Below are 57,512 nucleotides of genomic sequence, written 5' to 3' on the forward strand. Positions count from 1 at the left end.
ATGGCGGTGTTCGGCTCGAAGGATCAAGGCGAGGATGGCGGGTTTCGGTCAGGCATCACTCGGGTTCGGGCGCGCCGAGGCGGACCTCGAGGGTGATCGGGACGACGATGCGCAGGCTGTCGGTGGTGGTCGTTGCGGTGGTGGGGGCGAGCTGCACGCGACGTCGCGGTCGCGCGGGGGCGGCGGTCGTGTCGGCGATCCGCCGGCGCAGGGCCATGGAGGCGTGGCGCGGGACGGCCGGCAGCGGTGATTCGCCGAGGACCGCGTCGACCAAAGCGCGACGATAAACAGGGTCGACGACGAGCTGCTGCAAGACCTCGACGCCGAGGCCCGGGGCGGCGGTCGTGAGGTCCTCGCGGGCGCCGGCGCCGAGCAGGTGGGCGACGCCGAGGCGGACGCGCTGCTCGACGCTGCGGGTCTGCGCGTGCGCCGAGACGATGGCCTCGTGCGGGCCCGTGCGACCGCGTGCGCGCTCCAGGGCGAGGGGCAACAAGGCGTCGACGAGCATCGCTTCGGGGGCGGCCGGCGGCGTGGCGCCTGGGGCCTCCTCGCCGAGCGGCAGCGGGGCCTGCAGCAGGGCCGCGCAGTCGAGCAGGCCGGCGCCGAACCACGCCCGCGGGAACGGGCCGGGATCGAGGGCGTCGCGGGTCGAGCCGGCGAGCGCGCGGCGAAACGCCTGCGGCAGCGCGGCGCCGGGGTAGCGCTGGCGCAGCGCGACGGGGTCGTGCCGGGCCAGCCACAGCGCGGCGGCCGAGGCGACCAGGGCGGTCGCGTAGGAGGTGCCGCTGCTGATCCGCGTCACGGCGTCGCCGTCGCGCCAGTCGGCGACGAGCATGCGGTGGCCAGGGGCCGTCAGGGCGACGCTCGGGCCCTTCGACGAGTCACTCCATACCTGTCCTTTAGGACCGGTGGCCGCGACGGCGAGCACCTCGGGATAGGCGGCCGGCCAGACCACGAACTGCACGTGGTTGCCGGCGGCGGCGACGACGATGACGCCGCGCGCGTGGGCCCGCTCGACCGCGCGGCGCAGGCGAGCGCCAGGCAGGCCGCCGAGGCTGAGCGAGACGACGTGACAGCCGCGCGCGACCGCGTGGTCGATGGCCTGGGCCAGGCGCGCGTGCCAGGTGAGGATGACGACCGAGTCGGTGACGCGGATCGGCACGAGCTCGGCGGCGGGCGCGAGGCCGACGACGCGGTGCGGCAGCCGTTCGCGGCCGACCATGAGGCTGCTGGTCGCGGTGCCGTGGCCGGGTTGGCCCACTGGCGCGAGCGGATCGATCGGCGGGCTGCCGGGCTCCATCAGGTTCAGGCCCTGGTCGTGCAAGACGGCCGCGCCGGCGAGGCTGGGGTGCTCGGTGGTGCCGCTGTCGGGGTGACCGATCCGCACACCGTGGCCGTGGCCGTGCTGCCAGGCGCGCTCGGCCCCGATCTCGGCCAGATGCCAGCGCGGCGGGGGGTTGATGGAGAGCTCGGTGCCGGGGGCCTCGCGCACTTCGGCGGCGATCCGGGCGTCGATCTCGGTCAACGCGTGATCGAGCTCGGCCTCGGCGATAGCGGCGAGCTCGGGGCGAGCGGCCAGCGCTTCGGTCAGCGCGTGGGCGGCGTTCCAGCCGCGGCGCAGGTCGGTGCCGGCGGGCGCGAGCACCTCGATCAGCCGCCGCGGCTCGCCGGGGTCGGCGGGGCCGCGGACGCGCCAGCCGCGAGCGGCGAGGCCCGCGGTCTGCACGGCGTGCTCGACGGCGGCGGCGGCGTGGGCGGCGGTGTCGGCGGTGAGCTCGACGACGACGCTGCGGGTGTTCGGCGGGTTCATGCGTCCTCCGGCGCGGGCGTGAACTCGACGAGGTCGACCCATTGTGGGTGATCGATGAACGGGTTGCGGTTGCCCTGCACGGCGAAGATGGCCTGATTGCGGTGACGCTCGTGGAGGCCGGGCGGATCGTCCGTGGACCAGCGCTTCAGCAGCTCGATCTGGGCCGGCGTGGGCGTGCGGGAGGGGTCGAGCTCGCTGGCGTAGCGGACCAGGAAATAGAGGGTCGCGCGGGCGACCGGGCCGTGGCCGTCGCCAGGCTCGAAGTACGGGCCCTCGCCCTCGCCGCAGGGCGGCATCGGGGTGTCGCGGTCGAACTCGTGGTAGGCGCGGTCGGCCCGCAGGGTGTTGCAGGGCGGGTCGCAGGCGAAAAGATGGTGGAGGTCGCCGCGCATCGGCTCGCGCTTGCCGAACCAGCTCTGCGGGACCACGTGCTCGCAGTTGTAGGGCAGCTCGGCCTCGACGGCGGCGTCGATGTCGGCGAGCGAGAGGGAGGTGCGGCGCGCCCGCAACTCCGATCGGCGGGCCCGGCGGGCGGCGTCGATGCGGGCGTCGTCGGCGATCAGGGCCTCGGGCGAGAAGGTCGCGCCGGAGTAGATCGAGGCCAGGCGGAGGTCGGGGCGGAGGTCGACCCAGGGGTAGAGCTGGTGGCTCGGATTGTATTTCGGCGCCTCGGCGTGGGTGGTCGTGAGCAGGGCCGAGAGCGATTCGTGGCAGATGTCGTGGAGGATGTCGGCGTAATAGCTCGCGCGATCGCTGGCGTCCTGGGCGGCGTCGTAATACGGGCGAGCGCGGGCGGCGGCGACGAGGCGGTGCAGGTCGGCGGCAATGGGGGCAGGCTGCTCGACCGCAGCAATGGTGGCACCCGCCGCGGTGCCGAGCCGCACGGTGATCTCGATCGGCACGGTGATGCGCAGGGTCTGGCCCGGAACGGCGACTGTGGTGATTGACGGCGCCGGGGCGATCGGCGGCGCCTGCTCGAGGTCGTTCCAGGCGGCGCTCCATTCGCCCGGCAATTCGCGGGGCGCGGCGGCGCCGGCGAACCGGACCCCGGCGTCGACGATCCGCGGATCCCAGGCGAGCTCGGCGGCGGGGACGGCGAAGTTGCGGTCGAGGTAGACGCCGCCGAAATGCAGCCCGAGCACGCGGCCGGTGGCGACGTCGAGGATCGCGGCGCCGGAGCAGCCGCCGAGGGTCGAGGAGTCGTGCAGCGCGGCCGAGACGGTGCGGCCGAAGCTGGCGACGCGGCGGCGGCCGCCGAAGTAACCGGGGGCGAGGCGTTTGAGGTTGTAGCGGCCGCGGAACACGCGTTGCTGGATCGTCAGGTCGTTGCGCAGATCGAGGCCGGGATAACCGATCACTGCGACGCGCCGACGGGCGGCAGGATCGTCGACGGCGAGCGCGAGCGGGGTGACCTGCAGGCCGTCGACGCGCAGCAAGGCCAGGTCCCAGTAGGGGTGGATCAGGACGACCTCGGACACTGCGTAGGTGGGGCCGTCGGGCTCGTCCTGCTGCTCGCGGCGCGGATCGAAGCCGGCGGTCTGGCCGGGGAGGAAGCGCAGGTGGGTGCGCCCGAGGCCGCCGGCGAACAGCTGGGCGACGTGGCGATTGGTCATGATGAGGCCGTCGCCGACGACGAAGCCGGTGCCGCCGTAGGGCAGCGAGAGGTTGTCCGGCAGCTCGATGCGGCCGATCGCCGGCAGGCAGGCTTCGATGCGCGCGCGGAGGTCGGCGTCGGCGTGGAGGTCGAAGAACTCGCCGGGCGGCAGACCGAGCAGCTTGCCGTCAGCGATGTCGGCGACGGGCCGCTCCCTGGGCAGGATGATCGCCTCGAGGCACTCGAGGTCGCCCGGCGCGAGCGGGGCGCGATCGATCCACTTGCGGGCGGTGCTGCGGACCTGATCGGTCTGGCGCGCGTCGAGGCCGAACCACTGGGCGGCGCCGGCGACGATGGGCTCGACGGAGGCGCTGGATTCGAGGTGGGACGGTGGCAGGATGGAGTCCGCGTAGGCGCGGACGCGGGCGGGCGAGGCCATGGAGACGAACAGCAAAGCACGCGCGGACGGGCGAGAAAAGCCGGACGGCGCGGGGAAAGACGGGGTGCGCCGATCTGGCGAAATCGCGGACGATGAGCATTGCCCGGCGGTTGAACCGTGTTCGTCGGCGGCGCGGATGGAGGCCCGCGCGCGCGCCGGAGCGGCGGGCAGGCGTTCGCGGGGTGTGCGTTTTCCGGGGCACGCGACCAGGGACGGAAAGGCCGCCGACGAACACGTCGATGTCCATGCGCCATCCTGGGCGAGTGTCGCGCGCCGGCATCGCGCATGACTTCGAATCGAAGCACGCGCGAACGCGCCGCGCCGATCCTGCGTTCCCAGCCGGGCCTGTGGGCATTGCGCCGAGCCGGCGCCTGGGCTCAATCGACCTGCGGAATGCAGGGACAGTCGTCCCAGTCGCCGACGCACAGCTGCTCCGGCGGGGCGTTCAATTGTTGTTGCACCCATCCGTCGACCTGCGCGGGCGTCACCTGGGTGTCGATGAATTGCAGCGACTTGACGAGCTCCTGCACGCTGCCGAGGCCGTCGAGCGAGGTGAGGCCGGGGCTGTTGGTGACGACGAGGAACCGCGCGCTGGTCAGCGCGTCGAGGCCGGCCAGGCTGGTGAGGCCGTCCATGCGAAAGCCGGTCTGCGAGCAGTCGCCGATGGCGAGGTTCACGTCGACGAGCTTCAGCTGCTCGAGGCCGTGGAGGTCGGTGACCTGCGGCAGGCCCGAGACCTGCAACGTGTGGACTTGCTCGAGGGCGGCCAGCTGCGCCAGATCGGGGACCTGGGGCAGGTCGCGCAGCGACAGCAGGCCGGCGGCGGCGATCGTCTCGAGGCCGGCGAGCGACGCGAGCTCGGGCAACGAGCGCAGCCGCAGCGTCATGTCGGGGCCAGCCTGGGCGAACAGGGCGGCGCTGGGCGACAGATCGGCGAGCGTCGCGTTGTCGGCGAGCAGCACTTCGAGCGCGGTGATGCCGGAGTACTTCAGCGTGGCGAGCGCGTCGACGTCGACGAGGGCAGGGTTGCCGACCACGTGGAGCTCCTCGATGCCCTCGTAGTCGGGCGCGAACGTCGGCAGGCTGGTGATCCCGGTGGCGAAGATGTCGAGCGTGACCAGCCGCTTCAGGTTGGCCAGCGCGGACATGTCGGTGAGCGCCGGCGTGTCCTCGATGCGCAGGCTGAACAGGTCCTCCACGCAGGCGAGCGGCGAGAGGTCGGTCAACACGGCGTTGCTGTCGAGCTGCAGCGCGCTGGCGGTGACGAGGTTGGCGAAGCCCGCGAGCTGCGCAACGGTGAGGTCGCCGGTGATGTGGATCGATCCGGTCACGCGCGTGACGCAGGCCATGAACTCGGTCGAGTCGCCGGGCCCGATCTCCACGTTGCCCTCGAACTCGAGCGCCTCGGGGCACGGCGGTCCGCAGTCGACGGCGGACTCGCCGGTGGTGGTGGTGTCGCCGGTGGTCGAATCGCTGGTGGTGGTGTCGCCGGTGGTCGAGCTCGTGAGGGTCGTCGTGCCGTCGCTCGTGTCCGTGGTGGTCGAGGCGGCGCTCGTGGTCGGTCCCGGCGGGTCGCCGGTGGTGCTGTCCGTGCTCGTCGACGACGGCGGCCCGTCATCGGTGGTCGGCGAGGTGTCCGAGGTCGTCCCGGGCCCGCTGACGCTCTCGCCGTCGGTCTCCGTGTCGGCGGGCTTGGGAGCGCAGGCGAGAGTCACGATGCACGCGAGCCACGAATGAGCACGAGCCATCCGCGCAGCGTACATGCGCGTGGCGATCCGGCTCAAGGCGCGGACGAGCCCTCGCGTGGCGAGGAGATCGCCGTGGCTGCAGCGCGCGGCGACGCGGCCGGAGCTGCGCGATGTTCGGGCCTCGCAGGCCGAGGGACTCGGCGGCGCGAAGAGGCAGCGCGCACGCTCGCGGACGCGACGGACGGGTCAGCGCATGAACCCGGTGTCGGGAGACACGGGCCGACGGTCGGGGGCGCAGGTGGCCACCGGGCTTCGACGCAGGGCGAGCGGCCGGCGCCGAAGGGCGAGCGAGATCCGCCCGCGGCCCGCTCAGCCGATGGCCTTGCAGGCCGGGCCGAGGCTGGCGGTGTTGTTGTCGGTGCGGCACTCGTGCCACGGGTGCTCGGGCATGCCGTCGTCGACCACGAGCACGAGCGGCTTGCTGCCATCGATGAAGCTCGGCGGCAGCTCGGGCAGCTCGAGCAGCAGCTCCTGGGCCTCGGCGGGGTAGAGCACCTTGGTGGTGACGAGGGTGCCGAGCAGGGTGCCGCCCTGGTTCGGGTCGCCCTCGTAGAAGCCGACGGGCACGCCGGCGGGCACGGCGGCCTGGCCGAGGTTGCGCACGCGGGCGAACGCCTTGAAGCCGTCGAAGCACTGGGTGTGGCCGCTGACGACCAGGTCGGGCGCGGCGAACTCGCCCTCGGGCTGGACGTTCTGGCGGAAGTTGTTGAGGCCGGGCGTGGTCCAGTTGGTCGCCTCGACGGCGGGGATGGTGCCGTCCTCGGCGACGTTGGTGACGTGGTAGGCGTGCTGGTTCCAGATCCGGCGCGTGCGCACCCACTGGTTGTTGGCGTCGCCGAAGATCCGCACGCCGCGGGTCTTCATCTGCTCTTTGGGACAGGTGAGGCTCGAGTAGTCGTTCGAGGTGACGACGATGTCGGCCTGGCCGTCGTTGTCGACGTCGGCGACCAGCGGGTACTCGTGGAGCGTGCCGGAGGTGTTGCAGATCTCGGTCAGGACCTCGCCGGTGGCGCCGTCGTAGATCCGCATGTACTGCTCGTCGGCGTAGACGACCTCGGCCGAGCCGGAGCCGTCGAAGTCGAACACCGAGCTGCCGGTGAACGCCGACGAGCAGTCCTGCGTCTGCTTGATCCACAGGAAGGTGTCGGCCGCCGCGACGGCGGGGTCGAGCAGCTTCTTGCCGTCGAACACGGCGTAGCCGATGCCGCCGGCGACGCCGATGTCGGGGGTGCCGTCGCCGTTGAAGTCGGCGATGGTCGGCGGGCCGCCGCCGCCGATGTTGCCGGCGCTGTCGGGCGGGCACAGGTCGGGCGACAGCGGGCCGTTGATGTCGAGGTCCTGGCGGACGACGACGAACAGGCCGGGGGCGTTGGGGTCGTAGCGCCAGATGTTGAGGTCGTGGGTGCCGGTGCCGTGGGCGTTGTCGATGCCGACGATCTCGGGCACGCCGTCGAGGTCGAAGTCGGCGACGGCGGGGAAGGTGCCGCCGAGGCCGGTGTCGACGAGCACGGTGCCGTCGATCTCGAGGACCCGGGTGGGGGTGACGATCTCGAGCTGGCCGTCGCCGTCGACGTCGGCGGCGATCGCCTTCTTGTTCCACCAGCTGCTGGTGATGGCGTCGATGGTGAGCTCGAGCGCGCCGGTCTTGCCGTCGAGCACGCTCGACTCGGTGAGGATCTCGACGTTGCCGTCGCCGTCGAAGTCGGCCAGCGAGATGTGGTCGCAGCCGACGACCTCGGCGGTGATCCACAGCTCGGCGCCGGCGGCGGTGTAGGCCCGCACCTTGCCCTCGGCGGTGCAGGCGACGACCTCGTTGCCGGCGACGCCGTCGATGTTGCCGGCGGCGAGCGAGCGCCCGCCGAACAGGGTGTCGACGGCCGGCTTCTGCGTCCACTTGGTGACCAGCGCGCCGTTGACGATCGAGATCGCGTGCAGGGTGCCGTCGGAGCTGTAGTTGCCGTCGTCGAACGACATGAACACGATCTCGGGGATGTCGCGCTCGTCGACCTCGCCGTTGCAGTCGTCGTCGTCGAGCTGGATGACGATCGGCGGCATCATCACGCTGGCGTCGGTCCACGCGTACTTGAGCACCGGCTCGAAGCTGGTCTGCGGCTTGAACTCGCAGCGGGGCAGGCAGTCGATGTCGTCGCCCTCGGGCACGACGCCGGGGTCGCACTCCGGCGGCTCGGGCAGGCACTTGCCGGTGGCCGGCACGAACCCGCCGCCGCACTGGTCGCCGCCCATGCTGCCGGGCTCGCCGAGGGTGTATTCACAATAGTTGCCCTCGGGGCATTCGGCGGCGTCGACGCATTCGGCGCCGGGGACCACGCATTGCTGGAACGAGCACACCTGGTCCGATTGACAGCAGACCTCGCCGCACGCGAGGTCGGCGGCGCAGCAGACGTCGCCGACGCAGGCGCCGTCGGGGCAGCTCTCGAGGTCGCAGGCGGCGCCGGTGGTGCCGTCGCTGTCGGTGAGGCCGCCGCTGCCCTCGGTCGGGACGACGTCGGTGGTGGCGTCGGTGGTGGCGCCGGTCAGGCCGTCGGTGACGGTGATCGAGGTGCCGGGGGTCGTCGGCGTCGCGGTGTCTTCGGCCGGGCGACCGTTGTCGCCGCAGGCGGCGACGATGGCGACGAGGAGGTTGGGGGCCAAGATCGCGCGACGCATTGCGAGGATGGGACCACGTGGACCCCGACGATGACAAGTCGGCGCATGCGGATCGGCGGCGGCGATGCGTCCGCGTGGTCTGCGATGCCGCTCGCCGGACCGCCGGCGCCCGGCGTCGCGGTGAATTCGCGGATTCACACGAGGGCCGCCCGGCCGGCGCGCGGCCGCCCGCGGGTGCGCGTTCGCCCGCGGCGCGCAATCGGCTTCATCGCGCGGGCCCCGAAACCCGCGCGGAATGGGGGCACTCGGCGGACGAGGCGGCGGCGAATCAGGTCACGACGTTCGGCGGTTCGCTCGCCAGCGTCAGCGGCGGGGCGGCCATCGCCGCGCGCGCGACCGGCCGCGCCGGGGTCGGGGCGGCCCGCCAGCGCTCCACGGCGGCGTCGAGGATGCCGCCGATGAGCGCGTCGTAGCTCCAGCCGTGACCGGCGGCGAGGTTGGCGAGGTCGCTGAAGCCGGGGCGCAGGCCCGGCAGCGGGTTGATCTCGATGAACTGGACCTCGCCGTGGCGATCGCAGCGCAGGTCGACGCGCGAGATGTCGCGGCACTCGAAGGCGCGGTGGGCTCCGAGCGCGAGCTCGTGGATCTGGCCGAGGCGCGCGGGGCTGAGGGCGCCGTGACGCAGCAATTCGTCGGTCATGGGATAGCGGACCTCGGCCGAATAGTCGCGCTTGTACTCGAGCGAATAGACGAACTCGTCGAGCGGACCGGCGGGCACGATCTGCATGACGCCGAGGACGCGCGCGCCGTCGCCGTTGCCGATCACGCCGACGGTGTACTCCTCGCCGGGCAGGAACTCCTCGACGAGCACGGGCTGGCGGTAGGCGGCGTGGAGCGAGCGGACGAGGGCGTGCAATTGCTCGGGGTCGGTGCAGCGGGAGCGGCTGCGGATGCCCATCGAGGAGCCCTCGCCGACCGGCTTGAGGAACAGCGGATACTGCAGACCGTGATCGTCGCAGGTCTCGCCGGGCGGGACCAGGCGGAACGGCGGGGTGGGCAGGCCGTGGTCGCGGGCGACGAGCTTGGCGACCCGCTTGTCGAGGGTGAGGGTGAGCGCGGGGGCGTCGCTGGCGGTGAACGGGACGCCGAGCATTTCGAGCAGCGCGGGAACCTGCGATTCGCGGCCGCGGCCGCCGAAGCCCTCGGCGAGGTTGAACACGCCGTCGAGGCGCTCGGCCAGGCCGCCGCGCACGAGGCCGTCGAGCAGCGCCCGCCCGCCGCCGAGCCGCACGACATCGTGGCCGCGACGGCGCAGGACCTGCTCGATGGCGACAATGGTGTCGATCGCCTCGAGCTCCTCATATAGGTCGATCGGCTCCGACGCGCTCGGGACTTCCATCGGTTTGAGGTCGTAGGTGATTCCGATCCGCATCGCCGGGCGCGACCAGTAGCACGGGCCGCGAACGGGCACGAGGCGTTTCACAGCGGGACGCCACCCCGGAAAATTCCCTGAGCGGGGTGAGCGCCCGCGAGACGCCGCGGCGGGCCGGGTCGGTCGATGTCGGCGCCGGCCTCGATGCCGCGTCGCCTCGTCGAGGTTGCGATGGAGCGGCGCTGCATGGGAGAGGCTGCGGCGGGTCGCGGACGGCTCCGCCGACCTCGATCTCGTCATCCGGGGCGGCGATCGGGGCGGGCCATTGCAGGGTGACCGCAAGCACCGCGGCGTGGGAGCAGGTGCGCGAGGTGATGCTCGCGACCGGCGCAAGAAATTGGCGCATTCGCATGGGCTCGCGACTCGGGCCTGGCGCGGGCGGCGAGATCGCGGTCGCGGGTGAGGGCGTCCTCGACGGGCCGCGGCGGAGGCGGCATCGGTGCGCGGCCGAGAGCCGCGGGACTCGATCGCCCGAGCTTGACGGCGTTCGGTTTTGCGATTGGGGGCGCGGGGGCCCCGGAGGGCGCGCAGGCGCATAAAGCATGATTCGCGCCAAACGCCCGCGGCGCCCGGTTTCGAGCGGATCTGCGGGCCTGGGGGCGGAGACGAGATTTGACGCGATTGATGGGAGATGGTAAATGAGGTGATGTCGGCGGGGCGCTGCGACAGGTTCGCAGCAATGCCTCCGCCGTTCGTCTTTGGGTCGACGCGAGGGCCGCCGGGCGGGTCGGGGCCTGCTGGCCGCAAGTCGCTTGTGGACGGTCCCGTGTGCGGCGTATCGTAACTGCAGTTCGCGCAATCGCTGGTGCGGATGGCCAACGGGATGGAGATGGTCGGGGCGATCGGCGCTTCGATGCTGATCCCCGGCATCGTGCTCGCGGCGTTCGGCGGCCACGCGCTGCGCAAGGCCCGGGCCTCGCGCTTCAGCGCCTCGTTCGGGCCGCGCTCGGTGGGCCTGGCGCTGCGCTTCTGAGGCGCGGTCCGTGGCGTGACAGGTGGTCGCAGCGCCCGGCGGGGACGGTTCGGCTAGGCTCCGGGCATGGCCGACGCCCCGTTCCTCACCGCCGAGTGGCGCGACCTCGTGATGCTGAACTTCGTCGTCGACCCGGCCGTGCTCGCGCCGCACGTCCCGCCGGGGACCGAGCTCGATCTGTTCGGCGGCGAGGCCTTCGTCAGCGTGGTCGGCTTCATGTTCCTGCGCACGCGCCTGATGGGCTGCCCCGTGCCGTGGCACCGCGATTTCGAGGAGCTCAACCTGCGCTTCTACGTCCGCCGGCGCGGGCAGGACGGCGAGCCGCACGTGGGCGCCGATGGCTACAAGCGCGGGGTCGCGTTCGTCAAGGAGATCGTGCCGCGCGCGGCGGTGGCGATGGTGGCGCGGCGGCTGTACGGCGAGCGCTACGAGGCCTGGCCCATGCGACATACGAAAGTGCCAGCCACGGCGGCGGCCAGCGGGGCGGTCGGCTACGCGGTGCGGATCGGCGGGCGCTGGCACGAGCTGGGGCTGGGGTTCCGCGGAGAGCCGGCCGCGCTCGTCCCCGGATCGGAGGCGGAGTTCATCGCCGAGCACTACTGGGGTTACGTCGCCGGGCCGGGCCGGCCGACGATCGAGTACCGCGTCGAGCACCCGCCGTGGCGGGTCTGGCACGGCGAAGCGCCGCAGCTCCGGGCCGACGTGGCAGCGCTGTACGGTCGGGAGTGGGCTGCCGCCCTGGCGACGCCGCCGCGCTCGGCGTTCCTCGCCGACGGCTCGCCGGTCACGGTCTATCACGGCCGCAGGCTGACGTGAGCGCTTGCGCCGGGGCGGCGAGTGGGCGACGCTCGGCGCCGAAGTGCCTCGCAGGAGCCGCATCGATCGGGGGACGGAGCGCCACGAGGCCGCTCGGTGTCTTCATGGACATGTCGTCATGGACATGTCGGATAGAACATGTTGGATGGGACATGTCCATGAATTATAGCTCGTGAAGGGTTGGAGGTGAGCGCGTGGGTCTCTTTGATTTTCGCTGTCCGGTGTCCGGGCTGTCGCTGCGCGCCGCCGATGCGGTCCACGTGGCGCTGATCGAGCTCGATCCGGGCGAGTGGGCGCCGCTGTCGCTGCCGGTCGTCGGCTGCTACGACCGCGGCGGCTCGATCGACGGCTTCACCCCGGACTTCCGCACCGACCTGTTCGCGGCGGGGTTCGCCAGGTTCTACAAGTGCGGCCGCGCCGACGGCCCCGACGTCAGCCATGAGCTGCGCGAGTTCTCGCGTCAGCCCGACTTCGGGCGGCTGCTCCACGTGTTCGAGCGCGTCAACACGATGAGCCAGTGGCACGCGATGGAGTTCACGCTCGACGGCCTGCCGCTGCGGCAGGTCCTGATCCACGCGGAGGTGTTCTCGACCGTGGCGCCGTCGGAGCCGCCGACCCGCGCCCCCGCGTTCGAGGCGATCGAGCAGCAGCTCGCGGCCGCGCCGGTGGCCCCGCAGGCGCGCGAGATGTTCGAGGCGCTGATCATCGCCGACGACCCGATCCGCTGCCAGACCGCCGCGGCGCTGTCGCAGCTGGCCGCGTTCTCGCGCTGGCTGGCGGAGCGCGGTAAGTCATGGTCACCGGCGCCGGAGAGCGGCCAGTACTTCGTTGAGACGGACCTCGAGTTCGCCCGCGAGGCGCGGACGACCTGGGCCGCCGACCCTCAGGTGCTGTCGGTCGTCGAGCTCGTGATCCAGGACCTCGAGGAGGAGCTCGCGGGCGGTCGGCGGCGTCGTCGACGTGCGCGCGCGCTGTGAAGCACGTGCGTCGCGGTCGGCCGATCGGATCGCCACGATCGGCGTGCCGAGCGTGCGGGGACGCTGTACTCGTCGGCGGGGATCCGGATCTCCGAGACGCTGGCCGAGTACATGATGAACCTGCGCGCGACGTACCCGTGAGCGGGGACTTTGTATGAGTCCGGGTGTGAATGATCAACATGTCTCGATGGACATGTAGCGGCCGGTCTTGGAAGACCGGGACACGCCGGCGCAGCGGGTCAGCCTCCGTTCGCCGGGCACAGGGCGCCGGCCTTGCGCGCCGCGGCGGAGCCCGGCCGTTCGTCGGCGATCCGGGCCGCCTCGGCGCGGGCCGCTTCGACCTGGCCCAGCGAGCAGAGCGCGCTGACCAGCGACAGCCGGCGCTCTTCGACCAGGGCGCCGGCCGGGAACTCGAGCGCGTGTCGCTGCAGCAGCGCGTGGGCCTGCGTCCAGGTGCCGGCGCGCAGGGCAGCGCGGGCCTCGGCCATCAGCGTGGACTCGCGGAGGAGCGCGTCGGGTTCGATCGGCGCGGAATCATCGGATGTCGCATCGGACATGTCCTTCGGGACATTGATGAGAGTCGTGGCTCGGGTGGGCGAGCTCGCCTGAGCGGCGCGGGCCGCGGCCGCGGTGAGGCGCGCGAACTCGGGCGAGGGCTGGTCGTCCAGGGCGGCCGGGGTCGCATCGGCGGGCGGTGAGGCGGCGGGCCGCGCCGCTTCGGCCGCGGACGCGACCCGAGCGGCGGGCGCGGGCGCGGCGGTTGGCTCGCTTCGCGGCGCCGTGAACACGACGACGGCGACGAGCCCGACCACCGCGGCCGCGATCGCATTGGTGGTGGCGAGCCCGGACGCGAGCGCGCCCGTCGTCCCCGCGGGCGCAGCGGTCCACGCCGACGCGGTCCACGCCTGGGATGCAGCCTGCGCGGCGGCGGCCTCGCCGGCCCCGGCCAGGCCCACGCCCGCGACCAGCGCGAGCCACACCCGCTGGCGCGTCGCCGGGCTCGGTTCGCCGGCCCGGCGGGCGCGACTCAGCAGCAGCGCGCGCTCGTCGAGCGCGGCCTCGCCGGTGGCCCGGCGCTCGCGCAGGCGGACCCGCGCGAACGTGCGGTCGAACTCCTGGCGAGCCGCCCGCAGCCGCGAATACACCGTGTTCTCCTTGACCTCGAGCGCGCGGGCGATCTCCGGCGCCGTCATCTGCTCGAGCTCCGCCAGCAGGAACACCGCGCGCTTGTCCTCGTCGAGCCGGTCGAGGAAGCGCTCCAGCAGCGCGGCGGCCTCGCGCTCGGCGACCGCGTCGGTGCCCTCGTGCGCGCGCGGGGCCTCGTCGGCGAACGCCTGCGCCAGCCGGTGCTGGCGCCCCGCGGACCGCCGCTGTCGCCACGCGATCTTGCGGGCGATGCCGTACAGCCAGCCGCGGACCGAGGTGATCGGCGCGTCGGGGCGGCGCAGGACCACCAGGAAGACCTCCTGGGCCGCGTCCTCGACGGCGCCCGGGGCCACGCCGAGGCGACGCAGGTTGCGGTGGACGAACCCGATGTGCTCGCGGAACAGCGCCTCGAACGCGGCGCCGCCGGGGGGCACGGGGTCGGACTCGAGGGGCTGGAGCTGCATGGATCGGTCGGTATCTCCGGGTCGCCGCGGATCCGTCTAAAAAAGTTGCACCGCGACGCCGCCGCCCAGGCGCACGCCCGCGGGCGGCACCGCGTAGAACTCGCCGCCGTCGCGGGTGGCGTAGCGGCGGCGCGTGAAGGCGACCACGGCCTCGATCTCGAGGCCGAGCACCAGCCAGCGCAGCGGTCGCCACTGCAGGCCCGGGGCCAGCAGACCGGCCGCCCACAGCCCGCGGGAGGTCTCGCTCGCCGTGAGGCCCACGCCCTCGGCGCGCAGCCGCCCGAGCTCGAGGCCGGCGCACAGCTCGAGCGCGAGGGTGCGGCGGACCAACCGCGGACAGCCACGCACGGCCCCGGCGGCGAGCTGCAGGGTGGCGCCGACCCCCGGGTGGGCAGGGTCGCGCAGCGGGCTGCCGAACCAGCCGCTGCCGCGCAGGTCGAGCCGGGCCGGGCGCCACACCAGCGAGAGGTGACCGGAAAGACCGGCAGCGAACCGCTCACTGGGCCCGACGCCGGCGGCGGCGCCGAAGCCGAGCGCGAGCCCGGGGCGGCGGCGCGGGGGGACGGTCGAGGCCGCGAGCGGCCCGGCGGCGGTCGAGGAAGCGCTGGACGACGCGGACGCGGTCCCGGCGGCGGTGAGCGGCGCGGACGCGGTCGCGGAGGCGGAGAGCGGCGCAGACGCGGTCGCGGGCAGCGGCGCGGGCGTGGATCCGGGCAGCGGCGCGGAGGTGGATCCGGGCAGCGGCGCGGGCGGGATCGACGGGCCGGCGGGCAGCGGCGAGGGCTTCGGGCCGGGCGGCGGGGCGAGGTCGAGCTCGAGCGGATCGGGCGGCGGCGCGGGGCCCTGCATGAAGCGCGTGCTGACCTCGAGCGGCGCCGCGGCGACGGCCACGATCACCGCGGTCGCGTCCGCCAAAGCCTCGCAGCGCGGGCTGTGGAGCGTCCGCCGCTGCTCGCCGCCGACCTCGCGCACGCGCAGCTCGAGGGTGTAGCCGCCGGCGTCGGCGACGAGGCGGGCCTCGGCCGTGACCGGCTGGGGCGCGCCGCCGGCGGTCAGGCGCAGGGCAGTCGCCTCGACCTGCGCGCGGCCCGGACAGCCCGCCAGCTCGGGCCAGCGCAGCTCGAGCCAGGTCGGCGCCGCCGCGACCTCGCGGGCGCCGAGGACCGTCAAGCACAGCGCGGCGAGGCAGGAACCTGGTCGAAGAGACATGTGACCCGGGACGCCGGGCGCGAGGGTAGCGAGGCTGGTCGGCGCCGACAAGCGGGACAGGCCCCTCGCGCCGGCGAAGCGCGCTGCGCCCCGCGTGCGCTCGCAAGCCGCAGCGCCGGAGCGCCCGCGAGCGGTGACCGTGGGCGGCCGGCGCCGTCGCCCGGACCGTCGCCCGTATAGGAGGATCACGAGCGCGGCGCATCGAGCCGCGAGGGCGCGTCGTCGATCGAAGTCGCGCCGTCGAGGTGGCCGAAAGATTTTTCGACGGGTCTCGCCGGTGCCGGAGATGGGTCGGCCATGCACACCACGACGCGCCCCGTCATCGACGCCCAACTTCTCACGACCCCCGCCGCCCGACTGCGCAGCCGCACGCGCCCGATTCACCGGATTACGCGCGGGGTGAGCCTCGGCGGCTGGTTGCTCGCGCTCGCGTGTGACGGCGGCGGCGCGACGAGCACGGCGCACACGACCGCCGACGACACGACCATCGCGACCACGCAGGACAGCGGCACCGAGGGGCCGGACCCGGGCACCACGAAGGGCACCGAGGGGCCCGACCCGGGCACGACGAGCGACGGGAGCACCACCGCAGTGAGTGCCAGCGACGGCAGCACCACCCACGGCACGAGCGAAGGCACGACGAGCGAAGACACGACGAGCGAAGGCACGACGAGCGAGGGCACGACGAGCGAAGGCACGACGAGCGAGGGCACGACGAGCGAGGGCACGACCTTCGGCACCACCGGCGCGTGCGAGAGCGACGATCGGGCGGTCAAGCTCGGGCGGCTGATCGATCCGCTGGACGGCAGCGTGCTCGAGCCCGCGATCGTCATCGTCCACGCCGACCGGATCGTCGCCGTCACCTCCGACGAGGCCGCGATCCCGTGCGGCGCCGAGATCGTCGACTGGTCGCGCTACACCGGCGTGCCCGGGCTCGTCGACGCCCACACCCACTTCGTCTACCAGACCGACGACGAGCCCGGCACCTTCCCGTGGTCGCGCAGCTGGTGGCTGTTCCAGAACAAGCCGGACACGCTGGCCGCGCTGGCGCGCCAGGCGGCGGAGAAGACGATCCAGCTCGGCGTCACCACGGCGATCGACAAGGGCTGCGGCCCGGGCGAGGGCATCATCGCCGGGCTGCGCGACGCGATCGCGGCCGGCGAGGTCGTCGGTCCGCGCATCTACTCGGCCGGCTACGGGATCAGCGGGCCGGTGCCGTCGATCCCGGTGATGAAGGGGTGGATCGAGCAGAACGTGGCGAACGGCGCCGACCTGATCAAGGTGTGGGCCGACAACTGCAGCGACGACACGCTGACCTGCACCTCGAAGTTCAGCTTCGACCAGCTCAAGGCGGCCGTCGACCACGCGCACGCGCTCGGCAAGCCGATCGCCATCCACGCCTACCACGCCGACACCGCGAAGCTGGCGATCATGGCCGGCCCGGACTCGCTGGAGCACCCGGAGGGCCTCGATACCATCGACTTCATGGACATGATCGCGATGGGCATCACCTACGTGCCGACCATCGATCACAACCGCTATTACCGGGACAACCTGGCCTACTTCGGCTACGAGCCGGGCAAGGCGGCGGAGTTCGAGGCGTACATCGCGTTGAACCTGGCGACCGCGAATCAGGCGTACCTGGCCGGGGTCGACATCGCCATGGGCTCCGACGCGGTGTTCAGCGGGTTCGGCGAGAACACGCGCGAGCTGGGGTGGTTCATCGAGGCCGGGATGACGCCGCTCGAGGCGCTGCAGGCCGCGACGCTCGAGGGCGCGGCCAGCATCGGGGTCGAGCACGAGGTCGGCCGGGTCGCGCCCGGTTACTTCGCCGACATCGTCGCGGTCGACGGCGATCCGCTGACCGACGTGAACGTCCTGATCGACGATGTGCACGCGGTGATGAAGAGCGGCGTGGTGGTGCCGTGATCGGCCGTCGCGAGCGGGCTGCGCGTCCGGGCGCGGCCCACGCATGCTGCGGATCCGCGGTCCTCGGCGCCTCGCAGTAACAGAGCGCGGGCTGCTGGGTGTCGCGGCGAAGGAGCGCCACTCTCGGCGACGACCATGGCCACCGTGACCTCGCGCTCGGGGGCTCTGACGGGCTGCCCACGGAGAGAAATAGTTCGAAGTTTTTTGGATCTCAACGGGGTTGTCGGGGCTCTTCACCCTTGAGCGTCGCTCTGGCCGGGCGTCCTCCCGACGAAGGCCAGGACTGGGGCGCCATCCACCGGACAAAATGACATGAAGAAGCTCGCATTTCTCGCTCTTGCTGCTGCTGCTGTCGGCGGCCTGTCCCTGACCTCGCTCCCGAGCACAGCGATCGCCAAGGGTCAGTGCAATGGCACGACGAAGCCCTGTCCGCTCCAGCAGTGGATGCGCGACAACCTGGGTACTCCCATGGCGAGCGGCGACTTCGTCGCGGTTGCCAAAGGGGTCGAGAAGATCCAAACATTCGGCGGCCCTGCCATGAAGGACTGGACCAAGTTCGCCAAGAAGACGGTCGACGACCTCAAGGCCAACAAGTCGGACGACGTGAAGGCCGACTGCAAAACGTGCCACGACGCCTACAAGGTCGCCTACAAGAACAACACGGCGCTGCGGAACCGGCCGATCCCGTGAGCGATTCACCGCGGAGGTGGCGAGCAGGCCGCGCAGAGACCGGCAGGCGCTCGCCGAGGAGACGCTGCGCCGCCTGCCTCTGACCCGGCAGGGCATGGTGCTCGGCACGCCGGCGTACGTGGCCCCGGAGCCGTTTTGCGGCGAGCGGGTTGTCGGCGGTGGGCTTGTCGGCGACGGGATCACCGTCGCTGGGCTCAAGCGGGCCGAGCTGCGAGGAGCGGGAGCCGGACCGTGAACACCGCGCCTCCGCCCTCGCCCGGGCTCTCGGCGTTCACGGTGCCGCCGTGCAGCTCGACGAGTTGGCGGACGATCGCCAGGCCGAGCCCGAGGCCGCCATGAGCGCGGGTCGTCGTCGGGTCGGCCTGACTGAAGCGGTCGAACACGTGCGGCAGGAACTCGCTCCGGATCCCCGCGCCTGTGTCGGCGACGCGAAGCTGCATCGCGTCACCCTCGCGCTTCAGCGACAGGGTGACGATGCCGCCCACGGGCGTGAACTTGATGGCGTTGCTGAGCAGGGTTCCACAGCACCTGCTGCATGCGCTCGGGATCGGCGAGGGCCGGGCGCAGTTCGTGCGAGACGGTGGCGAGGAACTCGTCCTTGAGCCGCGTCACCGTCTCCGCCGCTTCGCGGGCCGCGCGTTCGCGGACTACCAGGTCGCGGACCACGTACTGTCGTCGACGGTCGCGGAGCGCCGACCGCACGGCCGTCACCAGCGTCAGCGGGGTGACCGGCCGCGCCAGCACGGTGACGTGGCATAAGCGGCCGCCTGGCGCTTGACCGTCAATGACCCGAGAGTCATGGATTGCGAAATCAACGCCAGCGCCGGTCTCGGGGCAATATCGGGCCGCAGGCGGTAAACGCGATAATCGAAGTTCCGAGGAGATCAGGCCATGGACGACGTTCTCATCGTGGGTGCCGGACCGACCGGCCTTGTGCTGGCGCTTTGGCTGAAAAAACAAGGCATCCGGTTCCGGATCATCGACAAGAGCGCCGGGCCTGGAGAGACCTCCCGCGCCATGGCCGTGCAGGCCCGCACGCTGGAGCTCTACCGCCAGCTCGATCTCGCGGATGCGGTCGTCGCCGCCGGTCACAGGAATCCGAACATCAACCTGTGGGCCCGCGGCAAGCGACGGGCGCATGTCTCCTTCGCCGACGCGGGTACCGACGTGACGCCGTACCCCTTCGTCCTGGTGTACCCCCAGGACCTCCACGAGCGGCTCCTGGCGGAGCGCTTGCAGGTGCTCGGTGTCGAGGTCGAGCGCCGGACCGAGCTGGTCTCCTTCGAAGACAAGGGTGACCACGTCGTCGCTCGCCTCAGGACGCCCGACGGCGGCGAACAGAATCACGAAGCGCGATACCTCGCCGGCTGCGACGGCGCTCGCTCCCCGATCCGCCATGCGCTCGGCATCGAATTCGAGGGCGGCACCTACAAGCAGATCTTCTATGTGGCCGACGTCGCGTTGAACGGGCTTGAACCGGCCGACGAGGTCCACATCGCGCTCGATACGTCCGACTTCGTGGCGGTGCTGTCCTACGGAGGAGACCGCAACCGCCTGATCGGAACGGTCAAGGACGAACGCGCGGACCGCCCCGAGACCCTGACGTTCGAGGACGTCGGCCACCAAGCGATCGAGGGTCTCGGGATCGAGGTCCGGAAGGTCCACTGGTTCTCCACCTATCGCGTCCACCACCGGGTCACCGGCAGCTTCCGGCGCGGTCACGTCTTCCTGGTCGGGGACGCCGCCCACGTCCACAGCCCGGCCGGAGGCCAGGGGATGAACACCGGCATCCTCGACGCCATCAACCTGGCGTGGAAGCTCGCCATGGTCGTGAAGGGGCAGGCACCCGACAGCCTGCTCGACAGCTATGACCTCGAACGCCGGGCGTTCGCCCGCAAGCTCGTCGATACCACGGACCGCCTGTTCACGTTCGTCACCGCCGACGGAAGCTTCGCGGACTTCGTCAGGACCCGGATCGCCCCGGTCGTCGCAAGCGCGGCGTACCGCATCGAAAGCGTCCGTGAATTCATGTTTCGAATGATCTCGCAGACGACCCTGAGCTACCAGGAGAGTCCCCTGAGCGAGGGCAAGGCGGGTTCGATCGAAGGCGGCGACCGTCTGCCGTGGGCGCGGTCGGCGGCCTCGGACAACTACGCGCCGCTGGCGGACATCGGCTGGCAGATTCACGTCTACGGCGCGGCCCGATCCGACCTGCGGAGCTGGTGCGAGCGGCGCCGTGTCCCGCTGCACACGTTCGCCTGGAGGCCCGAGCACAAGAAGGCTGGCCTGCAGAAGAATGCCCTCTATCTGCTTCGGCCGGACACCTGGGTGGCGCTCGCCGAGCCGCAGCAGTCCACGGCTACCCTCGACCGGTATTTCAGCGCACGGGGGCTCGCCCCGGGGGAGGTCCTTTGACGGACGCGAAGCCGAGATGGAACCGGCGGAAGGAGGCGCGTCCGGCAGAGATCGTCGACGCCGCGATCGACGTCTTCGTGGAGAACGGTTTTGCGGGGACGAAGCTCACCGAGGTCGCGCAGCGCGCGGGGGTCGCGAAGGGGACGCTCTATCTGTACTTCGAAACCAAGGAGGACCTCTTCCGCGCCGCCGCGCGGCAGGCACTCGCCACGAACCTGGACGCCATCGAAAAGGTGGCGGCGGGCTTCGACGGAACGATCACCGACCTGGTGCCGATGTTGTTGAAGCGGGCGGCCGGGCGGATGGGAGACAGCCGCATCCCGGCCATCGTACGCATGGTGCTGGCGGAGAGCCGCGCGTTCCCCGACCTCGCCCGCATCTGGCACGACGAGGTCGTGGCTCGCGTCCTGACGCTGCTGACCAGGCTGGTCGCAGAAGCTCAGGCGCGCGGCGAGGTCCGGCCGGGCGATCCGAAGCTCCTCGCCCTATCCATCGCCGGTCCGATGCTCGTCGGTGTGCTGTTTCACGAGGTGTTCGGGGCCGAGAGCCCCTTCGCTCCGGACCTCGACGCGCTGGCCACCCACCATTCAGAAGCGGTCCTCCAAGGAATTGTGGATCGATGATGCACCGTCGCCGTCGCGGCTATCGCGGGTCTGGTTTCGTGCATGTGAAATGTCGCCGGAGGGGCAGTCCAGCAATGGATCGGACGTGCGGTGGCCGCCCTCAATTCGCTGCGGCGAACGTGTTCCGTCTCAGCGCCGATGACAGGGCGACCGCGCATGCGTGCAGTCCATGCATTCGGGTCTGCGTCCCGGCCACGTCGAACTGGGGCCACGACAGGCGATGCGTCGTCCGCCTGGCCGCTCCTGCGCCGGCATGACTGCCGCTCGCGGCCCCCATCGTCGCCTCGCTGCCCCGATCGCTCCAGCGCATGGGGCGGCCGAGCCGGGGGGCGGGAGACGAGCCTGGAGGGGCTGTCCGGGCCACGGCGGCGGGCGAGATCGCTTTTTAGCCTCGCCGGCGCCGACGTCGCGCGGCGAGGACGGCGCATGAGCGGCCGCGCGGCCGCGCGCCGTCGCGCTCGACCTCGCCCGTGTTCGGCGCTCCGAGGGCCGATTTTCAGTGGTTCCCTGATCTGCACAATCGTCGCCGCGGCGAATCGCTCGCTGCGACCACCTCCGCTCGCAGACGGAGCCGAATGTTCGGTCGCTCCCGGCGCCGCGCGTCGTCGCAGTACGATCGGTGTCATCGAGGAGTCTGCATGAGGATGTACGGACGTGGATTGGGAATGTTTTTTGCGCTGAACCTGATCACTGCCTGTGGCAGTGACGGCACCACCACCGATTCGGCGTCGGGCGACGGGTCGACCAGCACGGGCGACGCGACGACCGACGTCGGGACGACCACCGGCACGCCGACCACGGACACGCCGACCACCACTTCGACGACCGACGCGCCGACGACCGGCACGCCCACGACCGGCACGACGGACGGCGACACCACCGGCACCGTCGTCCCCGAGTGCGGCGACGGTATCGTCGATCCCGGCGAGGAGTGCGACGACGGGGCCGACAACGGCGCCGGGCAGGCGTGCAACGCGACGTGCGCCAGCAACATCTGCGGCGACGGCGATCAGGGGCCCGGCGAGGAGTGTGACGACGGGGGCGACAACGGCGACACGAAGAGCTGCAAGTCGAACTGTACGCAGCAGATCTGCGGCGACGGTTTCCCCGGCCCCGGGGAGGCGTGCGACGACGGCAACCAGGACGACACCGACGCGTGCACCTCGACCTGCGGGGTCCCGGCCTGCGGCGACGGCTTCACGCAGGACGGCGAGGGCTGCGACGACGGCGCCGCCAACGACGACCATGGCGCCTGCACCTCGGCCTGTCAGGCGAACGTGTGCGGCGACGGCTTCGTGTTCGACAGCGAGGGCGGCGCCGAGGAGTGCGACCTCGGGGCCGCCAACGGGCCCGGGCAGACGTGCAACGCCGAGTGCAAGGCCAACGTCTGCGGCGACAACGACAAGAGCGCCGACGAGCCGTGTGACGACGGCAACAAGGTCGGCGGCGACGGCTGCTCCGCGAGCTGCCAGCTCGAGGAGTGCGGCAACGACGTCGTCGACGAGGGCGAGGCGTGCGACGACGGCCAGGACGGCAACCAGGATAACGGCTGCACCGACAACTGCGCCGAGCCGGCCTGCGGGGACAGCTTCACGCAGGCGAGCCTGATGGAGCAGTGCGACGAGGGCGCCGGCAACAACAACACCGGCACCTGCACGCTCACCTGCCAGTTTCCCGAGTGCGGCGACAGCTTCGTCCAGGCGAGCCTGATGGAGGAGTGCGACGACGGCAACACGGTCAACGACGACGCCTGCAGCAACACGTGCAAGACCGCCAAGTGCGGCGACAGCATCAAGCAGGCCGACGAGGAGTGCGACGACGGCAACGCGGTCAACGACGACGCCTGCACCAACCTCTGCAAGTCGGCCAAGTGCGGCGACGGCATCCTGCAAGCCGGCGAGGAGTGCGACGACGGCAACGCGGTCAACGACGACACATGCAACAACATGTGCAAAAAGCCGCTGTGCCCCGGCGGAGCGTTCTACGCCAACCGCTGCTGGTACGCCTCGACGCAGTGCGAGTCGGCCGCCGCCAAGTGCGCCTCGGTCGGCCTGACCGGCGCCGACGGCTTCGTCAACGGCCTGACCTGGGACCTGGCGACGATGACGGCCGTCGCCGGCCAGCTCGGCCTCGCCACGGGCGGCGATGTCGGCTGCTGCGTCGAATTCGGGTGGATCGAGAACAACACGATCTACACCCACAACTTCGGCGCGAGCTTCTACAACTGGAACGGCTGCTTCTCCAACTTCCCGACCCTCAAGGTCTGCAACCCGCAGTGACGCGCGGGCGCTGACCCGGGGCCCAGGAGGCTGGGCCGGCCGCGCGGCGCGAAGCTGTCACCCGTGGGCCGCGCTTCAGGGCGCGGCCCACTCTCGCTTCGGGTCCGCGGGCTTCGGCACCTCGCTGTAGTAGAGCTCGGGCCGAAGCTGCGTGTCGCGGTCGAGCAGCGCGCCGACGAACCTCTCGATGCGACTCTCGGCCACCTCCATCGGGCTCTGCCGCTCGCTGCCGTCGGTCGTGACGTGGGCGACGCGGCCGCCCTCGAAGCTCACGCGCATCGGGGTGTCGTATTTGGGGAGGCACGCGCCGAAGCTGGTCGTCAGGTCGGTGAACGTCTCGCCGCTCTGCAGCGTGAGGTCGTACTCGTGCGGGTTATGGACGTTGCCGCGGCCGCCGTGGCGGCAATGCGTCGCCACCTCGCGCACCTCGGACAGCCAGCGACGGGCGCTGTCGGCGGCCCCGGGGAGGTACGGGGGAAACAGCGAACCCGGGAAGTAGGGGGCGTCGAAGCGAGCGAGCTGCAGGTCGATCTGCTTGTTGAACAGCTCGACCAGCTGCGGGTTCGGCAGGTCCCCCGGCATCGGCGGCTGCATGCAGGCCGCGAGCGCGAGGGTCATGGAGAGGGTGCTGTACGTCGCTGCCTTTCGCATGGAATTGCGAGGATAAGGAACGGGGCCGGTCTGCGCCAGTCGGCGAGCGCCGCGACGCGGCGTGCGGGCGTCGGTGCGCGCGCTGCGAGGCGCAGACCGCGAGGCGCGAGCGTGAGGCGAGATCGTGAGCAGGAGGCGCCTGGCGCCTCGTACGGCGCCGTTTCGCAGCGGCCGGCAGACCGCGCGCCGGGCGAACGAAGAACACTGGTTCGTCCTTCGCAGTGCGTGGCGCGTGGGCGAGCTCAGCCCGGCTCGAGGCAGTAGCCGGAGCCGGCGACCTTGTTGTTCTCGGTCCGGCACTCCTGCCACAGGTGCTCGGGCATGCCGTCGTCGAGGACCACGTAGACCGGCGTCGCGCCGTCGGTGAGGGCCATCGAAGGGTTGGCGACGTCGATCGCCACGTCCTCGGCCTCGGCGGGGTAGAGCGCCTTCTTCGTCATGCCCTCGCCGAGCTTGACGCCGCCCATGTCGGGGTCGCCCTCGTAGAAGCCGACCACCACGCCGGCCGGCACCGCCGCCTGGCCGATGTTGCGGACGCGGGCGACGATGCCGTACGGGCCGTCGCAGCGGGGGAAGATGGTGGCGGTCAGGTCGGGCGCCGAGAATTCGCCCTCGGGCTGGACGTTCTGCCGATAATTGTTGAGACCGTCGGCCTTCCAGTTGGGCGTCTCGGCGACCGGCACGGTGCCGTCCTCGCCGATGTTGGTGATGTGGTGTACAGCCAGCTCTAGACCCCCCTACTGGCTGTTCTACAAGGGGTGTCTCGGAAAACGCCAGAATCGCGACAAAATCGAGACGATTTTTCGAGACAACCAGGGGATCGCGCCGTCGCGCATCAGGGGCTCCAAGGCACCCCAGACCTCCCGCTTGACCAAGCTTTCAGTCCGCCGGCCGCCGGACCGACGAGACAAGCGCTGCCGCGACGGGGCACCCCTCAGGCCGGTGGCGGCTTGATTGCGGGCGCAGCGGCGCCTACGGTCGGGGTGATGACGACAGCAACGTATACGCATGTCACGACGACCCTGATCGAAGCGCCGGTTGAGGTGGTGTGGTCGCAGGTCCGCGACCTGCTCGTGCTGGTCCGGATGGTCTTCGGCACGAAGCTCGACGAGTACTACACGCGCGGGTGGATCGAAGGCGGCTCGGTGGACCGCGTGCCGGCGGCGCTCGCGTTCTGCCTGCGATCGGGCGGGCCGGAGATGGTCGTGGAGGGGGTCGGCCGCTCGGACCGCGAGTACCTGCTGCAGTACTGCACCCGCGGGCGGGTGATGCTCGTGGCCGACTACTTCGGCGAGCTCCGGCTGATCCCGACGACGCACCCGGCGGACTGGACGGTCATGGTCCACAAGCGGGAGTTCTCGGTGCTCGACGGCACGGCCAGCGACTACGCGGCGCAGATGGTGGCGGGGATGGTCGACTTCATGAACGGCGAGGCGGAGGCGATGCGGGACGCGTTCACGCCGAAGTCGTAGGCGTGATGGTCTGAGGAGTCCGACCACTTCAGCTTCGCAAAGTTCGTCGTCGAGAAGTTGAACAAGTACAGCGAGTCCAAGCCTCCTGGCCACGCCTCTCCTCTACCAGATCTCAGGTCCGTTGCAGCTCAGCCGAGGCAGTACACTTGGGGCAGGGTACAATCTGACACCCGGCCGAGACTCTCCAAGTGATTGAGACCGGCCAAGCACAGCAGTCCTGAGGGGCTCCGACCGAGTGACCTACCGAGGAAGTGGCGCTCGATGCTTCAGTAGGCTTCGTCGCGCGCGGACGTCCACGTTTCCCAGGTCAGCCCGACGACGAGGTGGTCGAGCAGCCGCGCGTCGGCGACCTCGAACTCGAGGATCTGCACCATGTGCAAATCGCGGAACGCGGGGGGCTTGGGGCCGCCGCTGTTGTTCTGTGCGTGCCACGCCGCGGCCTTCTCGAAGTTCGCGTTGCTGAGCTCGGTGATCCGGACGATCTCCGCCTCGGCGCTCTCGATGAGCTGCTCGTTGAACGCCTCGTCGTGGTTCGCCTGGAGCCCTTCGGAGTACGCGACGAGGCGCGCGGGGGCGCGGGCCGCGAGCTTCGTCGCGCTCTTCTTCGTCTGGTTCGTGTCCTTGTAGCTGTCGCGCAGCGCGTGGTGCGCGTCGGCGAGGAGCTGGAGCCCGAGGCACTTGTTGGCGGGCACCTCGGGGTACTGAAAGTTCAGGAGGAGCACCCGCGCGCGAACGGTGCGCTCCTCGAGGGCCTCGATGGTGATCTCGTAGGTCGCGCTCATCCGAGGGCCTGTACCAGAGACGGCGCGGACGACGCGAGTTCAAAATTCCGAGACCCCCAGTGAGCGAGCGTACTCGCCAAGCGCGACGTGTGGCTCACGTCGTGGCGCGCGGGATTCGATGCGGCCCGCGCCCCTGTTGCGTCTGCAGCGGGTCGTGGACGCATCGCAGTAACGCAGCTACTGCCCCGCGCGGACGTCGGTCCGCACCGCATGTTGTCGTGGTATCAGCACGCGATCCTTGCCCATCGTCGCCACATCTCACCCTAGCGGCGTTCGGCGCTGGCTGATACTAGCCGATTCCACTTCCACGAGAAGGCGCCAAAAGGTGCACTTGGACGGCGTTCAGGCGGCTGCCTGAAGCCGAGATTTGGTGATGTGGTGTACAAGCCCAGCTAGACCCACATACGGGCTTGTTTGCGAGGTGTTGTCTCGAAAACTGCCCGGATCGCGACAAATTCGAGACGAATTTTCGAGACATCCGGGGGATCGCGCCGTCGCGCATCAGGGCCTCCAAGGCACCCTGGACCTCCCGCTTGACCAAGCTTTCAGGCCGCCGGCCGCCGGACCGACGAGACAAGCGGAACGGGAACGTCGGCGCGCAGCGCCGAGCGACGGGCGACATCACACTGCCGGCGAAATTGCGTGACGTGAACCAGAGGACAGGCGACTCCCTCGTGTCCGTCTCGGTTCACGCCGAGCCCTCGCGTTCCGGCCGACGTGCGCCGAACGTCGCGTAGACCGGCGTCGGCGTCGAGAACATCCGCTACTACGAGCGCATCGGCCTGTTGGCCGAGCCGGCGCGCACCGCCGCCGGCTACCGTCTGTACGAGCCGGAGCACGTCCGCCGCCTCAACTTCATCCGCCAGTCCGCGGGCCGCCGTGACAAGGAACGGGCCCCACGTCGCGGCTGGCCACTCTTTTGCGAATCTCGAGAGGGCGTACCGGCAATGCCGGTACCCTGTGGAGAGCCGGGGTCAGCCGTCAAGCACATGGTCAGCCGACCATCAGCTTGGTCTCCGGGAAGGTCACGTGGGCGCTTCGCGGAGTACCGAGTCGCCAGTGCCAGCGAGATCGGTCCGACGCGGCCGATGAACATCGTGACGATGATCAGCCACTTGCCGAGCGCGTTGAGCTCGGCCGTGCCGCCGATCGACAGGCCCGAGGTAGCGAGCGCGCTCACCGTCTCGAAGGCCGCCTTCTCGAACGCCATGTCATGGCTGGCGAGCAGGGCGAAGCTGACGATGACCGCGACGAGCGTGGCGATCGTCATGATCGTCGCGGCGCGGTAGACGATGTCGTGCGGGATTGTCCGGCGCAGCAGCAGGGCCCGCGCCTGGTTGCGCGCGAGCGCCGGGATCGCGGCGAGCACCACCGCGAGGGTCGTGGTCGACCGTCCAGCCGTCGCCGGGCGGGACGACGTCGACGTGGCCGAAGAACGCCACGTGAGGCGAACCGCTGCCGAGGCGCGCCACGAGGTTGTGCACGGTGTGTCCGCTGGCGCCCGCGAAGTCGACGCGCCTGCACGAGAACCCGCGCGCCGCGAGGGCGCGCGACGCGACCGTGAGCGCGCCGCCCTCCGCGGGTGTGACGCTCGGGCAACGTAGAAGCGAGGCAGCCAGCGGCAACGGATCGTACGGATCGTCGAGCCTGAGTGGCTCCACCGGCTGGGGTTCGATCGATGTCGTGATGAGCATGGCGAACCGAAGGTGCTGCCGGCGAGGTTAAAATGGCGCCAAAAAGCCGCTCGGCCGTTGGGACGCGGGAGGACTTGCGTGGCGCTCGCCCGGCGCACGAGCGCCGGCATCACTACATTCTTAACCCCTTCTTAACTCGGCCCGATGCAGCTTCCCGATCGCGAGGACTGTGCCAGGTGGGGCTCCAGCTCGCCTCCTCACACCGTCCGATTCCGACCCAGGCACCGATGACTGACCTCTTCTTCATCGCCGTCGTACTCGCGTCGTTCGCGGCCTTCTGGGGCTTCATGCGCTTCCTCGGCCGGCTCTGACAAGGATTCCCGTCCCCATGACCATCATGCACTGGCTCGCCGGCCTCGTGTCGATCGGCCTCGGCGTCTACCTCCTCGTCGCCCTCCTCGCCCCGGAGAAATTCTCGTGACCGCGCATGCGCTCCTGCTGTGCGGCGTGTACGTCGCCGTCCTCGTCGCCCTGGCGATCCCCCTCGGGGGCTACTGCGCTCGGGCCCTGGGCGGCGAGGCGACGCTGCTTCAACGTCTGCTCGGCCCGCTCGAGCGCGGCCTCTATCGCGTCGCCGGCGTCCGACCGAACGACGAGATGCACTGGCGCGACTACACCGTCGCCGTGCTGTGGTTCAACCTGTTCGGCCTGCTCGTCGTGTACGGCCTGCAGCGGCTGCAGCACCTGCTCCCGCTCAACCCGCAGGAGCTCGGCCCAGTCGCGCCGGACCTCGCCTTCAACACGGCGGTCAGCTTCGCCTCGAACACCAATTGGCAGGCGTACGGCGGCGAGACGACGCTTAGCTATCTGACGCAGATGGTCGGGTTGACGACGCAGAACTTCGTGTCGGCGGCGACCGGCATCGCCGTCCTCGCCGCCCTGTCGCGTGCCTTCTCGCGTCGGCGCTCGGAGACGATCGGTAATTTCTGGGCCGACCTGGTCCGTTCGACGCTCTACATCCTGCTCCCGCTGTCGCTCGTCCTCGCTGTCGCGCTGGCCGCCGACGGCGTGGTGCAGACGCTGGCGCCCGCAGCGGAGGTGGAGCTGATGCGCGCGGCCACCGGTCCCGAAGGACAGGTGATCACGCAGCAGACCATCCCGCTCGGCCCCGGCGCCTCGCAGATCGCCATCAAGCAGCTCGGCACCAACGGCGGCGGCTTCTACAACGTCAACTCCGCGCACCCGCTCGAGAACCCGACGCCGCTGACCAACTTCCTCGAGTGCCTGGCGCTCCTGCTGATCCCGGCGGCGCTGTGCCTGAGCTTCGGCAAGATCGTGGCGGATCGGCGCCAGGGCTGGGCCGTGTTAGGGGCGATGTTCGCCATCTTCCTGCCGCTGCTCGGGCTCTGCGTCTGGTCCGAAGGACAGCTCGCGCCGCAGCTCGTCGAGCTCGGCGTCGATCCCTCGGCCGGCAACCTCGAGGGCAAGGAGGTGCGGTTCGGTCCGGCCGCCTCGGCGCTGTGGGCGACGGCGACCACCGCGGCCTCGAACGGCTCGGTCAACTCGATGCACGACTCGTTCAACCCGCTCGGCGGATTGGTGCCGATGTGGCTCATGCAGATCGGCGAGGTCGTGTTCGGCGGCGTCGGCTCGGGGCTCTATGGCATGCTCGTGTTCGCCATCCTGGCGGTGTTCCTCGCCGGCCTGATGGTGGGTCGCACACCCGAGTACCTCGGCAAGAAGATCGAGGCCTTCGAGGTCAAGATGGCCGCGCTCGTGGTCCTGCTGCCGTCGGCCGGCGTACTGGTCGGCACCGCGATCGCGGTCGCCAGCGCCGCGGGGCGGGCCGGTATCTCGAACCCGGGCATTCACGGGTTCAGCGAGGTGCTGTACGGCTTCTCGTCGGCGTCGAACAACAACGGCAGCGCGTTCGCCGGTCTCGGCGCCAACTCGTTCTTCTACAACCTGGCCCTCGGGCTATGCATGCTGATCGGGCGCTACGGCATCATCGTGCCGGTGCTGGCGCTCGCCGGCGCGCTCGCCCGCAAGCAGACCGTCCCGCCCGGGCCCGGCACGATGCCGACCCATACGCCGCTGTTCGTGTTCCTGCTCGCCGCGATCGTCGTGCTGGTCGGTGCATTGACATTCGTGCCCGCGCTCGCGCTCGGGCCGATCGTCGAGCACCTGCAGATGACCGGCACCCACCCCTGAGATTTCGTCATCATGCACTCGCCCAAGCACAAGCCCGCCCGCGGGCCGAGCATCCGTCGCGCCGCCATCGAGGCGTTCACGAAGCTCGATCCCCGGCGCATGGTGCGAAACCCGGTCATGTTCGTGGTCGAGGTCGGCAGCGTCCTCACGACCATCCTCGCCGTCCAGGCCCTGGTCGGCGAGGGGGAGGCCCCCTTCGGGTTCATCGCCGGCGTCGCCGCCTGGCTGTGGTTCACGGTGCTGTTCGCCAACTTCGCCGAGGCGCTTGCCGAGGGCCGCGGCAAGGCGCAGGCCGAGAGCCTGCGCAAGGCCCGGCAGCACGTGCAGGCGCGCCGGCTGGCCGAGCGCGACCGACACGCCAAGGCCGTGCAAGTGCCGGCAGCGCAGCTCCGCCGTGGCGACCTCGTCCTCGTGATCGCCGGCGACACAGTTCCCGGCGACGGCGACGTGGTCGAGGGCATCGCCTCCGTCGACGAGAGTGCCGTGACGGGCGAATCAGCGCCGGTCATCCGCGAGAGCGGCGGCGACCGCAGCGCCGTCACCGGCGGCACGCGGGTGCTGTCGGACTGGATCATCGTCGAGATCCGCAGCAATCCCGGCGAGACCTTCCTCGATCGCATGATTGCGATGGTCGAGGGCGCCAAGCGCAAGAAGACGCCGAACGAGATCGCGCTCGACATCTTGCTCGCCGGGCTGTCGCTGGTGTTCTTGCTCGCCTGCGCGACGCTGTACCCGTTCTCGCTCTACGCGCTCGAGACGCGCGGCCAGGGCGCCCCGGTGCCGATCACCGTGCTCGTCGCGCTGCTCGTGTGTCTGATCCCGACCACGATCGGCGGACTCCTGTCGGCGATCGGCATCGCCGGTATGGATCGCCTGATCCGCGCCAACGTGATCGCTACGTCGGGGCGCGCGGTCGAGGCCGCCGGCGACGTCGACGTCCTCCTGCTCGACAAGACCGGCACGATCACGATCGGCAATCGTCAGGCGGTCGAACTGCTGCCGGCGGCGGGCGTGAAGGTCGAGGTGCTCGCGGAGGCCGCCCAGCTCGCCTCGCTGGCCGACGAGACGCCCGAGGGCCGCAGCATCGTCGTCCTCGCCAAGGAGAAGTACGGCCTGCGCCAGCGCGAGCTCGCCAACACCGAGGCGCGCTTCATCGCCTTCACGGCGCACACTCGCATGAGCGGCGTCGATCTCGCCGGTCGCGAGATCCGCAAGGGCGCCGCCGACGCGATCGGCAAGCACCTCAAAGCCAAGGGCGGCGGTCTGAGCCCCGACATCCAGGCCCTCGTGCAGACGATCGCCAAGAGCGGCGGGACCCCGCTGGTCGTCTCCGAGGGGTCGAGGGCGCTCGGCGTCGTGCACCTGAAGGACATCGTCAAGGGAGGGATCCGCGAGCGCTTCGCCGAGTTCCGGCGGATCGGCATCGAGACGATCATGATCACCGGAGACAACCCGCAGACCGCCGGCGCGATCGCGGCGGAGGCCGGGGTCGACAGCTTCCAGGCCGAGGCCACCCCCGAGACCAAGCTGGCGCTGATCCGCAGCAAGCAGGCGGCCGGTCACCTGGTCGCTATGACCGGCGACGGCACCAACGACGCGCCCGCGCTGGCGCAGGCCGACGTCGCGGTGGCGATGAACACGGGTACGCAGGCGGCGAAAGAGGCCGGCAACATGGTCGACCTCGACTCCGACCCGACCAAGCTCCTCGACATCGTCGAGATCGGCAAGCAGATGCTGATGACCCGCGGGGCGCTGACGACCTTCAGCGTCGCCAACGACGTCGCCAAGTACTTCGCCATCATTCCGGCCGCCTTCGCGGTGACCTATCCGGATTTGCGCGCGCTCGACCTGATGCACCTGCACTCACCGCAGAGCGCGGTGCTCGCGGCGGTGATCTTCAACGCGATCATCATCATCCTGCTGGTGCCGATCGCGCTGCGCGGCGTGAAGGTGCGGCCGCTCCCGGCGGCGGCGCTGCTGCGGCGCAACCTCCTGATCTTCGGGCTCGGCGGCCTCGTCGCGCCCTTCATCGGGATCAAGCTCATCGACATGGTCATCACGACCGTCGGCGTCGCCTGAGGAGGACACGAGCATGCTGAGCGCCATTCGTCCCGCCCTGATCCTGCTGGCCCTCTTGACCGCCGTCACCGGCGTGGTCTACCCGCTGCTCGTGACGGGGATCGCTACCGTGCTGTTTCCTGATAAGGCCCATGGCTCGCTGGTTGTCGCGTCGTCGGGCCCCGTCGGCTCCGAGCTCGTCGGACAGAACTTCACCAGACCGGGTGATTTCTGGAGCCGTCCCTCGGCGGTCCACTACGACGCGAGCTCCTCGGGCGCGAGCAACATGGGGCCGCTGAATGAGGGCCTGCACGAGGCCGTCGCGGCGCGAATCGCTGCGCTGCAGGCAGCCGACCCCGAGGCCGAGCTGCCGGTCCCCGCCGATCTCGTGCTCGCGTCGGGGTCGGGCCTCGACCCGCATATCTCGCCGGAGGCAGCCCGCTACCAGGCGCGTCGCGTCGCGCAGGCACGCCGCCTGCCCAGGGCAGAAGTGCTCATGCTGATCGAGGCCCACACCGAGGGGCGCACGCTCGGTATCCTCGGGGAACCGCGCGTGAACGTGCTTCGCCTCAACCGCGCCCTCGAGGGGCTCCGATCCTCGCCATGAACCGCATGGAGCTCGACGACGACCGTCCTGACCCCGAGGCCCTCCTCGAGGTCGCGCGCGCCGAGGAGGCCAAGGCCAAGCGCGGCGAGCTGAAGATCTTCTTCGGCGCGGCCCCGGGCGTCGGCAAGACGTACGCGATGCTCGAGGCGGCGCGGCGCGCCCGGGCCGAGGGGATCGACGTCGTCGTCGGCATCGTCGAGACGCACGGGCGCAGCGAGACGGCGGCGCTGCTGGAGGGGCTCGATCGCCTCCCGCTGCGCACGATCGAGTATCGCGGCAAGGCGCTCCAGGAGTTCGACCTGGAGGCTGCGCTCGCGCGCCGACCCGAGCTGCTGCTCGTCGACGAGCTCGCGCACACGAATGTGCCCGGCTGCCAACATCGCAAGCGCTGGCAGGATGTCGATCTCTTGCTCGCCAGCGGTATCGACGTCTACACCACCCTCAACGTCCAACACCTCGAGAGTCTCAACGACGTCGTCGCCCAGATCACGTGGATCCGCGTCCGCGAGACGATCCCCGACGCGGTGTTCGACCGCGCCGACGACGTCGAGCTGTGCGACCTGCCGGCCGACGAACTGCTGGAGCGGCTCAAGGAGGGCAAGGTCTACCTGCCCGAGCAGGCCCGGCACGCGACCGAGGCTTTCTTCCGCAAGGGCAACCTGCTCGCGCTGCGCGAGATGGCGCTGCGGCGCATGGCCCAGCGGGTCGACAGCGACGTGCAGGCGTATCGCCGCGCGCACGGGATCTCGACCACCTGGGCCATGTCCGAGCGGATCCTCGTGTGCATCGGCCCGAGCCCCAACGGGCCGCGGCTGGTTCGCGCCGCGGCCCGCATGGCGGCGGGGCTGCGCGCCGAGTGGATCGCGCTGCACGTCGAGACGCCGCGCCTGGCGCTCGTGCGCGCGACGGGTCGCGGGGCTCTGGTCGAGACGATTCGTCTCGCTGAGTCGCTCGGGGCCGAGGTCGTCAACATCAGCGGCGAGCCGATCGGCGAGCGGCTCCTCGAGTACGCGCGCGCGCGCAACGTCACCCGCCTCGTCGTCGGCAAGCCGAGCCAGCCGCGCTGGCGCGAGCTGCTCGGCGGTTCGGTGCTCGACACGCTGGTCCGCGGCAGCGGCGCGATCGACGTCCACGTGATCTCCGGGGACGAGGGTCCTGGGGCTCGCCGGCCGATGCTGCGGCCCGTGACGCCGAGTCGCGCACGACCGATCCCCTACGCGTGGGCGGTCGGCAGCGTCGCCGGCGTGACCGGACTGTGCACGCTGCTCTACAGCTACGTCGACATGTCCGACATCATCATGCTCTACCTGCTGGTGATCATGATGACGGCGGCCCGCTTCGGCCGCGGACCGTCGATGCTGGCCGCGGTCCTGAGCGTCGCCTCCTTCGACTTCTGCTTCGTTCCGCCGTTTTATACGTTCGCAGTCGCGGATGCGCGCTACATGCTGACCTTCGGCGTGATGCTCCTGGTCGGCATCGTCATCTCGGGCCTTACCGAGCGCGTGCGCATGCAGGCCGAGGCGGCCCGCGGGCGTGAGCAGCGGACGGCGATCCTCTACTCGCTGAGCCGCGAGCTGGCGCAGCTCCGCCACAAGCAGAGCATCGGCACGAGCGCCGCTCGCCACGTCGCCGAGCTCGCCGGGGGACGCGTGGTCGTCCTCGTCGCAGGAGCGGACGATTCGCTGACGCCGCTGCAAGGGACCGACGTCGAGCTCGTGGCAGATCCGCTGGAGCAGGCCGCCGCCCGCCAGGCGTTCGAGCGGGGCCCGGCGGGCGCGGGCACCGATACGCTGTCGTCCGCCAAAGCCCTCTACGTGCCGCTCCAGGCGGTCGGTCGCACGATCGGTGTCCTCGGCGTGACGACCGGGGACCCCGTCCGCCTGCGTCATCTCGCGGAGCAGGAGCTCTTGGCGGCGATGAGCGGCCAGGTCGCGCTGGCGCTCCACCGCGTGCTGCTCGCTCAGGAGGCGCAACAGGCCGAGCTCCGCGCGCGCACGGAGGAGCTGCGGGGGGCCCTCCTCAGCTCGGTCAGCCACGACTTGCGCACGCCCTTGACCGCGATCAGCACGGCCGCCAGCGTGCTCGGCCAGGCGGGCCCGATGGCGGACGAAAAGCGGCGCGAGTTCGCGAGCTCGATCTACGAAGAGGCGCTCGGCCTCGGCCGGCTCGTCACGAACCTCCTGCACATGACGCGGCTCGAGACCCAGGGTGTCGCGCTGCGACGCGAGTGGACGCCGCTCGAGGATCCTATCGGCGCGGCGTTGACCCGGCTCGAGCGGGCGCTCGCGGGTCACATGGTGAACGTGTCGCTCGCGCCCGACCTACCGCCAGTGCTGCTCGACGAGGTGCTGTTCGAGCATTTGATGCTCAACCTGCTGGAGAACGCCGCCAAGTACACGCCGCCTGGCAGCGCCATCGACATGTCTGCGCGCGTCGAAGGCGCCTCGGTCGTGGTCGAGGTCGCGGACCGCGGCGACGGGATCCCCGCTGGCCAGGAGGACCGGATCTTCGAAAAGTACTTCCGGGTCGGCGGCCCCGCTCAGGGCGGCTTCGGGCTCGGTCTGGCGATCTGCCGCGCGATCGCGGTGGCTCACGGCGGCACCATCACCGCGGCCAACCGACCGCAGGGCGGCGCGCTCTTTCGCGTCACGATGCCGATCGGTGAGGAGACGCAGACCGCCCTCCCGTCCGCGCAGGAGGCGACAGCATGAGCGAGCCCGGAGCCTTGATCCTCATCGTCGAGGACGAACCGTCGGTGCGGCGATCGTTACGGACGATCCTGCTCGACTGCGGGTTTCGGGTCGTGGAGACCGAGACCGCGGCCGAGGCAGTGCTGCGGGCCAGGGAGCACAACCCCGACCTCGTCCTCCTCGACCTCGGGCTGCCCGACCGGGACGGCCTCACGGTCGTCACGGCGATGCGAGCCTGGTCGCTGGCGCCGGTGATCGTCCTGTCGGCGCGCGGCCAGGAGGACGACAAGGTCACAGCGCTCGATTCCGGCGCCGACGACTATCTCATGAAGCCATTCAGTGCCAACGAGCTGCTGGCGCGGATCCGCGTCGCGCTGCGGCACGTCGCGCAGCGGACCCCGCTTCGTGATCCCGTGGTCGAGCTGGGCGACGTGAGGGTCGACCTCGGTCGTCGGGTGGTGACGCGGTCGGGGCAGGAGATTCACCTGACCCCGCACGAATACAAGCTCCTCGAGGTCCTGCTGCGACACGCGGATCGGGTCGTCACGCACCGGCAACTGCTGAACGAAGTGTGGGGACCGGGACATTCCACGGAGACCCGCTATCTCCGCGTCTACATGGTCGCGCTGCGGCAGAAGCTCGAGCCCGTGCCGGGGCGCCCGCGCTGGATCATCACCGAGCCCGGCGTGGGCTACCGTCTTCGGCTCGACCGCGAATTAGCATCGTCTTAACCCGCAGCTCTCTACGCTGGCAGCACGTCGTTCATGTGCATGCCGGTTCCGCTCTTTATCTCGCTCGTCAGGCTGCTGGCAGCCGTGGCCCCCGCCGAGCCGTCGCCGCCCGGCTCGGCGTCCCCGACCGCGCCCGCAGCCGCTCCTTCCGCCCCGTCTGCGGGGTCCACGGCGCCCTCTGCAGACCCGGGGGCTACGCGCTCGCTTCCGCCCTGGACGCCCCCGGACGACGAGGACGAGGTCCAGGGCGCGCTGCCCGGCACCGATGCGGCGTCCGTGAACAACCCGGCGATCTCGGCCGGGCGAACTCCGGCAGCGCCGGCCGCGGTGCCTGTGGGCCCCCGCGAGGAGGCGGACGAGGACCGGGTACAGAAGACATTGCCGGGGACGGACGCGGCGGCGGTGAACAACCCCGCGATCTCGGCCGGTGACAAGATGGACCCGAACGGGGTCGCCGGCTTCAAGGCGTGGGAAGTCGGCGGCTTCATCGACGTCAACTACAGCTACAACAGCAACAACCCCGACAATCATGTCTACCGCGGCACGAGCGTGCAGCCGCGGACCGGCGAGTTCTCGCTCAACCACGCGGTCGCGTACATCCGCCGCGATGCGATTCCGGGCCGCTTCTCGCCGCTGTTCGAGTTCGCCGCGCAGGGCGGTCCGGCCGCCGACGCGCTGGTCGCCTACGAGCCGAACCCGGGCGGCGCCAACGGCAAATTCGCCGGACCGGAGGTGTGGAAGCATATCTCGCGGGCCACCATCGGGTTTCGCACCCGTCACGGCACGGAGTTGGTCGCGGGCCTGCACCTGAGCCCCGTCGGTATCGGCATTCACTGGAGTCCCTACAACTGGAACTACACGGTCACCTGGCAGCTCAACAGCGTGCCGTACTACCTCTCGGGCATCAAGTTCGCGCAGACGATCCGCGACAAGCACCAGGTCCAATTGTGGGTGACCAACGGCTGGCAGATCCTCGCCGACAACAACAAGGCGCCGAGCGTGATGCTGGGCTACACCTTCACGCCGAGCGAGCGCTTCAACTTCGGCGAGTACGTATGGATCGGCCCCGAGCAGGCCGACATGCGCCCGAATGCCTGGCGACTGTTCTCCGACTCGCAGTTCACCTACAACACCGAGCGCTTCGGCATCGGCGGGCTGTTCGACGTCGGCGCCGACCCGCGCACCGACCTGCCGCTGACGCCGTGGCAGATGTGGATGAACGGGGCGATCTTCACTCGCTGGCGCGTGCTCGGGAAGGAGCGCACGTGGGACATGGCCCTGCGCCCCGAGTTCTTCTGGGACCGCGACGGCCGGATGTTCGGCGTCCCGCAGACCTTGATCTCGGGCGCCTTCACCAACAACTTCCGCATCTTCAACAACCTCCTGTTGCGCGTCGAGTACCGCTACGACCACTCGACCAACCCCAATGGCTTCTTCTACCGCGGGGCCGCGATCGCCGACGACGCCATGGGCCTCGGACGCGACCAGCACACCGTGTTCTTCAGCGCCGCGGGCGTGTTCGCCCACCGCTTCGGCGGCAAGCGCCCATGACCCAGCCATCGGAGGTCGGATGTCTCCACTGATCATACTCCTCGTCGTATTCGCCGGCTTCGGGATCTACGGCGCCATCAGCGATCGGGCCGACGATCGGGCCCGCCGCCGGAAGGCGCTCCGTCACACGCTCGAGCAATTGCCGGTCGATCGTCGGCAACCCCGGACCATGCCTCGCGCCGGGGAGAGGCGGACGCCTCGGTGAGCGCCGAGTAACTTCATCGGCCGGCAAACGGCGGAGAGCGCGCACCGCGCTCGAATGAGACGCTTCCGACCCTGGCCCATCCAGGGCCGACGACTGGTGTCCCGGAGTCGACCGACCGAGACGTGGGCGGCATCGTGGCACCTCAGAGAGCTGGGCTTGGCTCACGGCTCGCAGAACCAGCCGAGGATCGCGGCGTCCCCGAGCGTGTGTCAGCCGAGCGCCAGGGCGACGAGGAGATAGCCCGTGTTCCAGCCGTAGCCGTAGAGGTGGTGCAGGACCACGAACACGCCGCCGCCGATCACCAGCTCGGTGGCGTCGGCACGTCCATGCCGACACGAGTCTATCAGGGCTTGCCGCCGCCGGGCGGCTGGGTCCCCAGGTTGTTCGGGGCGCCGCCGGAGTGCCTGGACGGACAACTGCATCCGTCCACCAGCGCAGCGGCGGCGATCACGACGACCACAAGGAACCATACCGCCGACTTCTCGGTCTCGATCGCCAGATCGCCGAGCCCTTGCCCGAGCTGTTCGTCCGTCAGCGGCTCGCCGTGGATCGGGCACGGGAGCGCGACGTGGGCCGTGATGAAGCGGCGTTTCCGCCACCGACGCGTCGACAACTCGCGCGATCGACCCGCCAGGGTGTAGTCGACGGCGCGCAACTTTGGCGTGGTCGACCACGAGCGCCGCGTGTCGTCGCGCTCGACGCATTCCCGCAATGGGAGCATGCGGACGATTGCACCGCATGTTCTGCCGTCAGCCGGGCGCGATCTCAGAACAGGGTGTAGACGAACGGGGCGACGTAGGCGAGGCCGCCGGTGAGCCATAGCAGGACGCCGGCGAGCAGCAGGACGATCAGCCGCGGGGCGCCATCGCGCATCCGGGGCTGTGAGCAGGGCCAGACACCCCCCCGGCCCAAGCCTTGAGGCCGCGGGTCTGCGGGCCGTCGGGCCAGCGCCCCTCACTGGCAGCAGCCGTCCGGCAGCTTGTAGTCCGGGCGTGGCTCGCACCCGATCACGCGGCCCCGGGCGTCGACCGTGATGTCGCAACACTCGTCAAGCATTACGCGCAGGCGAGCACGCCCTCGCTGCACACGGGACTTCATCCCGGACAGCGAGACACCGAGCATCGCGGCCGCGTCCTTCTGCGTCAGTCCTTCGAGCTCGGTCAACGTCAGTGCTTCGCGGTAGGGCGACGGGAGCGCCGCCACGAACGGCGCGAGGTACGTGGCGAGCTCGCGCTCGACCGCGCCGTCGTCCTCCTCGTCGTCCGCGGCGGGCTCGTCGGCCGCTTCGAGAGACGCCAGCGGGTGCCGCAGGGCCGCGCGCTGGTGGTCGACGATGGCGCTCCGGGCGACCTGGTACACCCACGGCCCGAAACGATCCTCGTCACGGAGGTGGGGCAAGCTCTTCTGCATGCGCAAGAAAATGTCCTGAAGGACATCTTCGGCGTCGGCCCCGGCGACGCGGCGCGCGACGAACGGACGGAGCTTGCGTTCTAGCTCCCGCCACGCGCCGCGCATCTCCAACGTGATCATGTCGAGTGACCTCCCGGCCGGTCGGGTTGGACGCCTGGTCGCGTCCCGTCGATCACCATGTCAGAGCCGTTGCAGCGCCGCAACGCCCCGGACACTGCCGCGACGCTGCGGCCAATCATGCCGGGGCCTTCGCGTTGGCGGACTGAGCCCCGCGCAAGCCGAGGTAGACGTGCAGGAGACCGAGGACGATCGCGCCCGGTACCAGGTTGATGGCGAGCGCGGCGCTGAACCCCGGCATCGGCGTATGGAGCACCGTGGGGCCGTCGAGCGTCCATGCGGAGGCGGGTCGAGCGGCAAGGACGAGCGCCAGCGACGCCGCGTGCAGCATCGTCAGCGTGACGTGCACGGTGTACTCCGCGGTGCTCAGGCCCCCCAGCGTCGCCCGGCTGTCACGCTCGATCGCCACGTCCCAGAGCCCGACCACGAGGTCGAGGACGGCGACTCCGACCGCCGCCCAAAGGAGCGCCCCGGCGGTCGGCGCGGCGAACAAACCGCCGACGAACGCCGGGAAGAGAAGGGCTCGCAGGGTGTGCAGCCAGTGCTCGCGGCGGGTCTCCGCGCGCTGGTGAAGCCTCAGCCGCCAGAGGTGGATGTAGAGCCCGTCGACCGCGGCGAGGACGGCGTAAGCGGCGAGAAGGACCGCGGCGACGTTGGTCAGCGTGGCATCGATCATGGTCGACTCCGTGGTGTGCTCAGGCGGCGCCGCCGCGGGGTCGGTTGGCCTCGATGATCGCCGACGCGACGTAGTTCTCGGCGCCGGACCCCGGGACCCAGTCCTTGATGAACTCTCGGCTCTCGGGCTTGACGCTGATCCTGATGTTCTCGAAGCCGGCCTCGCGCAGCAGCGCCTCGAGCACCCCGACCTCGGCCGCACCGGCGACGCAGCCGGTCCGCGCGGCGACTTGCGTCGCCAGCTCCTCGGGCAAGGTCGCGGTGGCGACGACATCGGAGATGGCGAGCCGCCCGCCCGGCCTCAGCACCCGGAACGCCTCGCGGAACACGGACCCCTTGTCGGGCGAGAGGTTGATGACGCAGTTCGAGAGGATCACGTCGACCTGCGCATCGGCGACGGGCAGGTGCTCGATCTCGCCGAGCCGAAACTCGACGGTGCGCGCGTCGAGCTTCCGCGCGTTGGCCCGCGCCTTGGTGATCATGTCCGGCGTCATGTCGACGCCGATCACGCGGCCGGTCGGGCCGACCTGGCGCGCGGCGAGGAAGCAGTCGAAGCCGCCGCCGCTGCCAAGGTCGAGCACGACCTCGCCGGGCCGCAGCGCCGCGATCGCCTGCGGGTTGCCGCACCCGAGGCCCATGTCGGCCCCTTCAGGGACGGCGGCCTGCTCCTCGGCCGAGTAACCAAGTTGGTGGCTGGAGTCCGTCTTCGGGCCGCTGCAGCAGCCGGGAGTGCAGCCGCTCGCGGCGCCGGTGTTGGCGATCTTGGCGTAGTGCTCGCGGACGGCGCCGCGGATCTCGTCGTCGTTCTGGTCGGTCATGATGGTTTCCGCCCCGAAGACGACGACCCTCCCGAAAGGACGCAGACTTTTTTCGGGCCTCGCCGCCTCCCGCTTTCGGGCTTGAATCTCGGCGCCTGAGGCTATATCGTTAAAATGCGATGAGCGACGCCGCCCCCTCGGCCTGCTGCCCTCCCTCCGACGACCGCCCGGACCTCCGACCGATCGAGGGGGAGGAGGCCGATCAAGAGCTCGCGGCGCTGGCGAAGGCGGTCGGACATCCCGCCCGGGTGCAAATCCTCCGGCTACTGGCGCGCCGCGCGTCGTGCGTTTGTGGCGAGATCGTCGACGAGCTCCCGCTCGCGCAGTCGACCGTGTCGCAGCACCTGAAGGTGCTGAAAGACGCCGGTCTCATCCGCGGCGAGATCGATGGCCCGCGGACCTGTTACTGCATCGACAACCGCGCCCTCCGTCGGCTAAAGGCGCTCGTGGGTGGCCTCTAGCCCGCTAAATCGTCCTTCTACGAACGCGAGCGCCGGCCTCGCGTCGATGGAGTGTTCTGCATGAGTTCTTCAAGTCCTCTCGGCATCTTCGAGCGCTACCTCAGCCTCTGGGTCGCGCTGTGCATCGGGGCGGGCGTCGCCCTCGGCAACCTCGCGCCGGGCTTGTTCGCGTTCGTTAGCAGCCTCGAAGTCGCCAGCGTCAACCTCGTCGTCGCCTTGCTGATCTGGGTGATGATCTACCCGATGATGATCCAGATCGATTTCGGCTCGCTGCGCGACGTGGGGCGCAGGCCGAAGGGCTTGATCGTCACGCTCGTGATCAACTGGCTGATCAAGCCGTTCACGATGGCCGGCCTCGCCAGCCTGTTCTTTCTCCACGTGTTCGCCGGCCTCATGCCCGAGGCGGAGGCCCGCGAGTACCTCGCCGGCGCGATCCTTCTCGGCGTCGCGCCATGCACGGCGATGGTGTTCGTGTGGAGTCAGCTCACCCGCGGCGACGCCAACTACACGCTCGTCCAGGTCGCGGTGAACGACTTGATCATGGTCGTCGCGTTCGCGCCGATCACCGCGCTCTTGCTCGGCGTCACCGACATCACCGTGCCCTGGACGACCCTGTTGCTGTCGGTCGTTCTCTACGTCGTGATCCCGCTCGTCGCCGGCGCATGGACCCGGCGCGCGCTGACGGGGCACGAGCCCGCGGCGCTCGGCCGCTTCGTCGCCGCCCTCAAGCCCGTCTCCGTGCTCGGACTCCTCGGGACGGTAGTTCTGCTGTTCGGCTTCCAGGCGACGACCATCGTCGAGCGCCCGCTGACCATCGCGCTGATCGCCGTGCCCCTGCTGATCCAGGGCTATGGGATCTTCGGGCTGGCGTACTTGTGGGCGTGGGCCTGGCGCCTGCCGCATTCGGTCGCAGCGCCGGCCGCGCTGATCGGCACGTCCAATTTCTTCGAGCTCGCGGTCGCGGTCGCGATCGGGCTGTTCGGCCTCCAGTCGGGCGCCGCGCTCGCCACGGTCGTCGGCGTGCTCGTCGAGGTGCCGGTGATGCTGTCCCTGTGCGCCTTCGCCAACCGAACCGCCCACCGCTTCGCCGCCGCCGCGTGACCCATGAGCGTCCCCAACTTCACGAGCGTCCTGTTTCTCTGCGTCGCCAACTCGGCCCGTAGTCAGATGGCCGAGGCCCTTGCGCGCGCCCGTTGGGGCGATCGCGTGCGTGTCACCAGCGCTGGCTCGCAACCCACACGCATCAACCCCTTCGCCATCGAAGTGATGCGCGAGCGAGGCCTGGACCTCGGGTCTCACTACTCCAAGTCCGTGACGACGATCGATCCCGCCTCGGTCGACCTCGTAATCACCCTCTGCGCCGACGAGGTCTGCCCGCTGTTCCTGAGCAAGGCACCGCGCCTGCACTGGCCGCTTCCGGATCCCGCGAGCGATGATCCCTCGTTGACCCGCGACGACATGCTCGAACGCTTCCGGCGCACCGCGGACGCGATCGAAACCTGCCTTCCTGAGCTCGACGGACGCGCCTAGGTCGCCCGTCGCCGCGGCGAACCGCTGTCCACTCGAACGACAGCGGCTTTCACGGCGCCACGTGCGGGGGGCCGATGGTGTACCGCGTTAGTTCGACAGGGCGCCGTGCAGGTTGCCGCGGCATTGCCCCCGGCGGGTGACATCGCCCGCTGCGCGAGGTACCTTGAGCGTATGCGCCGCCTCGCGCTCGCCACGCTCGCCGCTCTCGCCGCCTGCAACAATGGTGAGGGGCCAGGGCCAGGATTCGGCTCGAGCATCACGACTGCGCCGCAGGGCACAAGCTCGAGCGGTGACGCGTCGACGTCGACCTCGACGTCGACGTCCACCAGCTCGGCGGAGGACTCGGCCGCGGCGTCGAACAGCTCCGCCAGCTCGGCGGGCTCTGGCATTCCGGACGGCGGTACGCCGCCGGACGGCGGCGACAAGCCACCGGCAGGCTGCATGGGCAAGGTCGATCTCGTGTTCTCGATCAGCTCGCGGTGGACGATGAAGGGCGCGCAGGATTGGCTCAAAGCGAGCTTTCCGGGCTTCGTCGACACGCTCGAGACCGAATTCGCCGGCTTCGACTATCACATCCTCACACCTCGTCAGTATGGCCCGCCGTGGGGAATCCCGGGCTGTGAAGACTGCGTCGACACCTGCCCGAGCGGGCCGGAGGACTATCCGTGCGGAGCAGTGCTCGAGCCGTGCGACACGGTGCAGGGCGCGGGGATCACCTTCTCCGCAGGGTGGGACGCGAGCAACAAGCGGTGCGACCTGTCGGGCGGACACCGTTACATCGGCGCGGGACAGGCTGATCTGGACGACGCCTTCGCGTGTGTGGCGTCTGTCGGCACGAGCGGTGGCGGGTTGGTTGCTGAAGCTGCCGTCAGCGCACTAGAGGACGAGATCAACGCGCCGGCCGGCTGCAACGCGGGCTTCCTCCGCGATGACGCGCTCCTCGTGGTCGTCGCCATCGATGACACATGGGACGAGAAGAGCGAGGGCACGGCGAAAGACTGGGCCGACGCCCTGGTCGAGGCCAAGGGCGGCGACGCGGACGCGGTGGTGCTGCTCGTGATCACGAACGACATCGACGATCCGGACGGTCTGTGCGGCTACGAAGGAGTCCCCCCCGGCTATCACAAGCTCCGCACCTGGACGGAGCTGCTTCCCCATTCAGTGTTCGGCTCGATCTGCAACGACCAAGGCTACGCCGAGTACTTCGCCGCCGCGGCCGCGAAGATCAAGGCGCAGTGCGACGTGTTCGTGCCGCAGTGAGCGCCTACGGGTAGAGGCGCAACGCGAACGCCCGCGGTTGCAGGTCGGCGAATTCGCTCCCCACGATGGACACGTGACCCCAGGGACCGACAGCGAGTCCCGCGGCGTCATCGGGGCCCTTGCCCGGCCCGTTGCGGACGACCTCCCAGACGTGCCCGCCGAGCGGGCCAGGGATGGCGAAGATCCACGCGTCCATGTCGGTGGCCGGCTGCTTGCGCGAGCCGGCGATGATGATCTTGCCCTCGCGGTCCTCGCCGATCGCGTAGCCGATCGCGTCGCTCCCCGGCGTGGGCTCGACCCGCACGGGCCCGGGTTCCCCCGCGGCCGAGAACCAGCGTGTGAGCACCTGGCGGATCGTGAACAGGTCGCGCCCCCACCCGGTGATGACAAATCCACCTCCCCGCAGCGGCGCGACGGCCATCCCGCCGTCTTCCGCGAGCTGTTCGCCGGGCGACGTCCACTCGCCAAGCGCTTCGCCCGCGAGCGAGTACCGCAGCACGATCGTCCGCCGATAGATCTTGTTGAAGTCGCCAACGATCTCGCGCTCGCCGACGACGATGACCTCGTCACCGACGATGGCCACGCCGCGGCCGATCTCGTCCAGCTTGTTCGGCGGGTCATCGGCGAGAGACGCGGCGAAAGGCGCCTCGTGAAGCAGCGCTCCGTCCTCGGCCGCCAGCCACCATACCCGGAGGTCATGCGTGCCAGGCGACACCTCGAGCGCGCCGACGACGATCACGAAGGGGCCCGCGACCGTGACCGCGAGCGCTTTAGTCTTGAGGTCGCCCGTCGCCTTCCACTCGAACGACAACGGATCGTCGAGCCACACCTTGGACAACGCCCACGTCGGCCCGAGTTGCGTGGACGCGACGAACACCGCGCCGTCGTCGCTGGCGGCGATCGCCGGTCCGCTCCCCGCGGACGCGAGCGCGACCTTACCGAGCGCGACCGGCCCCGCCTCGAGCTTGCCCGTCGCCCCATCGATCTTCACCGCGACCGCCTCGAGCCCCTGTTGAGTCTCGTAGAAGCCCGCGGCAGCGATCGCCGCGTCGTCGAGCAGCGTCGCGCTCGTGAAGCCGTTGATCGGCCCGACCTGCACGTAGGGCGGCCAGACGTCGGTGCCGCCGGGCGCGACGTCGATCGTCAGGTCCTTCTCGGCTTGCCCGCTCACGCCGTCGGCGGCATGCGCGACAGCGCGGATCGTGTGCGTGCCGTCGCCGGGGACGTTGTCCGACGTCACCTCGAACACGCAGACCGGATCCCCCGGCGTCGCGCCGAGTGCGAGGGGCACGTCGCCGTCGAACACGTCGATCGTCGCGACCGGCCGCGACGTTGACACCGTGACCTGCACCTCGCCGACCTTGTCCACCGACGATGGCGACAGGAACACCTCCACGTTGACCGGCAGGGCCTTTCCGTCGTCGGTGGTGGTGCCGGTCGCGCCGTCGCTCTCAGTCCCGCCGTCGGTCACCGACGCGCTCACCGACGTCGCTTCACCGATCGTCGCGCTCGTGTCTGCGGTGCTGGCCATCGTGTCGGCCGTCGTGCTCGCCGGGCTCGGTTCGTCGGTGGTCGATCCGCTGGCTCCGTCGCTGATGGGGTAACCCCCACCCTGCTGCAGGAGCTGATCGAAGTCTCCCGCGCAGGCGGCGAGGACGGCGACGGACAGGAGCGTGCGGCGGACCATCGTTGCGAAGGTACCACGCGCGGGTCCGCGCGCGAAGCCGGGGCGCGACGTCCAGGCGCGTTGACGACGTTCTATTTCTGCCAAGGGGGTAGACCCTAGAAGCGCCCGAAAAGCGAAAGGCCGGCGCCCTGGGGCCCGCCGTAGGGCGCAAGACGGGCCCGGTCCGTCGTCGGGCGCAGCTTGCCGCGGGCGACCATGCCGATGCCGACAGCCCCGAGCACCGCCGCCGAGATTGCGAGGCCGATCTTGGCGCCCCGCGTCCACGTCCCCACGGATCCGAGGTCGCTCATGCGCTGCGCCTGCTCCGGGGTCCGATGGCCCGCCTGTTCAATCTCGGCGATCAACGTCTCGAGGTCATTGAACGCCCCGGCGCGGCGGACCTGCACGGGGATGATGGCGAGGGCGGCGAGGGCGGCCGTGCCAAGCAGGACCCCGCCGGCGATCGTCAGGCCGTTGGCGCGCGGAGGCGTGCGGCCCGTCGTCGGCGCTGTCATCGCGGGCGAAGGTTCGCGCGCCTGCTCGGGTTCCGCCACGGGGCCGGGCTTCGGCTCGGATGTCGGCTGCACGCAAGGGGGCGCGACGAAGCGCGCGTCGCCGCGTGCGGCCGCTTCAGCGTGCGAGGCGAGGCCGGCGCGCGCTTCGTCGCGGAAGTCCGTCGCCTCGGGCGGCGGGGTGTCCGTGCGCGCGAGGACCCGCTCCGCGGTGGCGAGTAGTTGGCACAGGTGCGCGGCGTCGTTCGTGCGCTGGTACGCGACGCGGCGGGCGGTCACGGCGAGCGTGAGCAGATCGCCGAGGTCCTTGACGTCGGACGTGTCCGCGAGTCTCGACTCCACCAACTCGGCAGCGGTGATGAGCCGCTCGAGCGGCGCGAGGTTGTCGGTGGTGATCGTCGGGTCGGCCGCCGTGATCTCGTCGTTGATCTCGGCGTTGGTCGCCGTGGGCGACAGCGGCGGCGCCGCCAGGGTGGGCCCCGCAAGGACGAGGGAGAGCAAGGCGGCGCGCGCGGGCATGGGTTCGTTGTACCACCACGCCGGCCGAACGTGCTCCCGGCGTGGGTTGAAAGGGGGAGGATCGCGGCGGAACGAGGGGGTGAAGCGCGGCCGGGTGTGGGACGAAACGGGCCTGAAAATGGCAGGAAAGGCATTTAGGCGGTCTTTCTCGCCTGGGGCTGTGGCACTCTTGGCGACGATGGACAGCCCCCTCACTCCACGCTCCGGGCCCAGGCCGACGTGGCCCATCTACAAGGAAGTAGGCGCGGACTTCATCGGCGAGCTACTCGACGGGCGCTACAAGATCGTCCGGCGGCTGGCGAAGGGCGGCATGGCCCACGTGTTCCTGGCCAAGGATCTCACGCGCAAGTGCTACGTCGCGATCAAGCTCCTGCGCGCGTGCAGCCCGGAGGCGCACCGCCGCTTTGCGGTCGAGGCGGAGATCCTGAGCAACATTCAGCACGAGAACATCGTGCGCGCGATCGCGTTCGGTCACACGGCCGACGAACAGCCCTACATCGCCCTCGAGCACCTCGACGGCGAGACCTCGTCGCAGCGCCTCTCGCTCGGCCCCCTCCCATGGCGCGAGGTGGCCGAGATCGGCATGCAGATTGCCGACGCGTTGCATTCTCTGCATCGCGTCGGCGTGATCCACCGCGACGTCAAGCCGGACAACATCATCCTGACGACCGGCGCAGATCGATGCGTGGCGAAGCTGATCGACCTCGGCCTGGCGAGCGTCGGTGTTCCGTTCCACGAGGCCCAGGACGCGCGCTTCACCCCGCCCGTGATCCGTCACAAGACCCAGCTCGGCCGGGCGATCGGCACTCCCGATTACCTTCCGCCGGAGGCAGGGCTCTGCGACGCCAATCCGCTCCTGGACGTGTACCTGCTCGGCGCCACGCTCTACCAGCTCTGCACCCAGCTCCTGCCGAAGCTGACAGGGCTCCGGCCGATCCACGAGGTGAACCCAAGCAGCGAGGCGCCGGAGGACTTTTCGCGACTCCTCCGCTCGGCGCTCGAGCCTGAGCCGAGCGATCGGCTGCCGTCCGCGGATCACCTGCGCCGCGGGCTCGAGGCGATCCTCGCGGCGCACCCGCAAACGTCGCGCCGAGACCTGTTCGGCGGCAGCTTCGACCGCTTGGAGGTCATCGGCGTCGGCGCGAGCGCGGTGGTCTTCCGCGCCTCCGATCGTTGGCTGTCACGCGAGGTCGCGCTCAAGGTGCTGCGCGACGCGAAGCCGAGCGAGGACGACGCGATCCGCTTCCACCGCGCGGCGAAGATCCTGTCCGCGCTGCGGCACCCGAACATCCCGCAGATCCACCACTATGGGATTGAGGGCCGGGAGGCGTTCACGATCACGGAGCTGTGCCCGGGCTCGCCGGCGACGGATGTCGCGGGTCCCGACAAGCACCTGCGCTCCGACGAGGTCATCGCGGTCGGCCGCCAGCTAGCGAGCGCACTCATGGCCGTGCATGCGGTCGACGTCGTGTACCGCGACCTGCACGCGGGCAACGTCTTGATCGCACGCGGAGAGAAGCCGCAGGCGTGGATCTTCGACTTCGACCACGCGCAGGTGTCGCCCGCGTTCTACGCCCACCTGACGGAGCGGTGGGCGACGCCGCCGGAGGCGCGCGCGGAGCCCAAGAGCGAGAAGCCGCTTCGCAACATGGACTACGCGGCGCCGGAGGTTCGCAGCGGTGGGGCGTTCACCGTGGCGAGCGACGTGTTTGCGCTCGGACTGATGCTCTACCGCCTGCTCACGGGCTTGCGCCCGTTCCCGCCGGGCGGCAGCGAACCTGTACCAGCACGCAAAGTGTGTCCCGAGTGCCCGCCCGGCCTCGAGTCCTTGCTCATCGCCATGGTGAACCCGAGCCCGAGCGGCCGGCCCAACCTGCAGGCCGTGGAGGAAGCGCTCGCGGCGCAAGAGGAGGAGCTTGAAGCCGTCAAGCGCGAGGAAGCCGAGGCCGAGCAGGAAGCCGCAGCGGCCGCGCCGACCGTCCCAATCGCGCAGGTCGTGTTGAGCGCGACGCCGGAGAGCGCACCCGTTACGAGCGTTGACGCGGTCGAAAGGCCAACACCTTCGCAAGCGACTACCGCCGCCGCAGAAGCGCCGCCCGTCGACCTGCCGATCGGCACGTCGCGCGTGACTCCCATCGCCCGGCGCGGCGGCATGTGGGGGCTCCTCGCGCTGATTTTTGCGGTCGCGGTTGGCGTGGTCGTGGGGCGCGTGACCGCGCCCGGCGATATCGCGGTGCAGCTTGCCGGCGACATGCAGGGCACCCAGGCGCAGGTGATGCCGTCGCCGACGCCGCCGCGCACTTCGACCGACGACGGGCCGACCAAGCCAGCGACCGCCGAGGTCGCGCCGATGAAGTCGCCGCACGAGGGGACGCCGCCGAAACCAGCCCAGACGACCGACACGACCGGCAAGCGAACACCGCCGCTACGCCGCACACAGCCGTCGCCGCGTGGCGCGGTGACGACGGCAGAAGCGACCGCCGCAGCACAAGGCGCCGTGCAAGCGCTGCGCGGTTGCAAGGACGTCCCCGGCGCCATCACGGCCGACCTCGACGTCGTTCGGGGCAAGGGCGCCGTGGTCACGCTCAACGCCCGCGCGCCGGCTCCCGACGATCCGCGCTACCCCTGGCACGCCTGCGCCCGCGATGCACTCGAGCGCGTTCGCTTCCCGGTGAGCGAGATCGTCGGGCGCGTGCGTGTTCGCCTCCCGCTCGAGTAAGCGCTCAAGAGCGCGTCTTGACGTAGCGGTCGTAGGCGATGCCCAAGGCGCCTGTTCGTCGGGTCGCAGAGGAGCAGGCTACGAGCGGCCCCGAGACTGCATGACGATGGCCGCAGCACCCGCGCCCGCAGCGACGCACGACACGCCGAACAGGAGCTTGCGGCCGAGACCCCAGTCCTTCCGGGCGGACAGCTCGGCGAGCTCGGCCTGATCCTGCACGTAAAGTCGCTCGAGCTCGCGGTTCGCCTGCTTCAGTCTGGCGATCTCGGCTTCATCTTCCGCCCGGAGACGCTCGAGCGCGGCGTTCAAGCCGCGCAGTCTTTCGAGCTCGGCGGCGCCGTCTGCGAGCCGCTTCTCGAGCGCGACGTTCATCTCGTGGAGCCGACTGATACGCTCAGTCAACTCGGCCGCGAGCGCCTCGGCCTTCGCTTGCGCCGCGCGCTCGGCCGCCGCTGACATCGTGGGTGTCGGGTTCGGGACGGCCCACAGGTGGCGTGCCCTCGTCTCCTGCTTCACGGCCTCCACTTCCTCAATGCCGACGACGATCGCCTGCTCGACCTCCGCATCCATGAAGCTGACGAGCCCGAATTCCTGCTCGGCGCCCAGCGTAGCGACGAGACGATCGAACGTCGCCAGCGTGGGGTTCGGGTCGGGGTCGTTGAGAAGGCTGCTGAGCTGAGAGCGGTTGATGCCGGAGACCTTGGCGAGCGCCGACACGGTCAGAATCTGCTCGCGCGCGATGATCTCTCTGATCCGCCCAACGACTGCGGCAGGCTTGTTGACCTCGATACCATGGAAGCGAGCTCCGGCCTTGTGCACGAGTTCGAGGTAAAGCCCTAGCTTCGGGTTTGGCTCGGGCTGATCGAACAACGCGAGCACGTGGGCGGAGTTGTGTTCCGAGCGCTCCGCGAGCTCTTGCTTCGTCAAGCCCGAACGTCGCAGCCATCCCTCTAACTCCCCGAACCACCGACGCGTGCTCATAGTCGTCCATCGTACGGCCCAGGGCACGCCGGTCAAGCACCTGTTGCTCCGCGCGATCCAACACCGTTGGTCGCGCCGGAGCAACACCGACGGCCGCGCGCTCGCGCCGAGCAACATCGCCCGCCGGGGGAGCAACACCGACGGCCGCGCGTTCGCGCTGAGCGACAAACGGCCGGACGCTCGCGCGGAGCAACACCGCCTCGCCGGAGCAACACCGACGCGTGCTCGCGCCGAGCGACATCGCCTCGCCGGGAGCAACACCGACGGCCGGGTGCTCGCGCCTCGCCGGGAGCAACACCGACGGCCGGGCGTTCGCGTTGAGCAACATCGTCTCGCCGGAGCGCTCGTACATGGCCACCGCCGCGCGCAACGGGCCGACGAGGGCGGCGCACACAACGCTCGTGCATGGCCACCGCCGCGCGCAGCGGGCCGACGTGCGCGCCGGCGTCGTGCCCTATGGCGGCCCCTGCGGTGCCGGCCTCGGTCTGCACGGCAGCTTCCAGCTGTTGGCCCGAGGTATTGGCCGCCCCGGACGCTGTTGCTCCGCGGAGGGAGGTGTTGGCCGCGCGCGAGGCTGTTGCTCCGCGCGACGGCGGGGCCACGCCAGCGCGTGTGTTGCGGCCGGGGGCGTCGGTGAGATGTCAGCGAGGCGGAGGTGTTGGCCGCCGCGCAGGCTGTTGCGCCGCGCAGGGACTGTTGCCGCCGGATGTTTCGCCCGACAGCGGGGCCCGCCAGAACCAAACTAGCGACGGCCGACGTCGCGCCGAAGAAGATCGAGTCGCCGCACGAGGGCGCACGGCCGAAACCAACCGACGCGACGTGCAAGCGAATCGGGAAGACGCCGTCGAGGCGCCAAAGCGCCTGCATAGACGTCCCGGGCGCTACCACGGCCGACCTCGACGTCGTTCGCTCGGCGCGCGTGGGGTCGCCGACTGTTGCTCGGGGCGCGGCACGAGGTGTTGCTCGATGCGCGGGGTGTTGATTGTGGTGTTGCTCGGCGCGCCGGAGGTGTTGTTCGGCGCGCGGGTGAACGCCGGCTGTTGCTAGCGATGCTGCTCGGCGCGCGGTGTTGCTCGCGGTGTTGCTCGGCGCGTGGGGGGGCTCGGTGCGGGTGCTCGCCGGCTGTTGCTCGGCGCACAGATCGACGCGCGGTGTTGCTCGGGCGCGCGGCATTGTTCTGCGCGGGTGCTCGCCGGCTGTTGCTCGCCGGGCTGCTGGCGCGAGGTGTCTCTCCGTGCGGGCGTTACTCGGCGCAGCTCGGGCCGGGGTGTTGTTCGCGGCGTTGCTCGGTGCCCGGGGTGTTGCTCGCGGTGTTGCTCGGCGCGCGGGTGTTGTTCGGCGCGCGGGTGTTCGCCCGGCTGTCGCTCGCCGCGCAGCTCGGCGCGCGGGTGTTGCTCGCGGTGTTGTTCAGGCGCGCGGCGTTGCTCGGGGCGCGGGCGATCGGCGGCCACTCGCCGCGCAGCTCAGCGCGCGAGGTATTGCTCGGCGTGTGGGTGTTGCCCGCCACGCAGCTTGGGTCGAGGTGTTGCTCGGGGCGCGGGGCGTTGCTCGGGGCGCGGGCGACCGCCGGCTGTTGCTCAGCGCGCTGCTCGGCGCGCGGGTGAGCGTCGGCTGCCGTTCGGCGCGCAGCTCAGCGCACGGGTTGTTGTCTGCGGCGTTGCTCGGAGCACGCGGGTGTTGCTCGGCGCGCGGGTGATCGCCGGGTGTCGCTCGGCGCGCGGGTGTTGCTCGGCGCGCGGGTGTTGCTCGGCGTGTGCGGGGTGTTGCTCGTCCCCCTAAATTTGGGCTAGACAAGGTCCCTCAACCACATTCCGCGCTTATCGTGGCCCATATTTATTGCTTATTTCATGAGTCGAAATATGGTCGAAAGGCCAGGCCGAGCGCAGCTTGCCGAAGATCGCCGGAGCGGAACAACGCGCTCGGGATAGCTCGGTGGAGCAACACCCTGCACGCGAACACGCGCCGAGCAATACTGCACGCGCGTCGAGTAACAGCCGCGCGCGGAACAACGGCACGCGCGCCTTGCACCCCGCACGCCTCCCTGTCGTCACCCCCTGTTGTGCCGTCGGACGAACAGCCCTTGTCGGCCGCCCGGCCCGGCCTATGCTCGTGCTCCATGGGAACGCGGCGATGGTTCATGGACCTGGACGCATGGATGCGCCGGGCGGGTTTGAGTAAGGAGGCGGTAGCGAGAACGTCTGGGCACAAGACAGCGCACGTGCTGGCGCTGTTCGACGAACCGGACCCGAACCCTTCGCTGCGTCTCTACCTCGATCTGGTCCAGGCGGCCGGCGCCCAGCTAATCGGGGTGCGGGACAACACGCCCCGCGCCGTGATCGAGCGTCTCGCGAGTATCACCCGCGAGAACGAGATCACGATGTCCGCGCTCGCACGCGCTTCGAATGTTAACCGGCCGCAGCTCAGCACCCTGTTCAACGACCCCGAGCCGAACCCGAAGCTGGCGATTATCGATCGCATCGTTGTTGCCCTGGAGGCCGAACGGGACTTGGGACTCATGGGAGCAGCTCCGGACGCGAATGAAGTCGAGAGCGACGAGGACGACGACGACGACAGCCAGGAGAATGAGGACGGCGACGCGGACGATGATGGCCAGGAGAACGAGGACGGCGACGAGGACGACCGGGACGAGGACGGCCAGGACGACGAGGACGACGAGGGCGACGGCGCCGGCGGGGACGACGACCAGGACGACGAGGACGACGGCTACGCCGACGACGACGGCCAGGACGACGAGGACGACGGCGGCGGGGACGACGACGGCCGGGGCGACGAGGACGACGGCGACGCCGACGACGACGCCCAGGACGACGAGGACGACAGCGACGCGGACGGCCAGGATGACGAGGACGACGACGAGGACGAGGACGGCGGCGAGGATGAGCTCGACGAAAGCCGCGGCGGCGGTTTCGAGATTTCGGTGCAGGTGCTTAGCGAGCAGAATCTGGCCTTGCAGCGACAGGCTCTGATCGACGAAGTCGAGATTCGCGCGCTGAAGAAGCGAAGCCGCTGGAACGCGTTTAAGGTGGTCGCTGGCGCTGTTCTCGGTGCCGGCGTCGCGGCTGCTGTGCTGAAGCGTCGCAAGGAGTAGTAGGCAGCATCGGGTCTAACGACGACGCCCGTGACGAGGTCATGGGGGCATCGTCGCGGGCGGGGTCAGCTACACCGAGGCCGTGGCCTCGACCGCCGTGGCATCGATCGCGCCCATGCTCTGCCGCTGCTTGGCGCGCGGGGGCCGGCGGGCTGGCTCCCGCCCGACCTCGGCCGGCGGCAGGTCCATGGCCGCGGCGATGTGTTCCCAGGTGCCATCACTGCACCATCGCTCATACCAGCGCCACGACGTTGTGGCCGCGCCGTGCTCCTTCGGTAACTCGCTCCACTTCGCGCCGGTGTGTAGGACCCAGCGGATCGCGTCGACCGTGCGGCGGAGATCGGTGCGGGGTCCACCGCAGCGCCCCCGGGTGCCCTCGACCATCGCCGCGATCCGGCTCCACTGCGCATCACTCATCGACACGAAGGGGGCCGGCGGGGTCGGCGGGAGCGCGGCGATCGGCTGTGCTGCTTCCACGATCCGGTCGGTCGCGGTCTCGAGCGCCTGGCGCAGGTAATCGTCCGCGAGGTGCGTGTAGCGCTTGGTGGTCCGGTCTTGCTTGTGGCCGAGCAACTTCCCGACCGTGCTGAGTGTCGCGCCACTCATGAGCGCGTCGCTGGCGAACGAGTGCCGGAGGTCATGCAACCGGACGTCGGGGATCCCGGCGGCCTTGCGGATGTTGTCCCAGGTGTGATTGATGCCGCGCAGACGTTTGCCGTTCCGTGTGCACAGCACGTACCCCGTGCGCGGGTTGCCGGCTTGATCGTGGATATGCTTCAGGAGACCCAGCACGCGGCTGGAGACGGGTACCTTGAGCTGTCCGGTCTTGGTGTCCGGCAGGTTCAGGAGCGAGTGTTGCCAGTCGACCATGGCCCATGTGAGCGTGAGGATCTCATCGCGCCGACGCCCAGTGAGCGCGAGCAGATCGATCGCCCACACGCTCACCAGCTTGAGGTGGCCCTTGCGTGGGGCGGGGATCTTGAGGCCCGCGAGGATCACCGCTTGCACGCGCTGTCGCTCCTCCGGAGTCAGGAAGCGCTCGCGCTCCGGGATGGTGAAGTGCCGGATCTTGTGCGCCGGGTTGCGGATATCGGCGAGCTCCCAGTCCTCCGTGATCCGCGTGTACAGGCTGCTGATCACGCAGAGCATGAGGTTCGCCGCGCCGGGCCGATCCTTCATCGCGGTGTGAAGCTCGGCTACTTCTGCCTTGGTGATGCTCCGGTAGTTGCGATCCCCGAGCTTCGGCACGATCACCGTCTCGAGCGCGTGCTTGTAGTTCACGGCGGTACCTGCCTTAAGGTGCGCGTCGACGTGCGTGCGGATGAATCGCTTGGCGAGCTCACGAATCGTGTCCGCCTCGCACGGCGACGATTCCACCTGTTTCAGACGAGCGCGCTTGCCCGCGGCCGCACGGCCGGAATGTACAGTGTCGCCCGGCTCGTTCGCGTCCGCGGCTGCGTTAGTGAGCATGACAGCCGCCCGTCGCCGCGCCTCGTCAATCGACAGAGTGGGTCCGAGCAGTCCGATTTTCTGGCGGTGATCCTTGCCGTCCACTCGGAAGCGAACCAGCGCGACTTTCTTCCCCGTGGGCAGGACCCGCAGCAGGAAGCCCGGCAGGGCATCGCAGGTTACTTCGTACATCTTCGCGCGAGGCTTGCAGTCGCGCACGAACGCAGCAGTGATCATGAACCCCTACCTTCCACCTCTAGTTTTCGAGACAAAATCGGGCCAAGCAAGCGGCCCACGGGACCTGTCCGAAAGTGCACAATCTGGCGCGCAGCGCCGCGCAGAGCGGTTTCAGGACATAGGTACCATATTGGTGATATGATAAGTGTGCTGATTCCACACGCGGCGGGTGCGGACCCACGAGCCGTTGGCGCTGCCGAAGATCCGGATGCCGGACTGGCGGGTGTTGTTGTCGGGGCAGGTGACGCCGTAGGCGTTGCTGGCGACGACGATGTCGGCCTGGCCGTCGTTGTCGACGTCGGCCACCAGCGGGTACTCCCACAGGGTGCCGGTGGTGTTGCAGGTGCTCGGGATCAGGTTGGTGCCGGTCTGACCGTCGTACATCCAGAGGTGGTACTCGTCGGAGTAGATGACCTCGGCCTTGCCGTCGCCGTTGAAGTCGAACACCGACGAGCCGGTCACCGCGGACGAGCAATCGTGGGTGGTCTTGAACCACAGGTCGATGTCGCTGTTGGCGACGGCGGGGTCCATCATCAGCTTGCCGCTGAAGACGATGTAGCCGACGGCCCCGGCGGCGCCGACGTCGGGCACGCCGTCGCCGTCGAAGTCGGCGACGGTCGGCGGGCCGCCGCCGTACTCGTTGGCGGCGTTGCAGAACACCTTGGTCGAGATGCCGTCGTTGATGTCGACGCCCTTGCGCAGCACCTGGGCGCCGTCGGGGCTGTTCATGTCGTAGCGCACGACTTGCATGGTGTGCGGGCCGCCGCTCGAGATGATGACGACCTCGGGCTGGCCGTCGAGGTCGAAGTCGCCGACGCCGTGGTAGCCGCCGACGATGGCGTTGGGGCCGCTGCGCAGGTCCCACAGGATGTCGCCGTCGGCCCGGTAGGCGCGCTGGCCGTCGGTGACGTCGAGGAAGCCGTCGCCGTCGAGGTCGCTGAGGCCAGTGAGGCGCTGCCCCCAGCTGGTGGCCGGATCGAGCTCGGTCTTGACGGCGCCGGTGGCCCCGTCGAGGAGGGTGAAGCCGACGAGGACCTCGGGCACGCCGTCCTGATCGACGTCGCCGATCGCCGGCGCCTGGTTGCCGCAGTGGACCTTGGTGGTGTCAGGCTGGGTCCAGAGGGTGGTGCCGTCGGCGTTGAAGGCGATGACGCCGGTGTTCTGGGCGACCGCGTCGCAGCACGAGACGCCAGCCGGGCCAGGGTTCATGCAGCCGACGATCTCGGGCACGCCGTCGCCGGTGAGGTCGGCTGCCGCGAGGCCACCACCAGGCTGGACGACGTTGGGCACGCTGAACTTCTCGACGAGCTGGCCGCCGACGACGGAGACGGCGTGGAGGGTGCCCTGCTTGAAGTAGGCGCCGCCGCTGAAGGTGCTGAAGACGATCTCGGGGATGTCCTTCTCGTTGACCTTGCCGTCGCAGTCGTCGTCGTCGAGGTTGATGACGATCGGCGACATCATGACGTCGCTGGCATACGGCGGGGTGACCTGGCCGCCCCAGGCGTGCTTGAGGACGATGCCGAAGTCCTGGACCGGCGGGACGACCTCGCATTTGGGGAGGCAGGTGATCGGCTCGCCCTCCATCGGCTCGACGCCGTCGGGGCACTCGGGCGGCTGCGGGAGGCACTTGCCGCCGTCGAGCGAGACGCCGCCCATGCACATGGGCGGCTGCTCGGCCTCGCCGAGGGTATATTCACAGTAGAAGCCGTCAGGGCAATCGGTGGCATCGACGCAGTCGTCGCCGGGGACGACGCACTCCTGGAAGGAGCAGACCTCGCCGAGGCCGCAGCAGGTGTCGGTGCAGGCCTGGTTGATCGGGCAGCAGGTCTGGCCGACGCAGACGCCGTCCTCGCAGGTGTCGGCGCAGGCGGGGCCCATGTCGGGGCCGGGGCCGGTGGAGGCGCCCATGGTGGTGTCGGTGACCGTCGCTTCGCCGGAGTCGGTGGTCGGGCCGCTGGCGGCCGTGGTGCCGAGAGTGTCGCCGGCGGTGCCGGCGGTGTCGGGGCCGCCGGTGGTCGGCGGGACATTGCTGGTACCACCAGTGGTGGGGCCGGTGGTGAGGCCGCCGCTCGCTTCGGTGGCGCTGGCCCCCGCGGAGTCGGTGCCCGCGCCGCCGTTGTCGCCGCACGCGGCCAGCAAGAACATCGCCCCCATCCGCAGCGCGTGGCGCTGCGAGACCCTCGAATTCCTAGGCATGCGCCACGAGAGCACGAACCCGCGGCGAGCCGCAAGCGCCGGCGATCGCGGCCGTGCGACTGGGCGCAGGTGCACGCGCGCCGAGGCAGGGCGGGCCCGCGAGGGGCGGG

General features: G+C 70.3%; 47 protein-coding genes and 2 pseudogenes. 25 read left to right on the top strand and 24 right to left on the bottom strand.

The features are described from left to right. Positions 1-55: 55 nt before the first annotated feature. From POL25_RS40150 to POL25_RS40170, 5 genes are all read right to left on the bottom strand, one after another. Positions 56-1,810 carry a S8 family serine peptidase gene (locus tag POL25_RS40150; RefSeq protein WP_272091706.1) on the bottom strand — a complete coding sequence of 585 codons (1,755 nt, stop codon included), beginning with the start codon at positions 1,808-1,810 and terminating at the stop codon, positions 56-58. Then, a complete protein-coding gene (locus POL25_RS40155) occupies positions 1,807-3,843 on the bottom strand; it encodes an endonuclease (RefSeq protein ID WP_272091707.1) in 2,037 nt (678 codons plus the stop codon). The genes POL25_RS40150 and POL25_RS40155 overlap by 4 nt, the downstream gene beginning before the upstream one ends. A 377-nt stretch (positions 3,844-4,220) precedes the next feature. Then, positions 4,221-5,591 (bottom strand): leucine-rich repeat domain-containing protein, encoded by a 1,371-nt coding sequence (locus POL25_RS40160; RefSeq protein ID WP_272091708.1) that lies wholly within the window; start codon positions 5,589-5,591, stop codon positions 4,221-4,223. Between the two features lie 309 nt (positions 5,592-5,900). After that, a complete protein-coding gene (locus POL25_RS40165) occupies positions 5,901-8,258 on the bottom strand; it encodes an FG-GAP-like repeat-containing protein (RefSeq protein ID WP_272091709.1) in 2,358 nt (785 codons plus the stop codon). A 268-nt stretch (positions 8,259-8,526) separates the two neighbouring features. Further along, on the bottom strand, positions 8,527-9,630 hold the full coding sequence (locus POL25_RS40170) for a D-alanine--D-alanine ligase family protein (RefSeq protein WP_272091710.1): 1,104 nt from the start codon (positions 9,628-9,630) through the stop codon (positions 8,527-8,529). An 811-nt stretch (positions 9,631-10,441) separates the two neighbouring features. Here POL25_RS40170 and POL25_RS40175 point away from each other — a divergent pair. From POL25_RS40175 to POL25_RS40185, 3 genes are all read left to right on the top strand, one after another. Then, entirely contained in the window at positions 10,442-10,603 is a 162-nt protein-coding gene (locus POL25_RS40175; protein ID WP_272091711.1) for a hypothetical protein, read from the top strand. A gap of 66 nt (positions 10,604-10,669) precedes the next feature. After that, positions 10,670-11,419, top strand: a complete 750-nt coding sequence (locus POL25_RS40180) for a YqjF family protein (RefSeq protein WP_272091712.1) — start codon at positions 10,670-10,672, stop codon at positions 11,417-11,419. Positions 11,420-11,613: 194 nt separating this feature from the next. Beyond that, complete coding sequence (locus POL25_RS40185; RefSeq protein WP_272091713.1) at positions 11,614-12,396, top strand: hypothetical protein; 783 nt, start codon at positions 11,614-11,616, stop codon at positions 12,394-12,396. 239 nt (positions 12,397-12,635) lie between these two features. Here the strand turns inward: POL25_RS40185 and POL25_RS40190 are convergent, their stop codons facing one another. Continuing rightward, positions 12,636-14,006 carry an RNA polymerase sigma factor gene (locus POL25_RS40190; RefSeq protein ID WP_272091714.1) on the bottom strand — a complete coding sequence of 457 codons (1,371 nt, stop codon included), beginning with the start codon at positions 14,004-14,006 and terminating at the stop codon, positions 12,636-12,638. Between the two features lie 36 nt (positions 14,007-14,042). Beyond that, positions 14,043-15,215 carry a hypothetical protein gene (locus POL25_RS40195; RefSeq protein WP_272091715.1) on the bottom strand — a complete coding sequence of 391 codons (1,173 nt, stop codon included), beginning with the start codon at positions 15,213-15,215 and terminating at the stop codon, positions 14,043-14,045. A gap of 297 nt (positions 15,216-15,512) precedes the next feature. Here POL25_RS40195 and POL25_RS40200 point away from each other — a divergent pair, with 297 nt between their 5' ends. Both POL25_RS40200 and POL25_RS40205 read left to right on the top strand, forming a co-directional pair. Further along, a complete protein-coding gene (locus POL25_RS40200) occupies positions 15,513-17,144 on the top strand; it encodes an amidohydrolase family protein (RefSeq protein WP_272091716.1) in 1,632 nt (543 codons plus the stop codon). Positions 17,145-17,456: 312 nt separating this feature from the next. Next, positions 17,457-17,834: a hypothetical protein gene (locus POL25_RS40205; RefSeq protein ID WP_272091717.1), complete on the top strand. Its 378-nt coding sequence runs from the start codon at positions 17,457-17,459 to the stop codon at positions 17,832-17,834. A gap of 194 nt (positions 17,835-18,028) precedes the next feature. Here the strand turns inward: POL25_RS40205 and POL25_RS44000 are convergent, their stop codons facing one another. Both POL25_RS44000 and POL25_RS44005 read right to left on the bottom strand, forming a co-directional pair. Further along, complete coding sequence (locus POL25_RS44000; protein WP_308477917.1) at positions 18,029-18,319, bottom strand: sensor histidine kinase; 291 nt, start codon at positions 18,317-18,319, stop codon at positions 18,029-18,031. Next, a complete protein-coding gene (locus POL25_RS44005) occupies positions 18,279-18,578 on the bottom strand; it encodes a hypothetical protein (protein ID WP_276594749.1) in 300 nt (99 codons plus the stop codon). The genes POL25_RS44000 and POL25_RS44005 overlap by 41 nt, the downstream gene beginning before the upstream one ends. Before the next feature lie 147 nt (positions 18,579-18,725). Here POL25_RS44005 and POL25_RS40215 point away from each other — a divergent pair, with 147 nt between their 5' ends. The 3 genes from POL25_RS40215 (at position 18,726) to POL25_RS40225 (ending at position 23,151) form a co-directional block, all read left to right on the top strand. Then, positions 18,726-20,249: an FAD-dependent monooxygenase gene (locus POL25_RS40215; protein ID WP_272091718.1), complete on the top strand. Its 1,524-nt coding sequence runs from the start codon at positions 18,726-18,728 to the stop codon at positions 20,247-20,249. Continuing rightward, complete coding sequence (locus POL25_RS40220) at positions 20,246-20,872, top strand: TetR/AcrR family transcriptional regulator (protein WP_272091719.1); 627 nt, start codon at positions 20,246-20,248, stop codon at positions 20,870-20,872. The genes POL25_RS40215 and POL25_RS40220 overlap by 4 nt, the downstream gene beginning before the upstream one ends. A gap of 665 nt (positions 20,873-21,537) precedes the next feature. Next, positions 21,538-23,151, top strand: a complete 1,614-nt coding sequence (locus POL25_RS40225; RefSeq protein WP_272091720.1) for a DUF4215 domain-containing protein — start codon at positions 21,538-21,540, stop codon at positions 23,149-23,151. Positions 23,152-23,226: 75 nt separating this feature from the next. Here the strand turns inward: POL25_RS40225 and POL25_RS40230 are convergent, their stop codons facing one another. Both POL25_RS40230 and POL25_RS40235 read right to left on the bottom strand, forming a co-directional pair. Then, the gene (locus tag POL25_RS40230) at positions 23,227-23,802 is read right to left on the bottom strand and encodes a hypothetical protein (RefSeq protein ID WP_272091721.1); all 576 of its coding nucleotides are present in this window, start codon (positions 23,800-23,802) and stop codon (positions 23,227-23,229) included. 242 nt (positions 23,803-24,044) lie between these two features. Continuing rightward, entirely contained in the window at positions 24,045-24,485 is a 441-nt protein-coding gene (locus POL25_RS40235; protein WP_272091722.1) for a hypothetical protein, read from the bottom strand. Positions 24,486-24,788: 303 nt separating this feature from the next. Between POL25_RS40235 and POL25_RS40240 the strand changes: the two genes are divergently transcribed. Continuing rightward, positions 24,789-25,274: a hypothetical protein gene (locus POL25_RS40240; protein WP_272091723.1), complete on the top strand. Its 486-nt coding sequence runs from the start codon at positions 24,789-24,791 to the stop codon at positions 25,272-25,274. Positions 25,275-25,540: 266 nt separating this feature from the next. Here POL25_RS40240 and POL25_RS40245 read toward each other — a convergent pair whose 3' ends face one another. Continuing rightward, positions 25,541-26,056 (bottom strand): hypothetical protein, encoded by a 516-nt coding sequence (locus tag POL25_RS40245; RefSeq protein WP_272091724.1) that lies wholly within the window; start codon positions 26,054-26,056, stop codon positions 25,541-25,543. Positions 26,057-26,796: 740 nt separating this feature from the next. Here POL25_RS40245 and POL25_RS45120 point away from each other — a divergent pair. Further along, positions 26,797-26,925 (top strand): annotated as a pseudogene (locus POL25_RS45120) (MerR family transcriptional regulator); the annotation flags it as partial. On the opposite strand, the gene POL25_RS45125 reads toward POL25_RS45120, so the two are convergent. After that, on the bottom strand, positions 26,871-27,860 hold the full coding sequence (locus POL25_RS45125; protein WP_373372142.1) for a potassium transporter TrkG: 990 nt from the start codon (positions 27,858-27,860) through the stop codon (positions 26,871-26,873). The pseudogene POL25_RS45120 and the gene POL25_RS45125 overlap by 55 nt on opposite strands. Before the next feature lie 66 nt (positions 27,861-27,926). Here POL25_RS45125 and POL25_RS40255 point away from each other — a divergent pair, with 66 nt between their 5' ends. The 8 genes from POL25_RS40255 (at position 27,927) to POL25_RS40290 (ending at position 37,538) form a co-directional block, all read left to right on the top strand. Further along, positions 27,927-28,061 (top strand): hypothetical protein, encoded by a 135-nt coding sequence (locus POL25_RS40255; protein ID WP_272091726.1) that lies wholly within the window; start codon positions 27,927-27,929, stop codon positions 28,059-28,061. A 17-nt stretch (positions 28,062-28,078) separates the two neighbouring features. Then, positions 28,079-28,171, top strand: a complete 93-nt coding sequence (gene kdpF / locus POL25_RS40260; RefSeq protein ID WP_272091727.1) for a K(+)-transporting ATPase subunit F — start codon at positions 28,079-28,081, stop codon at positions 28,169-28,171. Further along, positions 28,168-29,901, top strand: a complete 1,734-nt coding sequence (kdpA, locus tag POL25_RS40265) for a potassium-transporting ATPase subunit KdpA (protein WP_272091728.1) — start codon at positions 28,168-28,170, stop codon at positions 29,899-29,901. Before kdpF ends, kdpA begins: the two co-directional genes overlap by 4 nt. Before the next feature lie 12 nt (positions 29,902-29,913). Continuing rightward, positions 29,914-31,980 (top strand): potassium-transporting ATPase subunit KdpB, encoded by a 2,067-nt coding sequence (gene kdpB, locus POL25_RS40270; protein ID WP_272091729.1) that lies wholly within the window; start codon positions 29,914-29,916, stop codon positions 31,978-31,980. A 13-nt stretch (positions 31,981-31,993) separates the two neighbouring features. After that, positions 31,994-32,566, top strand: a complete 573-nt coding sequence (gene kdpC / locus POL25_RS40275; RefSeq protein WP_272091730.1) for a potassium-transporting ATPase subunit KdpC — start codon at positions 31,994-31,996, stop codon at positions 32,564-32,566. Then, positions 32,563-35,277, top strand: coding sequence for a DUF4118 domain-containing protein (locus tag POL25_RS40280; RefSeq protein ID WP_272091731.1), 2,715 nt, complete (start codon positions 32,563-32,565; stop codon positions 35,275-35,277). Before kdpC ends, POL25_RS40280 begins: the two co-directional genes overlap by 4 nt. Then, on the top strand, positions 35,274-35,987 hold the full coding sequence (locus POL25_RS40285) for a response regulator (RefSeq protein ID WP_272091732.1): 714 nt from the start codon (positions 35,274-35,276) through the stop codon (positions 35,985-35,987). The genes POL25_RS40280 and POL25_RS40285 overlap by 4 nt, the downstream gene beginning before the upstream one ends. Before the next feature lie 378 nt (positions 35,988-36,365). Continuing rightward, a complete protein-coding gene (locus tag POL25_RS40290) occupies positions 36,366-37,538 on the top strand; it encodes an outer membrane beta-barrel protein (protein WP_272091733.1) in 1,173 nt (390 codons plus the stop codon). A 548-nt stretch (positions 37,539-38,086) separates the two neighbouring features. Here the strand turns inward: POL25_RS40290 and POL25_RS40295 are convergent. The 5 genes and pseudogenes from POL25_RS40295 to POL25_RS40315 all read right to left on the bottom strand — a co-directional run bounded on the left by POL25_RS40295 (position 38,087) and on the right by POL25_RS40315 (position 40,763). Then, positions 38,087-38,464: a hypothetical protein gene (locus POL25_RS40295; protein WP_272091734.1), complete on the bottom strand. Its 378-nt coding sequence runs from the start codon at positions 38,462-38,464 to the stop codon at positions 38,087-38,089. 44 nt (positions 38,465-38,508) lie between these two features. Beyond that, positions 38,509-38,604 (bottom strand): annotated as a pseudogene (locus POL25_RS40300) (DUF5989 family protein); the annotation flags it as partial. A gap of 93 nt (positions 38,605-38,697) precedes the next feature. Then, positions 38,698-39,273, bottom strand: coding sequence for a sigma-70 family RNA polymerase sigma factor (locus tag POL25_RS40305; protein ID WP_272091736.1), 576 nt, complete (start codon positions 39,271-39,273; stop codon positions 38,698-38,700). Between the two features lie 115 nt (positions 39,274-39,388). Then, entirely contained in the window at positions 39,389-39,946 is a 558-nt protein-coding gene (locus POL25_RS40310) for a hypothetical protein (protein WP_272091737.1), read from the bottom strand. A gap of 19 nt (positions 39,947-39,965) precedes the next feature. After that, a complete protein-coding gene (locus POL25_RS40315) occupies positions 39,966-40,763 on the bottom strand; it encodes an arsenite methyltransferase (protein WP_272091738.1) in 798 nt (265 codons plus the stop codon). A 119-nt stretch (positions 40,764-40,882) separates the two neighbouring features. Between POL25_RS40315 and POL25_RS40320 the strand changes: the two genes are divergently transcribed. The 4 genes from POL25_RS40320 (at position 40,883) to POL25_RS40335 (ending at position 44,014) form a co-directional block, all read left to right on the top strand. Beyond that, positions 40,883-41,224 (top strand): ArsR/SmtB family transcription factor, encoded by a 342-nt coding sequence (locus POL25_RS40320; RefSeq protein WP_272091739.1) that lies wholly within the window; start codon positions 40,883-40,885, stop codon positions 41,222-41,224. 60 nt (positions 41,225-41,284) lie between these two features. Continuing rightward, on the top strand, positions 41,285-42,325 hold the full coding sequence (arsB, locus tag POL25_RS40325; RefSeq protein WP_272091740.1) for an ACR3 family arsenite efflux transporter: 1,041 nt from the start codon (positions 41,285-41,287) through the stop codon (positions 42,323-42,325). Positions 42,326-42,328: 3 nt separating this feature from the next. Beyond that, on the top strand, positions 42,329-42,754 hold the full coding sequence (locus POL25_RS40330) for an arsenate reductase ArsC (protein ID WP_272091741.1): 426 nt from the start codon (positions 42,329-42,331) through the stop codon (positions 42,752-42,754). Positions 42,755-42,925: 171 nt separating this feature from the next. After that, positions 42,926-44,014 carry a hypothetical protein gene (locus tag POL25_RS40335; protein ID WP_272091742.1) on the top strand — a complete coding sequence of 363 codons (1,089 nt, stop codon included), beginning with the start codon at positions 42,926-42,928 and terminating at the stop codon, positions 44,012-44,014. 4 nt (positions 44,015-44,018) lie between these two features. On the opposite strand, the gene POL25_RS40340 is transcribed toward POL25_RS40335, so the two are convergent. Continuing rightward, the gene (locus POL25_RS40340; protein WP_272091743.1) at positions 44,019-45,410 is read right to left on the bottom strand and encodes a hypothetical protein; all 1,392 of its coding nucleotides are present in this window, start codon (positions 45,408-45,410) and stop codon (positions 44,019-44,021) included. Between POL25_RS40340 and POL25_RS40345 the strand changes: the two genes are divergently transcribed. Then, positions 45,376-45,618, top strand: a complete 243-nt coding sequence (locus POL25_RS40345) for a hypothetical protein (protein WP_272091744.1) — start codon at positions 45,376-45,378, stop codon at positions 45,616-45,618. The two genes, POL25_RS40340 and POL25_RS40345, sit on opposite strands and share 35 nt — an antisense overlap. Before the next feature lie 178 nt (positions 45,619-45,796). Here POL25_RS40345 and POL25_RS40350 read toward each other — a convergent pair whose 3' ends face one another. Beyond that, complete coding sequence (locus tag POL25_RS40350; protein WP_272091745.1) at positions 45,797-46,939, bottom strand: hypothetical protein; 1,143 nt, start codon at positions 46,937-46,939, stop codon at positions 45,797-45,799. Between POL25_RS40350 and POL25_RS40355 the strand changes: the two genes are divergently transcribed. Further along, positions 46,890-49,430, top strand: a complete 2,541-nt coding sequence (locus POL25_RS40355) for a protein kinase domain-containing protein (RefSeq protein WP_272091746.1) — start codon at positions 46,890-46,892, stop codon at positions 49,428-49,430. The genes POL25_RS40350 and POL25_RS40355 overlap by 50 nt on opposite strands. Positions 49,431-49,508: 78 nt before the next feature. Here POL25_RS40355 and POL25_RS40360 read toward each other — a convergent pair whose 3' ends face one another. Together POL25_RS40360 and POL25_RS40365 are read right to left on the bottom strand one after the other, a co-directional pair. Then, a complete protein-coding gene (locus POL25_RS40360; protein WP_272091747.1) occupies positions 49,509-50,357 on the bottom strand; it encodes a helix-turn-helix domain-containing protein in 849 nt (282 codons plus the stop codon). A 1,297-nt stretch (positions 50,358-51,654) separates the two neighbouring features. Next, on the bottom strand, positions 51,655-51,918 hold the full coding sequence (locus POL25_RS40365) for a hypothetical protein (RefSeq protein WP_272091748.1): 264 nt from the start codon (positions 51,916-51,918) through the stop codon (positions 51,655-51,657). A gap of 711 nt (positions 51,919-52,629) precedes the next feature. Between POL25_RS40365 and POL25_RS40370 the strand changes: the two genes are divergently transcribed. Continuing rightward, entirely contained in the window at positions 52,630-53,520 is an 891-nt protein-coding gene (locus tag POL25_RS40370) for a helix-turn-helix domain-containing protein (RefSeq protein WP_272091749.1), read from the top strand. Between the two features lie 69 nt (positions 53,521-53,589). Here the strand turns inward: POL25_RS40370 and POL25_RS40375 are convergent, their stop codons facing one another. Together POL25_RS40375 and POL25_RS40380 are read right to left on the bottom strand one after the other, a co-directional pair. Continuing rightward, the gene (locus POL25_RS40375; RefSeq protein WP_272091750.1) at positions 53,590-55,206 is read right to left on the bottom strand and encodes a tyrosine-type recombinase/integrase; all 1,617 of its coding nucleotides are present in this window, start codon (positions 55,204-55,206) and stop codon (positions 53,590-53,592) included. Positions 55,207-55,317: 111 nt separating this feature from the next. Further along, positions 55,318-57,402, bottom strand: coding sequence for an FG-GAP repeat domain-containing protein (locus tag POL25_RS40380; protein ID WP_272091751.1), 2,085 nt, complete (start codon positions 57,400-57,402; stop codon positions 55,318-55,320). Positions 57,403-57,512 lie beyond the last annotated feature (110 nt).

Origin of the sequence: Nannocystis bainbridge (genome assembly GCF_028368995.1) — a bacterium.
Taxonomy (GTDB): Bacteria; Myxococcota_A; Polyangia; order Nannocystales; family Nannocystaceae; genus Nannocystis; species Nannocystis bainbridge.

What these genes read in the sequence shown, in the direction of transcription:
- POL25_RS40200 (WP_272091716.1), top strand. Translation starts at nt 15,513, where the DNA reads ATGCACACCACGACGCGCCCCGTCATCGACGCCCAACTTCTCACGACC.
- POL25_RS40315 (WP_272091738.1), bottom strand. Translation starts at nt 40,763, where the DNA reads ATGACCGACCAGAACGACGACGAGATCCGCGGCGCCGTCCGCGAGCAC.
- POL25_RS40160 (WP_272091708.1), bottom strand. Translation starts at nt 5,591, where the DNA reads ATGGCTCGTGCTCATTCGTGGCTCGCGTGCATCGTGACTCTCGCCTGC.
- POL25_RS40295 (WP_272091734.1), bottom strand. Translation starts at nt 38,464, where the DNA reads ATGCTCCCATTGCGGGAATGCGTCGAGCGCGACGACACGCGGCGCTCG.
- POL25_RS40170 (WP_272091710.1), bottom strand. Translation starts at nt 9,630, where the DNA reads ATGCGGATCGGAATCACCTACGACCTCAAACCGATGGAAGTCCCGAGC.
- POL25_RS40205 (WP_272091717.1), top strand. Translation starts at nt 17,457, where the DNA reads ATGAAGAAGCTCGCATTTCTCGCTCTTGCTGCTGCTGCTGTCGGCGGC.
- POL25_RS40380 (WP_272091751.1), bottom strand. Translation starts at nt 57,402, where the DNA reads ATGCCTAGGAATTCGAGGGTCTCGCAGCGCCACGCGCTGCGGATGGGG.
- POL25_RS40245 (WP_272091724.1), bottom strand. Translation starts at nt 26,056, where the DNA reads ATGAGCGCGACCTACGAGATCACCATCGAGGCCCTCGAGGAGCGCACC.
- POL25_RS40305 (WP_272091736.1), bottom strand. Translation starts at nt 39,273, where the DNA reads ATGATCACGTTGGAGATGCGCGGCGCGTGGCGGGAGCTAGAACGCAAG.
- POL25_RS40180 (WP_272091712.1), top strand. Translation starts at nt 10,670, where the DNA reads ATGGCCGACGCCCCGTTCCTCACCGCCGAGTGGCGCGACCTCGTGATG.
- arsB (WP_272091740.1), top strand. Translation starts at nt 41,285, where the DNA reads ATGAGTTCTTCAAGTCCTCTCGGCATCTTCGAGCGCTACCTCAGCCTC.
- POL25_RS40175 (WP_272091711.1), top strand. Translation starts at nt 10,442, where the DNA reads ATGGCCAACGGGATGGAGATGGTCGGGGCGATCGGCGCTTCGATGCTG.
- POL25_RS40285 (WP_272091732.1), top strand. Translation starts at nt 35,274, where the DNA reads ATGAGCGAGCCCGGAGCCTTGATCCTCATCGTCGAGGACGAACCGTCG.
- kdpF (WP_272091727.1), top strand. Translation starts at nt 28,079, where the DNA reads ATGACCATCATGCACTGGCTCGCCGGCCTCGTGTCGATCGGCCTCGGC.
- POL25_RS40150 (WP_272091706.1), bottom strand. Translation starts at nt 1,810, where the DNA reads ATGAACCCGCCGAACACCCGCAGCGTCGTCGTCGAGCTCACCGCCGAC.
- POL25_RS40280 (WP_272091731.1), top strand. Translation starts at nt 32,563, where the DNA reads ATGAACCGCATGGAGCTCGACGACGACCGTCCTGACCCCGAGGCCCTC.
- kdpC (WP_272091730.1), top strand. Translation starts at nt 31,994, where the DNA reads ATGCTGAGCGCCATTCGTCCCGCCCTGATCCTGCTGGCCCTCTTGACC.
- POL25_RS45125 (WP_373372142.1), bottom strand. Translation starts at nt 27,860, where the DNA reads ATGCCGGCGCTCGTGCGCCGGGCGAGCGCCACGCAAGTCCTCCCGCGT.
- POL25_RS40335 (WP_272091742.1), top strand. Translation starts at nt 42,926, where the DNA reads ATGCGCCGCCTCGCGCTCGCCACGCTCGCCGCTCTCGCCGCCTGCAAC.
- POL25_RS40350 (WP_272091745.1), bottom strand. Translation starts at nt 46,939, where the DNA reads ATGGGCCACGTCGGCCTGGGCCCGGAGCGTGGAGTGAGGGGGCTGTCC.
- POL25_RS40195 (WP_272091715.1), bottom strand. Translation starts at nt 15,215, where the DNA reads ATGTCTCTTCGACCAGGTTCCTGCCTCGCCGCGCTGTGCTTGACGGTC.
- POL25_RS40225 (WP_272091720.1), top strand. Translation starts at nt 21,538, where the DNA reads ATGTTTTTTGCGCTGAACCTGATCACTGCCTGTGGCAGTGACGGCACC.
- POL25_RS40215 (WP_272091718.1), top strand. Translation starts at nt 18,726, where the DNA reads ATGGACGACGTTCTCATCGTGGGTGCCGGACCGACCGGCCTTGTGCTG.
- POL25_RS40375 (WP_272091750.1), bottom strand. Translation starts at nt 55,206, where the DNA reads ATGATCACTGCTGCGTTCGTGCGCGACTGCAAGCCTCGCGCGAAGATG.
- POL25_RS40165 (WP_272091709.1), bottom strand. Translation starts at nt 8,258, where the DNA reads ATGCGTCGCGCGATCTTGGCCCCCAACCTCCTCGTCGCCATCGTCGCC.
- POL25_RS40190 (WP_272091714.1), bottom strand. Translation starts at nt 14,006, where the DNA reads ATGCAGCTCCAGCCCCTCGAGTCCGACCCCGTGCCCCCCGGCGGCGCC.
- POL25_RS40240 (WP_272091723.1), top strand. Translation starts at nt 24,789, where the DNA reads ATGACGACAGCAACGTATACGCATGTCACGACGACCCTGATCGAAGCG.
- kdpB (WP_272091729.1), top strand. Translation starts at nt 29,914, where the DNA reads ATGCACTCGCCCAAGCACAAGCCCGCCCGCGGGCCGAGCATCCGTCGC.
- POL25_RS40355 (WP_272091746.1), top strand. Translation starts at nt 46,890, where the DNA reads ATGGACAGCCCCCTCACTCCACGCTCCGGGCCCAGGCCGACGTGGCCC.
- POL25_RS40230 (WP_272091721.1), bottom strand. Translation starts at nt 23,802, where the DNA reads ATGCGAAAGGCAGCGACGTACAGCACCCTCTCCATGACCCTCGCGCTC.
- POL25_RS40320 (WP_272091739.1), top strand. Translation starts at nt 40,883, where the DNA reads ATGAGCGACGCCGCCCCCTCGGCCTGCTGCCCTCCCTCCGACGACCGC.
- POL25_RS40330 (WP_272091741.1), top strand. Translation starts at nt 42,329, where the DNA reads ATGAGCGTCCCCAACTTCACGAGCGTCCTGTTTCTCTGCGTCGCCAAC.
- POL25_RS40310 (WP_272091737.1), bottom strand. Translation starts at nt 39,946, where the DNA reads ATGATCGATGCCACGCTGACCAACGTCGCCGCGGTCCTTCTCGCCGCT.
- POL25_RS40155 (WP_272091707.1), bottom strand. Translation starts at nt 3,843, where the DNA reads ATGGCCTCGCCCGCCCGCGTCCGCGCCTACGCGGACTCCATCCTGCCA.